At 70.2% G+C, this 54,396-nt stretch carries 62 protein-coding genes (2 of these 62 only partly in view); 18 read left to right on the top strand and 44 right to left on the bottom strand.

The window, feature by feature from the left end:
* Both ACIPJI_RS07335 and ACIPJI_RS07330 read left to right on the top strand, forming a co-directional pair.
* Nucleotides 1–832: the 3' portion of a nucleotide sugar dehydrogenase gene (locus tag ACIPJI_RS07335; RefSeq protein WP_307707829.1), read on the top strand. Its footprint begins 392 nt before the window's first position; only the last 832 of its 1,224 coding nucleotides appear in the window; its start codon lies beyond the left edge, outside the window; the stop codon is at nt 830–832.
* 133 nt (nt 833–965) lie between these two features.
* Complete coding sequence (locus tag ACIPJI_RS07330; protein ID WP_356620580.1) at nt 966–1,445, top strand: hypothetical protein; 480 nt, start codon at nt 966–968, stop codon at nt 1,443–1,445.
* 70 nt (nt 1,446–1,515) lie between these two features.
* Here ACIPJI_RS07330 and ACIPJI_RS07325 read toward each other — a convergent pair whose 3' ends face one another.
* The 4 genes from ACIPJI_RS07325 to ACIPJI_RS07310 form a co-directional block, all read right to left on the bottom strand.
* Entirely contained in the window at nt 1,516–2,640 is a 1,125-nt protein-coding gene (locus tag ACIPJI_RS07325) for a GuaB3 family IMP dehydrogenase-related protein (RefSeq protein WP_307707827.1), read from the bottom strand.
* Nucleotides 2,641–2,749: 109 nt separating this feature from the next.
* On the bottom strand, nt 2,750–4,249 hold the full coding sequence (gene guaB, locus ACIPJI_RS07320; protein WP_402244949.1) for an IMP dehydrogenase: 1,500 nt from the start codon (nt 4,247–4,249) through the stop codon (nt 2,750–2,752).
* 148 nt (nt 4,250–4,397) lie between these two features.
* Nucleotides 4,398–4,985, bottom strand: a complete 588-nt coding sequence (locus ACIPJI_RS07315) for a sigma-70 family RNA polymerase sigma factor (protein WP_159688461.1) — start codon at nt 4,983–4,985, stop codon at nt 4,398–4,400.
* A 221-nt stretch (nt 4,986–5,206) separates the two neighbouring features.
* Nucleotides 5,207–5,818 carry a response regulator transcription factor gene (locus ACIPJI_RS07310; RefSeq protein WP_003948568.1) on the bottom strand — a complete coding sequence of 204 codons (612 nt, stop codon included), beginning with the start codon at nt 5,816–5,818 and terminating at the stop codon, nt 5,207–5,209.
* 516 nt (nt 5,819–6,334) lie between these two features.
* Between ACIPJI_RS07310 and ACIPJI_RS07305 the strand changes: the two genes are divergently transcribed.
* Nucleotides 6,335–6,658: a WhiB family transcriptional regulator gene (locus ACIPJI_RS07305; protein WP_005313377.1), complete on the top strand. Its 324-nt coding sequence runs from the start codon at nt 6,335–6,337 to the stop codon at nt 6,656–6,658.
* A 205-nt stretch (nt 6,659–6,863) separates the two neighbouring features.
* Here ACIPJI_RS07305 and ACIPJI_RS07300 read toward each other — a convergent pair whose 3' ends face one another.
* Nucleotides 6,864–7,760: a LysR family transcriptional regulator gene (locus ACIPJI_RS07300; protein WP_307707826.1), complete on the bottom strand. Its 897-nt coding sequence runs from the start codon at nt 7,758–7,760 to the stop codon at nt 6,864–6,866.
* Between the two features lie 81 nt (nt 7,761–7,841).
* On the opposite strand from ACIPJI_RS07300, the gene ACIPJI_RS07295 reads away from it, so the two are divergent.
* The 3 genes from ACIPJI_RS07295 (at nt 7,842) to ACIPJI_RS07285 (ending at nt 10,270) form a co-directional block, all read left to right on the top strand.
* Nucleotides 7,842–8,549, top strand: a complete 708-nt coding sequence (locus tag ACIPJI_RS07295) for an MOSC domain-containing protein (RefSeq protein WP_402244946.1) — start codon at nt 7,842–7,844, stop codon at nt 8,547–8,549.
* Between the two features lie 142 nt (nt 8,550–8,691).
* Complete coding sequence (locus ACIPJI_RS07290) at nt 8,692–9,465, top strand: SDR family oxidoreductase (protein WP_356620578.1); 774 nt, start codon at nt 8,692–8,694, stop codon at nt 9,463–9,465.
* 112 nt (nt 9,466–9,577) lie between these two features.
* A complete protein-coding gene (locus ACIPJI_RS07285) occupies nt 9,578–10,270 on the top strand; it encodes an ester cyclase (protein ID WP_307707823.1) in 693 nt (230 codons plus the stop codon).
* A gap of 73 nt (nt 10,271–10,343) precedes the next feature.
* Here the strand turns inward: ACIPJI_RS07285 and groL are convergent, their stop codons facing one another.
* The 3 genes from groL to ACIPJI_RS07270 form a co-directional block, all read right to left on the bottom strand.
* Entirely contained in the window at nt 10,344–11,972 is a 1,629-nt protein-coding gene (groL, locus tag ACIPJI_RS07280) for a chaperonin GroEL (RefSeq protein WP_402244944.1), read from the bottom strand.
* Nucleotides 11,973–12,118: 146 nt separating this feature from the next.
* On the bottom strand, nt 12,119–12,427 hold the full coding sequence (groES, locus tag ACIPJI_RS07275) for a co-chaperone GroES (protein ID WP_005313390.1): 309 nt from the start codon (nt 12,425–12,427) through the stop codon (nt 12,119–12,121).
* Between the two features lie 267 nt (nt 12,428–12,694).
* Nucleotides 12,695–13,627 (bottom strand): polysaccharide deacetylase family protein, encoded by a 933-nt coding sequence (locus ACIPJI_RS07270; protein ID WP_402244943.1) that lies wholly within the window; start codon nt 13,625–13,627, stop codon nt 12,695–12,697.
* 21 nt (nt 13,628–13,648) lie between these two features.
* On the opposite strand from ACIPJI_RS07270, the gene ACIPJI_RS07265 reads away from it, so the two are divergent.
* The 8 genes from ACIPJI_RS07265 (at nt 13,649) to ACIPJI_RS07230 (ending at nt 19,748) form a co-directional block, all read left to right on the top strand.
* Nucleotides 13,649–14,923, top strand: coding sequence for a methyltransferase domain-containing protein (locus tag ACIPJI_RS07265; RefSeq protein ID WP_402245772.1), 1,275 nt, complete (start codon nt 13,649–13,651; stop codon nt 14,921–14,923).
* Between the two features lie 97 nt (nt 14,924–15,020).
* Nucleotides 15,021–15,410, top strand: a complete 390-nt coding sequence (locus ACIPJI_RS07260) for a WXG100 family type VII secretion target (protein WP_356620575.1) — start codon at nt 15,021–15,023, stop codon at nt 15,408–15,410.
* A gap of 26 nt (nt 15,411–15,436) precedes the next feature.
* Complete coding sequence (locus ACIPJI_RS07255; RefSeq protein WP_037773978.1) at nt 15,437–15,736, top strand: WXG100 family type VII secretion target; 300 nt, start codon at nt 15,437–15,439, stop codon at nt 15,734–15,736.
* The gene (locus ACIPJI_RS07250; RefSeq protein ID WP_402244940.1) at nt 15,736–17,457 is read left to right on the top strand and encodes an RNase A-like domain-containing protein; all 1,722 of its coding nucleotides are present in this window, start codon (nt 15,736–15,738) and stop codon (nt 17,455–17,457) included. The genes ACIPJI_RS07255 and ACIPJI_RS07250 overlap by 1 nt, the downstream gene beginning before the upstream one ends.
* Before the next feature lie 14 nt (nt 17,458–17,471).
* Nucleotides 17,472–18,125 carry a hypothetical protein gene (locus ACIPJI_RS07245; RefSeq protein WP_402244938.1) on the top strand — a complete coding sequence of 218 codons (654 nt, stop codon included), beginning with the start codon at nt 17,472–17,474 and terminating at the stop codon, nt 18,123–18,125.
* Nucleotides 18,122–18,436, top strand: a complete 315-nt coding sequence (locus ACIPJI_RS07240; RefSeq protein WP_356620572.1) for an RNase A-like domain-containing protein — start codon at nt 18,122–18,124, stop codon at nt 18,434–18,436. The genes ACIPJI_RS07245 and ACIPJI_RS07240 overlap by 4 nt, the downstream gene beginning before the upstream one ends.
* An 11-nt stretch (nt 18,437–18,447) precedes the next feature.
* Entirely contained in the window at nt 18,448–19,092 is a 645-nt protein-coding gene (locus tag ACIPJI_RS07235) for a contact-dependent growth inhibition system immunity protein (RefSeq protein WP_402244936.1), read from the top strand.
* Between the two features lie 2 nt (nt 19,093–19,094).
* Nucleotides 19,095–19,748, top strand: a complete 654-nt coding sequence (locus ACIPJI_RS07230) for a hypothetical protein (RefSeq protein WP_402244934.1) — start codon at nt 19,095–19,097, stop codon at nt 19,746–19,748.
* Nucleotides 19,749–19,781: 33 nt separating this feature from the next.
* Here ACIPJI_RS07230 and ACIPJI_RS07225 read toward each other — a convergent pair whose 3' ends face one another.
* The 7 genes from ACIPJI_RS07225 to tsaB form a co-directional block, all read right to left on the bottom strand.
* Complete coding sequence (locus ACIPJI_RS07225; protein ID WP_402244932.1) at nt 19,782–20,435, bottom strand: hypothetical protein; 654 nt, start codon at nt 20,433–20,435, stop codon at nt 19,782–19,784.
* 9 nt (nt 20,436–20,444) lie between these two features.
* Nucleotides 20,445–21,692, bottom strand: coding sequence for an RNA polymerase sigma factor (locus tag ACIPJI_RS07220; protein ID WP_402244931.1), 1,248 nt, complete (start codon nt 21,690–21,692; stop codon nt 20,445–20,447).
* A 50-nt stretch (nt 21,693–21,742) separates the two neighbouring features.
* Nucleotides 21,743–22,099, bottom strand: a complete 357-nt coding sequence (locus ACIPJI_RS07215) for a YciI family protein (protein WP_307707817.1) — start codon at nt 22,097–22,099, stop codon at nt 21,743–21,745.
* 107 nt (nt 22,100–22,206) lie between these two features.
* Nucleotides 22,207–22,464 carry a hypothetical protein gene (locus tag ACIPJI_RS07210; RefSeq protein WP_307707816.1) on the bottom strand — a complete coding sequence of 86 codons (258 nt, stop codon included), beginning with the start codon at nt 22,462–22,464 and terminating at the stop codon, nt 22,207–22,209.
* Nucleotides 22,461–23,555, bottom strand: coding sequence for a tRNA (adenosine(37)-N6)-threonylcarbamoyltransferase complex transferase subunit TsaD (gene tsaD, locus ACIPJI_RS07205; protein WP_159688502.1), 1,095 nt, complete (start codon nt 23,553–23,555; stop codon nt 22,461–22,463). The genes ACIPJI_RS07210 and tsaD overlap by 4 nt, the downstream gene beginning before the upstream one ends.
* Nucleotides 23,548–24,012: a ribosomal protein S18-alanine N-acetyltransferase gene (gene rimI / locus ACIPJI_RS07200; protein WP_159695049.1), complete on the bottom strand. Its 465-nt coding sequence runs from the start codon at nt 24,010–24,012 to the stop codon at nt 23,548–23,550. Before rimI ends, tsaD begins: the two co-directional genes overlap by 8 nt.
* A 20-nt stretch (nt 24,013–24,032) precedes the next feature.
* Nucleotides 24,033–24,686, bottom strand: coding sequence for a tRNA (adenosine(37)-N6)-threonylcarbamoyltransferase complex dimerization subunit type 1 TsaB (gene tsaB / locus ACIPJI_RS07195; RefSeq protein ID WP_307707815.1), 654 nt, complete (start codon nt 24,684–24,686; stop codon nt 24,033–24,035).
* A 144-nt stretch (nt 24,687–24,830) separates the two neighbouring features.
* Between tsaB and ACIPJI_RS07190 the strand changes: the two genes are divergently transcribed.
* Nucleotides 24,831–25,370: a L,D-transpeptidase gene (locus ACIPJI_RS07190; RefSeq protein WP_307710453.1), complete on the top strand. Its 540-nt coding sequence runs from the start codon at nt 24,831–24,833 to the stop codon at nt 25,368–25,370.
* A gap of 52 nt (nt 25,371–25,422) precedes the next feature.
* On the opposite strand, the gene ACIPJI_RS07185 is transcribed toward ACIPJI_RS07190, so the two are convergent.
* The 10 genes from ACIPJI_RS07185 to ACIPJI_RS07140 all read right to left on the bottom strand — a co-directional run bounded on the left by ACIPJI_RS07185 (nt 25,423) and on the right by ACIPJI_RS07140 (nt 35,585).
* A complete protein-coding gene (locus ACIPJI_RS07185; RefSeq protein ID WP_402244928.1) occupies nt 25,423–25,638 on the bottom strand; it encodes a hypothetical protein in 216 nt (71 codons plus the stop codon).
* Nucleotides 25,639–25,797: 159 nt separating this feature from the next.
* Nucleotides 25,798–26,322, bottom strand: a complete 525-nt coding sequence (tsaE, locus tag ACIPJI_RS07180) for a tRNA (adenosine(37)-N6)-threonylcarbamoyltransferase complex ATPase subunit type 1 TsaE (RefSeq protein WP_307707813.1) — start codon at nt 26,320–26,322, stop codon at nt 25,798–25,800.
* The gene (locus ACIPJI_RS07175; protein ID WP_402244925.1) at nt 26,294–27,544 is read right to left on the bottom strand and encodes an alpha/beta fold hydrolase; all 1,251 of its coding nucleotides are present in this window, start codon (nt 27,542–27,544) and stop codon (nt 26,294–26,296) included. The genes tsaE and ACIPJI_RS07175 overlap by 29 nt, the downstream gene beginning before the upstream one ends.
* Nucleotides 27,545–27,556: 12 nt before the next feature.
* Nucleotides 27,557–28,756 carry an alanine racemase gene (gene alr / locus ACIPJI_RS07170; protein ID WP_356620564.1) on the bottom strand — a complete coding sequence of 400 codons (1,200 nt, stop codon included), beginning with the start codon at nt 28,754–28,756 and terminating at the stop codon, nt 27,557–27,559.
* A 113-nt stretch (nt 28,757–28,869) separates the two neighbouring features.
* A complete protein-coding gene (locus tag ACIPJI_RS07165; protein WP_402244923.1) occupies nt 28,870–30,312 on the bottom strand; it encodes an NAD(P)H-hydrate dehydratase in 1,443 nt (480 codons plus the stop codon).
* Between the two features lie 258 nt (nt 30,313–30,570).
* Entirely contained in the window at nt 30,571–30,939 is a 369-nt protein-coding gene (locus tag ACIPJI_RS07160) for a holo-ACP synthase (RefSeq protein WP_005313448.1), read from the bottom strand.
* A 7-nt stretch (nt 30,940–30,946) separates the two neighbouring features.
* On the bottom strand, nt 30,947–32,794 hold the full coding sequence (glmS, locus tag ACIPJI_RS07155) for a glutamine--fructose-6-phosphate transaminase (isomerizing) (protein WP_307707809.1): 1,848 nt from the start codon (nt 32,792–32,794) through the stop codon (nt 30,947–30,949).
* 71 nt (nt 32,795–32,865) lie between these two features.
* Nucleotides 32,866–33,612 carry a hypothetical protein gene (locus tag ACIPJI_RS07150; protein ID WP_356620562.1) on the bottom strand — a complete coding sequence of 249 codons (747 nt, stop codon included), beginning with the start codon at nt 33,610–33,612 and terminating at the stop codon, nt 32,866–32,868.
* A 129-nt stretch (nt 33,613–33,741) separates the two neighbouring features.
* Nucleotides 33,742–34,554, bottom strand: a complete 813-nt coding sequence (locus ACIPJI_RS07145; protein WP_402244920.1) for an ABC transporter permease — start codon at nt 34,552–34,554, stop codon at nt 33,742–33,744.
* Nucleotides 34,551–35,585 (bottom strand): ATP-binding cassette domain-containing protein, encoded by a 1,035-nt coding sequence (locus tag ACIPJI_RS07140; RefSeq protein ID WP_307707806.1) that lies wholly within the window; start codon nt 35,583–35,585, stop codon nt 34,551–34,553. The genes ACIPJI_RS07145 and ACIPJI_RS07140 overlap by 4 nt, the downstream gene beginning before the upstream one ends.
* A gap of 172 nt (nt 35,586–35,757) precedes the next feature.
* Between ACIPJI_RS07140 and coaA the strand changes: the two genes are divergently transcribed.
* Both coaA and ACIPJI_RS07130 read left to right on the top strand, forming a co-directional pair.
* Nucleotides 35,758–36,753, top strand: a complete 996-nt coding sequence (gene coaA / locus ACIPJI_RS07135; RefSeq protein ID WP_307707805.1) for a type I pantothenate kinase — start codon at nt 35,758–35,760, stop codon at nt 36,751–36,753.
* 11 nt (nt 36,754–36,764) lie between these two features.
* Nucleotides 36,765–37,712 carry a DUF389 domain-containing protein gene (locus ACIPJI_RS07130; RefSeq protein WP_307707804.1) on the top strand — a complete coding sequence of 316 codons (948 nt, stop codon included), beginning with the start codon at nt 36,765–36,767 and terminating at the stop codon, nt 37,710–37,712.
* Nucleotides 37,713–37,787: 75 nt separating this feature from the next.
* On the opposite strand, the gene glmM is transcribed toward ACIPJI_RS07130, so the two are convergent.
* The 5 genes from glmM to ACIPJI_RS07105 form a co-directional block, all read right to left on the bottom strand.
* A complete protein-coding gene (gene glmM / locus ACIPJI_RS07125) occupies nt 37,788–39,146 on the bottom strand; it encodes a phosphoglucosamine mutase (protein ID WP_402244917.1) in 1,359 nt (452 codons plus the stop codon).
* A gap of 136 nt (nt 39,147–39,282) precedes the next feature.
* Complete coding sequence (gene rpsI, locus ACIPJI_RS07120) at nt 39,283–39,801, bottom strand: 30S ribosomal protein S9 (RefSeq protein WP_053557020.1); 519 nt, start codon at nt 39,799–39,801, stop codon at nt 39,283–39,285.
* A 42-nt stretch (nt 39,802–39,843) separates the two neighbouring features.
* Nucleotides 39,844–40,287, bottom strand: coding sequence for a 50S ribosomal protein L13 (gene rplM / locus ACIPJI_RS07115; RefSeq protein ID WP_005313471.1), 444 nt, complete (start codon nt 40,285–40,287; stop codon nt 39,844–39,846).
* Between the two features lie 290 nt (nt 40,288–40,577).
* Nucleotides 40,578–42,164, bottom strand: a complete 1,587-nt coding sequence (locus ACIPJI_RS07110; RefSeq protein WP_402244915.1) for a serine/threonine protein kinase — start codon at nt 42,162–42,164, stop codon at nt 40,578–40,580.
* Nucleotides 42,165–42,355: 191 nt separating this feature from the next.
* Nucleotides 42,356–43,978, bottom strand: coding sequence for an ATP-binding cassette domain-containing protein (locus tag ACIPJI_RS07105; RefSeq protein WP_356620557.1), 1,623 nt, complete (start codon nt 43,976–43,978; stop codon nt 42,356–42,358).
* A 56-nt stretch (nt 43,979–44,034) separates the two neighbouring features.
* Between ACIPJI_RS07105 and ACIPJI_RS07100 the strand changes: the two genes are divergently transcribed.
* Complete coding sequence (locus ACIPJI_RS07100; RefSeq protein ID WP_402244913.1) at nt 44,035–45,015, top strand: hypothetical protein; 981 nt, start codon at nt 44,035–44,037, stop codon at nt 45,013–45,015.
* 506 nt (nt 45,016–45,521) lie between these two features.
* On the opposite strand, the gene truA is transcribed toward ACIPJI_RS07100, so the two are convergent.
* From truA to rplR, 14 genes are all read right to left on the bottom strand, one after another.
* Entirely contained in the window at nt 45,522–46,379 is an 858-nt protein-coding gene (gene truA, locus ACIPJI_RS07095; protein ID WP_307707799.1) for a tRNA pseudouridine(38-40) synthase TruA, read from the bottom strand.
* Nucleotides 46,380–46,459: 80 nt separating this feature from the next.
* On the bottom strand, nt 46,460–46,960 hold the full coding sequence (gene rplQ / locus ACIPJI_RS07090) for a 50S ribosomal protein L17 (protein ID WP_307707798.1): 501 nt from the start codon (nt 46,958–46,960) through the stop codon (nt 46,460–46,462).
* Nucleotides 46,961–47,067: 107 nt separating this feature from the next.
* Complete coding sequence (locus ACIPJI_RS07085; protein ID WP_003956430.1) at nt 47,068–48,090, bottom strand: DNA-directed RNA polymerase subunit alpha; 1,023 nt, start codon at nt 48,088–48,090, stop codon at nt 47,068–47,070.
* A gap of 141 nt (nt 48,091–48,231) precedes the next feature.
* Complete coding sequence (gene rpsK / locus ACIPJI_RS07080) at nt 48,232–48,636, bottom strand: 30S ribosomal protein S11 (protein WP_003956432.1); 405 nt, start codon at nt 48,634–48,636, stop codon at nt 48,232–48,234.
* A 67-nt stretch (nt 48,637–48,703) separates the two neighbouring features.
* A complete protein-coding gene (gene rpsM / locus ACIPJI_RS07075) occupies nt 48,704–49,084 on the bottom strand; it encodes a 30S ribosomal protein S13 (protein WP_005313488.1) in 381 nt (126 codons plus the stop codon).
* Between the two features lie 183 nt (nt 49,085–49,267).
* Nucleotides 49,268–49,381 (bottom strand): 50S ribosomal protein L36, encoded by a 114-nt coding sequence (rpmJ, locus tag ACIPJI_RS07070; protein ID WP_003956441.1) that lies wholly within the window; start codon nt 49,379–49,381, stop codon nt 49,268–49,270.
* A 57-nt stretch (nt 49,382–49,438) separates the two neighbouring features.
* Nucleotides 49,439–49,660 (bottom strand): translation initiation factor IF-1, encoded by a 222-nt coding sequence (gene infA, locus ACIPJI_RS07065; RefSeq protein WP_003956442.1) that lies wholly within the window; start codon nt 49,658–49,660, stop codon nt 49,439–49,441.
* 184 nt (nt 49,661–49,844) lie between these two features.
* Nucleotides 49,845–50,681: a type I methionyl aminopeptidase gene (map, locus tag ACIPJI_RS07060; RefSeq protein WP_356620554.1), complete on the bottom strand. Its 837-nt coding sequence runs from the start codon at nt 50,679–50,681 to the stop codon at nt 49,845–49,847.
* Nucleotides 50,682–50,789: 108 nt separating this feature from the next.
* Nucleotides 50,790–51,455 carry an adenylate kinase gene (locus tag ACIPJI_RS07055; RefSeq protein ID WP_402244909.1) on the bottom strand — a complete coding sequence of 222 codons (666 nt, stop codon included), beginning with the start codon at nt 51,453–51,455 and terminating at the stop codon, nt 50,790–50,792.
* Nucleotides 51,455–52,774: a preprotein translocase subunit SecY gene (gene secY / locus ACIPJI_RS07050; RefSeq protein ID WP_307707795.1), complete on the bottom strand. Its 1,320-nt coding sequence runs from the start codon at nt 52,772–52,774 to the stop codon at nt 51,455–51,457. The genes ACIPJI_RS07055 and secY overlap by 1 nt, the downstream gene beginning before the upstream one ends.
* A 222-nt stretch (nt 52,775–52,996) precedes the next feature.
* On the bottom strand, nt 52,997–53,452 hold the full coding sequence (gene rplO / locus ACIPJI_RS07045) for a 50S ribosomal protein L15 (RefSeq protein ID WP_005313522.1): 456 nt from the start codon (nt 53,450–53,452) through the stop codon (nt 52,997–52,999).
* A gap of 1 nt (nt 53,453) precedes the next feature.
* A complete protein-coding gene (gene rpmD, locus ACIPJI_RS07040; protein ID WP_005313525.1) occupies nt 53,454–53,636 on the bottom strand; it encodes a 50S ribosomal protein L30 in 183 nt (60 codons plus the stop codon).
* A complete protein-coding gene (gene rpsE / locus ACIPJI_RS07035) occupies nt 53,636–54,241 on the bottom strand; it encodes a 30S ribosomal protein S5 (protein ID WP_005313527.1) in 606 nt (201 codons plus the stop codon). Before rpsE ends, rpmD begins: the two co-directional genes overlap by 1 nt.
* A 46-nt stretch (nt 54,242–54,287) precedes the next feature.
* Nucleotides 54,288–54,396, bottom strand: the 3' end of a protein-coding gene (gene rplR, locus ACIPJI_RS07030; RefSeq protein WP_005313533.1) for a 50S ribosomal protein L18. It continues 275 nt past the right edge of the window; only the last 109 of its 384 coding nucleotides appear in the window; the start codon falls outside the window, past its right edge; its stop codon occupies nt 54,288–54,290.

Raw genomic sequence — 54,396 nt, 5'->3', positions numbered from 1 at the left:
CTCCGGCCTGCGGGCCGGCCGGGACTTCCACCTGGCCTACTCCCCCAGCCGCACCGACCCCGGCCGCCGCACGCACGGCTACGCCAACACACCGAAGGTCATCGGCGGCCTCACCCCCGCCTGCACGGAGTCCGCGGCCGCCTTCTACGCCCGTCTGACCGACAAGGTGGTCCGCGCCCGCGGTCTGCGCGAGGCCGAGACGGTCAAGGTCCTCGAGACGAACTTCCGGCACGTCAACATCGCCCTCGTCAACGAGATGGCCGTGCTCTGCCACGACCTCGGCATCGACCTCTGGGACGTCATCCGCTGCGCGGAGACCAAGCCCTTCGGCTTCCAGGCCTTCCGCCCGGGCCCCGGCGTCGGCGGCCACGGCGTCCCCCTCGACCCCGGCCCCACCCCCTGCCGCCCGCTGCGCATGGTGGGCCTCGCGCAGGAGATCAACTCACGGATGCCGCAGTACGTGGTCCGCCGCTGCGCCACCCTCCTCAACGAACACGGCAAGTCGGCCCGTGGCGCCCGCGTCCTGCTCCTCGGCGTCACCTACAAGCCGGACCTCGCCGACCAGCAGGGCTCGCCGGCCACCGAGATCGCCCGCCGTCTGACCGACCTGGGCGCGTCCGTGAGCTACCACGACCCCTACGTCCCCGACTGGCGCATGGACCAGGTTCCCGTCCCCCGCGCCGACTCCCTCTACGAGGCGGCCGCCGCGGCGGATCTGACGGTCCTCGTCCAGCACCACCGCACGTACGACCTCCAGGGCCTGGCGGTCAAGGCCCAACTCCTTCTCGACACAAGGGGGGCGACTCCGGCCGGGGCGGCACACCGACTCTGACGCCTTTTCAGACTCCGGTACGGCCGTGCAACGGTCCCATAACCGAGTGCCGTTCCGTCGTACCGGACTGCTAGTCTCCGGGACCGCCGCTCGCACGCTCGTGCGATGCCGTTGATCCCAGGGGGAATCCACCATGAGTCAGCCCGTCCCGCCGTCCGGCAACCCGTTCGCCGGTGGCGACCAGTTCGCACCCGCGCCGCCGCCGGCCCCGGTCCGCAACAACCTGGGCCTCGGCATTGTCGCCGCCATCGTGACAGCGCTGGTCACCGCGGGAATCTACGGCGCCCTCGCCAAGGCCATCGACGCCGAGGTCGGCTACGCGGCCGTCGCCGTCGGCTTCCTCATCGGTTTCGCCGCGGCCAAGGCCGGCGGCCCGAGCCCCGTGCTGGCCGTCGTGAGCGCCGTGCTCGGCGTCGGTGCCGTGTACCTGGGCCAGCTGGTCGGCATCGCGCTGATCCTCAGCGACATGGGCAGCTCGTTCGGCGAGATCTTCTTCCAGCACTTCGGCGACCTGACGTCGGTGTGGAAGGAGGCCGCGGAGGGCATGACGTACGTCTTCCTCGCCATCGCCGCCGTCACCGCGTTCGCCGGCGCCAAGAAGGCCAACGCCTGACGCGCACGCGGCACATGGGAAGGGCCCGGCACCGAGGTGCCGGGCCCTTCCCATGTGTGCGAACAGCAGGTCAGCGGCTGTGCTGCGAGTCCGCCACCGTCACCTCGACACGCTGGAACTCCTTGAGCTCGCTGTAGCCCGTCGTGGCCATCGCCCTGCGCAGCGCGCCGAAGAAGTTCATCGAACCGTCGGGGCTGTGCGAGGGACCGGTGAGGACCTCCTCGGTCGTGCCCACGATGCCCAGGTCCACCAGCTTGCCGCGCGGCACGTCCTCGTGGACGGCCTCCATGCCCCAGTGGCGGCCCTTGCCCGGCGCGTCGGTCGCGCGGGCCAGCGGGGAGCCGATCATCACGGCGTCGGCACCGCAGGCGATCGCCTTCGGCAGGTCGCCGGACCAGCCGACGCCGCCGTCCGCGATGACGTGGACGTACCGGCCGCCCGACTCGTCCATGTAGTCCCGGCGGGCCGCGGCGACGTCCGCGACGGCGGTCGCCATCGGCACCTGGATGCCCAGCACGTTACGGGTGGTGTGCGCGGCTCCGCCGCCGAAGCCGACGAGGACGCCCGCCGCGCCGGTACGCATGAGGTGCAGCGCGGCCGTGTACGTGGCGCAGCCGCCGACGATGACCGGCACGTCGAGCTCGTAGATGAACTGCTTCAGGTTCAGCGGCTCAGCGGCGCCGGAGACGTGCTCGGCGGAGACCGTCGTACCGCGGATGACGAAGATGTCGACACCCGCGTCCACCACGGCCTTCGAGAACTGCGCGGTGCGCTGCGGGGAGAGCGCGGCGGCAGTCACGACTCCGGCGTCGCGCACCTCCTTGATGCGCTGGCCGATCAGCTCCTCCCTGATGGGGGCGGAGTAGATCTCCTGGAGCCGACGGGTGGCGTTGGCCTCGTCCATCTCGGCGATCTCGTCGAGCAGCGGCTGCGGGTCGTCGTAGCGGGTCCACAGGCCCTCGAGGTTCAGAACGCCCAGGCCGCCCATCTCGCCGATGCGGATGGCGGTCTGCGGGGAGACCACGGAGTCCATCGGAGCGGCCAGGAAGGGCAGCTCGAAGCGGTAGGCGTCGATCTGCCAGGCGATCGAGACCTCCTTCGGGTCCCGCGTGCGCCGGCTCGGTACGACGGCGATGTCATCGAACGCGTACGCCCGGCGGCCGCGCTTGCCGCGCCCGATCTCGATCTCAGTCACGTGTGTGGCCTTTCCTTCTGCATCTGCGCCTGGGCCCTACCAGTATCCCCGACGCACACATGAAGGGCGGCCCCGGCAACCCCGGGACCGCCCCCTGTCATGTGCGGGACTACTTCCTGCTGTAGTTCGGCGCCTCGACCGTCATCTGGATGTCGTGCGGGTGGCTCTCCTTGAGCCCCGCCGAGGTGATCCGCACGAACCGGCCCTTGCTCTCCATCTCGTCGACGGAGGCCGCTCCGACGTAGCCCATGGTCTGACGCAGGCCACCGACCAGCTGGTGCAGCACGGCCGCGAGCGGACCGCGGTAGGGCACCTGGCCCTCGATGCCCTCGGGGACGAGCTTGTCGTCGGAGGCCACCTCCGCCTGGAAGTAGCGGTCCTTGGAATACGAACGGCCCTGGCCGCGGGACTGCATCGCACCGAGCGAGCCCATGCCCCGGTACGACTTGAACTGCTTGCCGTTGATGAAGAGCAGTTCGCCGGGGGACTCCTCGCAGCCCGCGAGAAGGCTGCCCAGCATCACCGTGTCGGCACCGGCGGCGAGCGCCTTGCCGATGTCTCCCGAGTACTGCAGGCCGCCGTCGCCGATCACCGGGACGCCCGCGGCGCGGCAGGCCAGCGCCGCCTCGTAGATCGCGGTGACCTGCGGGACACCGATGCCGGCGACCACACGGGTGGTGCAGATGGAACCGGGTCCGACGCCGACCTTGACGCCGTCCACACCCGCGTCGATCAGGGCCTGGGCGCCGTCGCGCGTCGCCACGTTGCCGCCGATGACGTCGACGTCGACGCTCGACTTGATCTTCGCCATCCAGTTGAGGGCGTTGCTGTTGTGTCCGTGCGAGGTGTCGACGATCAGGAAGTCCACGCCCGCCCCGGCCAGCGCCTGGGCCCGCTCCAGCGCCTCCGGGCTCGCACCGACGGCCGCGCCGACGAGCAGACGGCCCTCGGCGTCCTTCGCCGCGTTCGGGTACTGCTCGGCCTTGACGAAGTCCTTGACCGTGATCAGGCCCTTGAGGATGCCGGCGTCGTCGACCAGCGGAAGCTTCTCGATCTTGTGGCGACGCAGCAGCTCCATGGCGTCGACGCCCGAGATGCCGACCTTGCCCGTGACCAGCGGCATCGGGGTCATGACCTCGCGCACTTGACGCGTGCGGACCGTCTCGAAGGCCATGTCACGGTTGGTGACGATGCCGAGCAGCTTGCCCGCGGCGTCGGTCACCGGCACACCGCTGATGCGGAACTTGGCGCACAGGGCGTCGGCCTCGGCGAGCGTGGCGTCCGGGTGGACCGTGATCGGGTCGGTCACCATGCCGGACTCGGAACGCTTCACCAGGTCGACCTGGTTCACCTGGTCCTCGATGGACAGATTGCGGTGCAGCACACCCACGCCGCCCTGGCGCGCCATCGCGATCGCCATGCGGGACTCGGTGACCTTGTCCATCGCCGCCGAGAGCAGCGGGATGTTCACCCGGACGTTCCTGGAGACACGGGACGAGGTGTCGACTGCGTTAGGAAGCACTTCCGACGCACCAGGCAGCAGAAGCACATCGTCGTAGGTCAGCCCGAGTGTCGCGAATTTCTCGGGCACTCCGTCGACGTTGGTCATGACACCTTCCCCAAATGGCCTTGATCGGTGCGGATGTCCATGCTAACGGCCCGAGCAGCCGTCTCATTCCACGATCAAGATCGTCGAGCAGCTTTGTACGTTCACACCACAGTCATACGCGCACATACGCAGACGACCGGTGGACGGTTCACTGCTCCGCCAGCGCGCGCAGCCTGCTGAGCGCGCGGTGCTGGGCGACCCGGACCGCGCCCGGGGACATCCCCAGCATCTGACCGGTCTCCTCCGCGGTCAGCCCGACGGCGACCCGCAGCACCAGCAGCTCCCGCTGGTTCTCCGGAAGATTGGCGAGCAGCCTCTTGGCCCACTCCGCGTCGTCGCTGAGCAGCGCCCGCTCCTCGGGGCCGAGCGAGTCGTCGGGCCGCTCCGGCATCTCGTCGGACGGCACGGCCGTCGAACCCGGGTGGCGCATCGCGGCCCGCTGCAGATCGGCGACCTTGTGGGAGGCGATGGCGAAGACGAAGGCCTCGAAGGGCCGTCCGGTGTCCTTGTAGCGCGGCAGCGCCATCAGCACCGCGACGCAGACTTCCTGCGCCAGGTCCTCGACGAAGTGACGAGCGTCACCGGGCAGCCTGCTGAGGCGCGAGCGGCAGAAGCGCAGCGCGAGGGGGTGGACGTGCGCCAGGAGGTCGTGCGTCGCCTGCTCGTCGCCGTCGACGGCACGGTGCACGAGCGCACCGATGGCTCCTTGGCCGGTCGCCGCCTCGTCGTCACGCATCGGTCCATGGTGCCCTGGCCCGCGACCATCCGTGGCACTGCGTCCTGTGTTGTGCACCGAAGCGTTATGAGCAGGTGCGCCGGAACTCATCCCCTGCGCCCTCCCCTCCCGCTCGACCGACTCGTCCCCGAGGAACTCCACACCTCAAGGATGCGGCATCGCGCGGGAAACGGATGCCCTCGGGCATCCGTAACCCCCGCAGCGTCCCGTTCCTACGGTCCTCAGCGGACCAGGCCCCAGCGGAATCCGAGGGCCACCGCATGCGCCCGGTCGGAGGCGCCGAGCTTCTTGAACAGCCGCCTGGCGTGCGTCTTCACCGTGTCCTCCGAGAGGAAGAGCTCACGCCCGATCTCCGCGTTGGACCGGCCGTGGCTCATGCCTTCGAGGACCTGGATCTCACGCGCGGTGAGCGTGGGAGCGGCCCCCATCTCGGCCGAACGGAGCCGGCGCGGGGCGAGCCGCCACGTGGGGTCGGCGAGCGCCTGGGTGACGGTCGCGCGCAGTTCGGCACGCGAGGCGTCCTTGTGGAGATAGCCGCGGGCACCGGCGGCGACGGCGAGCGCGACGCCGTCGAGGTCCTCGGCCACGGTCAGCATGATGATCCGGGCGCCGGGGTCCGCGGAGAGCAGCCGGCGCACCGTCTCCACCCCGCCCAGACCGGGCATGCGTACGTCCATCAGAATCAGGTCCGAACGATCGGCACCCCAGCGGCGGAGGACTTCCTCGCCGTTGGCCGCGGTCGTCACGCGCTCGACGCCGGGCACGGTCGCGACCGCGCGGCGAAGCGCCTCTCGGGCAAGCGGGGAGTCGTCGCAGACGAGGACGGATGTCATGGCCGCCCTCCGCAGCTGATGCGCGTCACCTTGAGCCTCCAGGCTGGATACGTTTCTTCACCTGTGCGGTTGAACGCAGTCGGACATGTGCCCGACAGCTTGTTCTTTCAACCGCCTCCGCCTTCTCAACGACGGTCACTCGAAAGAGTTACGGGTCGGAGACAGCACTTCGGCACGCTCCGTGAGCGGGTCGCTCGGCATCCGTGAGCACCGGTTCTCCCGCGGTGACAGCGGGCTCGGCGGCGCGGCGCGGGGCAAGGCGGAGGTTTCACGGGTCGCGGGCGGAGCACTCGTGCCCATCGGACAGGGGCCCTGCCCCATTCAGCGGCTTTTCTTCCCTTTTTCCGGTGTCTATGGCTAGATTCGCAATGAGTCATATTTACATCTACTTACACAGCAGATGTACGGTCGTTGGCACGGTGCTGGTGCCGGATCCGGCGCACGTCCGGTCGGCGTCCCGCCCGTTTCCGACCTGGTCCTGTATCCACCCAGCACGGTTTCAAGGGGACATGCGCCATGGCAGATTTCTCTCGCCTTCCCGGACCCAACGCCGATCTGTGGGACTGGCAGCTCCTCGCGGCATGCCGTGGGGTCGACAGCTCGCTCTTCTTCCATCCGGAAGGTGAGCGCGGCGCGGCGCGAAGCGCTCGCGAGAACTCGGCGAAGGAGGTCTGCATGCGATGCCCCGTACGGGCCGAGTGCGCGGCGCACGCACTGGCCGTGCGCGAGCCCTACGGCGTCTGGGGCGGACTGACCGAGGACGAGCGCGAGGAGCTCATGGGACGAGCACGCCACCGGCTGATCCCCGCCACGAGCGCGGGGGGTGCGGTGCGCGGCTGACGAGAGCGCCACGCACACGAACCGAAGAAACGTTCCTGCACTTCGCCTGCTCCCCTACCGGCAATCCGGCCCCGTGCACAGGCAAGTTGTTCCGGCGTCCCGGCCCCCGATCTCCCGACGGGGGCCGACGGCCGCCACGCAGGACGTACATCGTGAACACATTCATTGCCGCCGACGCCGTGGAACCGCGGTCGCCGCGGACGCGTCAGCGGGACGCCGCGAGGGTGAGCTGCGACAACGTCGCCGAGACGGCCGGGACATGCGCCAGGTCGGGCAGCGTCAGGGCGACGATCTCGCGGTGGACGGACGGCTCGACGGTCACCAGCCGGGCCCCCTTGGGCCGTACCGACTCAAGCGCCAGTTCGGGCAGCACGGCCACGCCGAGCCCCGCGCCCACCAGCCCGATCACCGCCGGGTAGTCGTCGGTGGCGAAGTCGATGCGCGGGGTGAAGCCCGCGCTCTCGCAGACCTCCACCAGCTGCCGCCGGCAGCGCGGACAGCCGGCGATCCACGACTCCTCCGCGAGGTCGCCGATGGCCACCTTGCCCGCCTCGGCAAGGCGGTGACCGTCGGGCACCAGTCCCACGAGCCGGTCGACGAGCAGCGGCCGGACGACGAGGTCGTCCCACTCCGACTCGGCCCCTGCCGTGTCGTAACGGAAGGCGAGCGCCACGTCGCAGTCGCCGTCGCGGAGCATCTCCACCGAGCGCGGCGGCTCGGCGTCGACGAGCGAGACCCGGGTGCCGGGATGGGCCGCGCGCAAGGCGGCGAGGGCCGTGGGCACGAGGGTGGAACTACCGCTGGGGAACGAGACGAGACGGACCCGGCCGGCCCGCAGCCCGGCGATCGCCGCCACTTCCTCCTCCGCCGCGGTGAGCCCGGCGAGGATGCCGGAGGCATGGCGTACGAGCGCCTCGCCGGCCTGGGTCAGGCGCATCTCGCGGCCGGTCCGGATCAGCAGCGGGGTCCCGGCGGAGCTTTCGAGCGCCTTCATCTGCTGGCTGACCGCGGGCTGGGTGCATCCCAGTTCACGGGCGGCCGCGGAGAACGAGCCGGTGGTGGCGACGGCACGCAGGACGCGGAGGTGGCGGGCTTCGATCACCCTTCAAGCATAAGGGGCGCTTGGGGTGACGAGCGATTAACTGCCGGCTGCTTTGAGGCGGTGTCGGTTAGCGTGCGAGGCATGAAGCTTCTGACCGTGAACGTGGGCCGTCCGAAGGCGGCCGATTACACCGATGCGCCCGGCGGCATGACCGGAATCGACAAGCGCCCGGCGGAGGGGCCCGTCCGGGTGGCGGACCCGGGCCCCAAGGGCCAGGGCGGCAGCGGACTGTCGGGGGACGCGGTCTGCGATCTGCGCCACCACGGCGGGAGCGACCAGGCCGTGTACGCCTTCGCCCGTGAGGATCTCGACGCCTGGGAACGCGAGTTGGGGCGCCCGCTCCCCAACGGCACGTTCGGCGAGAACCTCACCACCATCGGCGTCGATGTCACCGGGGCCAAGATCGGCGAACGGTGGCGCATCGGCGATTTCGTGGTGCTCGAGGTCACCTCGGGCCGTGTCCCGTGCCGTACCTTCGCGGGCCGGCTGGGCGAGAAGGGCTGGGTCAGGCGTTTCACCCAGAGCGGCGTCTCCGGCGCGTATCTGCGGGTCGTCGAGCCGGGCGAGATCCGCGCCGGCGATCCGGTGGAGGTGGTGCACCGGCCGGAGCACGAGGTGACCGTGGAGATGGCGTTCCGGGCGGAGACGACCGAGCGTGACCTGTTGCCCCTGGTCCTCGAGGCAGGAGACACCCTGCACAGTGAACTGCTGAGGAGCGCCCGCGCGTACGTCGCGAAATACGGCACGGCGGCCGGTCCCGGCCCCCTCTCCGGCTCCGGCGCCGCTTAGGCGAGGGGCCTCGGGCCGCGCGGAGAGGCGCCGGGAAGCGGAACGGACCCGGGACTTCGGTGCAGTTCGCGGCCGAGGGACGGGCAGTGGTCAGGGAAGGCGCCCGCGCCGCACCCACCCGCGGGGCATTAACGTGCCGCCTATGACGACTGCACTGATCACGGGAGCGACCGCGGGCATCGGCGCCGCCTTCGCGCGGCGGCTCGCGGCCGATGGCCACAACCTGGTGCTCGTGGCCCGGGACACCGAGCGGCTGCAGGAACAGGCCACCGAACTGCACGACCGGCACGGCATCGAGGCGGAGGCACTGACCGCCGACCTGTCTCGGGAAGACGGGATCGGCGCGGTCGAGGAGCGCCTGGCCGACCGTACGCACCCCGTCGATCTGCTGGTCAACAACGCGGGCTTCGGGAACAAGGGCCGGTTCCTCGAAGTCTCCATGGCCGACGAGCTGACCATGCTGAAGGTGCACTGCGAGGCGGTGCTGCGACTGACCGCGGCAGCGGCGGGACCGATGCGGGAACGCGGCCGGGGCGGCGTGGTCAACGTGGCGTCGGTCGCCGCCTTCGTGCCCCGTGGCACGTACGGCGCGTCCAAGGCGTGGGTCGTGCAGTTCACGCAGGGCGCCGCCAGGGACCTGGCAGGATCCGGGGTGCGGCTGATGGCGCTGTGCCCCGGATTCGTACGGACCGAGTTCCACCAGCGGGCCGGCATGGGCACGGACAACATTCCCGGCTGGATGTGGCTGGACGCCGACAAGCTGGTGGCGTCGGCGCTCTCGGACCTGGCCAAGGGGAAGTCCCTCTCCATCCCCGACCCCCGCTACAAGGCGCTGATGGGCGTGGTGAAGCTGACGCCGCGCGGGCTGCTGGGCGGGCTCACGTCGAAGACGGGCCGGAAGTACGGCCCGCAGTAGGGGGCCGGGCCGCACCGGAACGGGCCGCAGGAGCCGCATACCGAACAGTATGTGACCCGCGTCACTAAAATGGACGTATCCCATCGGGGGCCTCAGCGGCTCGGGAGACGCCATGAAGTTCGTGCAGATCATCGACTACAAGACCGCCAGGTTCGACGACGTGAACGCGGTCATGGACAAGTGGGTCGAGCAGACCCAAGGCAAGCGGACCACCGGCCACGCCGTCACGGGGAAGGACCGCAGCGACAGCAACCACTACGTGGACATCGTCGAGTTCCCCTCCTACGAGGAGGCGATGAAGAACTCGCATCTCCCGGAGACGGACAAGATGTTCCAGGAGATGGTGGCCCTCTGCGACGGCATGCCCTCGTTCACCGACCTCGACGTGGTCCGTGAGGAACAGCTGAACGCGGCGACGGCCCGCCGCTTCTTCCACGAGATCGCGGCCGGCGGCAATCTGGACGCCATCGGCGAGGTCTTCGCCGACGACTACATCGACCACGACATCGCCAACGAGGAGGACACCGAGGTCGGCGTGGAGGTCATACGCCGGGACCTCACCATGTGGCGCGGCGCCTTCGACTTCACCTTCGAGCTCGACCGGCAGATCACCCAAGGGGACGACGTCGTGACGCTGTGGACCTGGAGCGGCAGGCACAAGGCGGAGTTCCAGGGCATCCCGGCGACGGGAGAGCAGTGCACCATGACCGGCACGACGATCTTCCGGCTCGAGGACGGGAAGATCAAGGAAGGCTGGTGGCACATGGACATGATGCGGCTGATGCGCCAGCTCGGCGCCATGTAGGCCACGCCCCAACGGGGAAGGCCCCCGCCCCCGCGCGCTGCGGGGGACGGGGGCCTTCTCGGCGCTTGTCGCGTCAGTGGCTGTGGCCGTGACCGTGGCCGTGACCCGCGTCGCCCTCGTCCTCGGCCGGCTTCTCGACGACCAGGGTCTCGGTCGTGAGCAGCAGGGAGGCGATGGACGCGGCGTTCTCCAGAGCGGAGCGCGTGACCTTGACCGGGTCGATGACGCCGGCCTTGACCAGGTCGCCGTACTCGCCGGTCGCGGCGTTGAAGCCCTGACCCGCCTCGAGCTCGGCCACCTTGGCGGTGATGACGTAGCCCTCGAGGCCGGCGTTCTCGGCGATCCAGCGCAGCGGCTCGACGGCGGCGCGGCGGACGACGGCGACACCGGTGGCCTCGTCGCCCTCCTTGCCCAGGTTGCCCTCGAGCACCTTCACGGCGTGGACGAGCGCGGAGCCACCACCGGAGACGATGCCCTCCTCGACCGCGGCGCGGGTCGCGGAGATGGCGTCCTCGAGACGGTGCTTCTTCTCCTTCAGCTCCACCTCGGTGGCGGCGCCGACCTTGATCACGCACACGCCGCCGGCCAGCTTCGCGAGGCGCTCCTGGAGCTTCTCGCGGTCCCAGTCGGAGTCGGTGGACTCGATCTCGGCCTTGATCTGGTTGACGCGGCCCGCGACGTCCTCGCTCTTGCCGCCACCGTCGACGATCGTGGTGTCGTCCTTGGTGATCGTCACGCGGCGGGCGGAGCCCAGCACGTCCAGACCGGCCTGGTCGAGCTTGAGGCCGACCTCTTCGGCGATGACGGTGGCACCGGTGAGGGTGGCCATGTCGCCGAGCATCGCCTTGCGGCGGTCGCCGAAGCCGGGGGCCTTGACGGCCACCGCGTTGAAGGTGCCGCGGATCTTGTTCACGACGAGGGTGGAGAGCGCCTCGCCCTCGACATCCTCGGCGATGATCAGCAGCGGCTTGGAGCCACCGGCCTGGATGACCTTCTCCAGCAGCGGCAGCATGTCCTGGATGGAGGTGATCTTGCCCTGGTGGATCAGGATGTACGGGTCGTCGAGGACGGCCTCCATACGCTCCTGGTCGGTCACCATGTACGGGGACAGGTAGCCCTTGTCGAAGGCCATGCCCTCGGTGAAGTCGAGCTCCAGACCGAAGGTGTTGGACTCCTCGACGGTGATGACACCGTCCTTGCCGACCTTGTCCATCGCCTCGGCGATGAGCTCGCCGACCTGCTGGTCCTGCGCGGAGAGCGCGGCCACGGCGGCGATGTCGGCCTTGTCCTCGATCGGGCGGGCGGTCGCGAGGAGCTCCTCGGACACGGCCTTGACCGCGGCGTCGATGCCCTTCTTCAGGGCGGCCGGGGAGGCACCGGCGGCGACGTTGCGCAGACCCTCGCGGACCAGCGCCTGGGCCAGCACGGTGGCGGTGGTCGTACCGTCACCCGCGATGTCGTTGGTCTTGGTCGCCACCTCCTTCACCAGCTGGGCGCCCAGGTTCTCGTACGGGTCCTCGATCTCGACCTCGCGGGCGATGGTGACGCCGTCGTTGGTGATGGTGGGAGCGCCGAACTTCTTGTCGATGACGACGTTGCGGCCACGGGGGCCGATCGTCACCTTGACCGTGTCGGCAAGCTTGTTGACGCCGCGCTCGAGGGCGCGACGGGCGTCCTCGTCGAACTTCAGGATCTTCGCCATGGGAGCGGTTCAGCCCTCTCGGATTTCGTGTTCAAAGAACTGCGCCCCTCGCCGCCCGGCATCAGCGGGGTGGCCAGGGGCGCAGCTCGAGGCAGAACTGGCGCGGAGTCCCAAGGGTCGATGACCCCTGAGCGCGCCCCTGCTTTCTACTTCTCGACGATCGCGAGCACGTCGCGGGCCGAGAGGACGAGGTACTCCTCGCCGCTGTACTTCACTTCGGTGCCGCCGTACTTGCTGTACAGCACGATGTCGCCGGTCTTCACGTCGAGCGGCAGGCGCTCGCCGTTCTCGAAGCGGCCCGGGCCCACGGCCAGGACGACGCCCTCCTGGGGCTTCTCCTTGGCGGTGTCCGGAATAACCAGGCCAGAGGCCGTGGTCTGCTCGGCGTCGAGCGGCTGGACCACAATGCGGTCCTCGAGCGGCTTGATGGCAACCTTGGAGCTGGCGGTCGTCACGATCCGACCTCCCCCTTCGGAGATCACGGGGTTAACTGATCTGAGGTGGCGACCAGGTGGATCCGTCGTCGCGGGTGCCGGACCTGCCCGTCGCTGTGTTGGCACTCTCACTTGGTGAGTGCCAGGGCCGAGACTATGACTGCGATTAGCACTCGGTCAAGCGGAGTGCCAATGCGAGACCGCGTGGCGTTCTGATTCGGCCTCCGGTCCGGCCACGGCCCCGCCTCTCCCGGTCACGCCCCCGGGCTCCGTCCGCCGGCCCCCGGCTCAGACGTAGTCCTCCAGCCTGGCGACGGCGTACCCCTTCGCCGTGATCGTCCGCATCACCCGCCGGATCACGTCCGGCATGCTGCCCGCCCACTCCTCCTTGCCACGGAAGTGCGTCAGGATGATGTCGCCCGGGTGCAGGTCCCGGTCCCACTCGCGCCACTCCATGCGGTCGGGAAACGCCTCCGAGGCCCACAGCGGGACGGCCGCGATCCCGCACTTCTTGGCGGCGCGCAGGGTGTCCTTGTTGTAGTTCCCGTACGGCGGGCGCATCAGCCGGGGCCGGCTCCCGTACCGCTTCTCCAGCTTGTCCTGCTGGCCACAGATCTCACGCTTCTGCTCGACGTACGAAAGGCCGGGCAGATAAGGGTGCTTGAGCGTGTGGTTGTGCAGCGCCACGCCGCTGTCCCGCATCTTCTCGAAGTAGCCGTAGTCGTCGTTGATGACGTAGTCGCTCAGGAAGGCGCTGTACGGGATCCGCAGGTCGGACATCATGCGCAGCAGTTCGGGGTCCTTCTCCGCGCCGTCGTCGATCGTCAGGAAGACGATCTTCTCCTTCGTCGGGACGGTGGTGAACACGGGAGGCAGCCCCTCCCCGCCCTCCACCTCGAACCCCTTGCGGGTGGTGATCCGCGGCTTGACGGTGGGCGGCGGTGGCGCCGCGAGCGGCGTCTGCTCGAGCCCCCACTTCTTCGCGGCGGCGGCTCGGGCCTTCTGGCTCTGCGCGACCTTCTCCCGGTGCGCCGGACCGCCGGCGGCCTCGCGGGCCTTCCGGGCATCCTGCTTCTGCGCCTGTGCCCCCTGCCGCGCTTCCTTCTCGGCGGCGGGCCTGGCGGGGCGGGGCGCCTCGGGCGGCCCCTCTGCCGCACAGCCGGAGCCGAGCGCGGCGACAACGAGCGAGACAAGGGCCGCACGGACCCGATACGCTCCCATTTTTCCCTTTTGTCGTACTAGCTGCATGGCGACGCATCCTGTCAGCGCGCCGCCCGCTCACCGGTCCGACACCGCCGCCATGAGCGCACCATCCCCCACCTGGCCCACAATGGCCCGGTGAACGACCTCGATCCGCTCGCCGCCTTCACCGCACTGCGCACCGAGGAGGGCGAAGCGCTGCTGGCCTCGCTGGCCTCCTACGACCCCGCCCGTGAACTGGCCGTCGCGACACGCCTGCGACGCGAGCACCCGGCGGCCCTGGTCTCGGCGGCGCTGGGGCAGGCACGGCTGCGGCAGCGGGCGGCGGCGAAGTTCGGCGAGGAGGACGCCCGCCGGATGTTCTTCACCCCGAACGGCGTCGAGCAGTCCACCCGCCGCTCGGTCGCGGACCACCGGGCCGCGCGGTTCGCCGCGCTCGGAGTGCGCGGCGTCGCCGACCTGTGCAGCGGCATCGGCGGTGACGCTATCGCCCTGGCCCGGGCGGGCATCTCGGTCCTGGCCGTCGACCGCGACCCGCTCACGGCGGAAGTCGCACGTGCGAACGCCGAGGCGCTGGGCCTGTCCGCCTTGGTCGAGGTCCGCTGCGCGGACGTCACGGACATCGACACCTCTCCGTACGACGCGGTCTTCGTCGACCCGGCGCGCCGCGGCGGACGTGGCCGCATCTTCGATCCGGAGGCGTACTCCCCGCCCTTGTCCTGGGCGATCGGCGCGGCCCGCACCCGCCCCCACGCGGCCCTGAAGGTCGCCCCGGGAATCCCCCACGAGGCGGTCCCCGAGGACGCCGAGGCGGAGTGGATCTCGGACGGCGGCGACGTCAAGGAGGCGGTGCTCTGGTTCGGCACGGCCCCGTCCGCCGTCCGCGCCACCCTCCTCCCGGGCCCGCACACCCTGACCGGCCGCGGGCTGCCGAACCCGCCGGTGCGCCCGGTCGGCCGCTACCTGTACGAGCCCGACGGGGCCGCGATCCGCGCCCACCTGGTCGCGGAGGTCGCCGAGGACGTGTCGGGCGGTCTTCTCGACGAGACGATCGCGTACATCACCTCGGACGTACTGCGCCCGACCCCGTATGCGACGGCGTACGAGATCACCGACGAACTTCCCTTCAACCTCAAGAAGTTGAAGGCGCTGCTCCGGGAACGCGGGATCGGCAACCTCACCGTGAAGAAGCGCGGCTCAGCGGTCGAACCGGAAGAGGTCCGCCGTAAGGTGAAGCCGCAGGGGCCGAACGCGGCGACGGTCTTCCTGACGCGGGTGGCGGGGGCGCCGACGATGCTGATCGGCCGGCCGGTGTAGCAGACGTCACATTCGTCTCTGCCTTTGCAAAGTCCTTGCTGTCAGCGGGCGTTGTTACGGTTCAGGAGACTTTCATCGACCGCGTGGAGGGGGAACCATGGTCGACAAAGCCCATCTCGACGTCTCCGACGACGACCTGACCAGACTCGCCGGCGACCTCGACGCGATGCAGCGCCACCTGGACAACCAGGTGCGGCGGATGGACGCGGTCGTCGACCGCATCGAGGCCGGCTGGAAGGGCGAGGCGGCCAAGGGCTACCGCGCCCTGCACCAGGGAGCGGCCGAGGACGCCGTGCGCATCCGGGAGATCCTCAAGGTCCTCGAAGAGGCCATGCGGATGAGCCGGGACGGCTTCACCGACCAGGAACTGGACACCCTGCGCCGGATGCGCCAGGCCGAGAGCGGTGTCGACGCCGCCCTCGAAGCGGCCAAGCTCTCCGAGGGCACCGCCCCCCTCACACCGGCCAGCCGCATCCTCGACGTCTGACACACACGATTCCACGGGGGCACCACATGGCAGACGACTACATCGGCGTCAGCTTCAGCACGCTGCGCGAGGCCGCCGGCGAACTCGAGGACATCCTCAAACAGCTCAACCTGCGCCTGGAAGACCTGTACACCCGAACCGAGAAGGTCGTCCTCACCTGGAAGGGCGACGCCCGCGACGCGTTCGTGGAAGAACTCGACCAGTGGGACAAGCAGATGGCCGATCTCCAGGCCGCACAGGCCTGGCTCCACGAGGTCGTCACCACCGGCCACGCCAACTACGCAGAGGCCCACCGCGCGGTCCTGCGCGGCTGGGGAGCCGCCTGATGGGCACCCCGCCTCCACCACAGAACGGCACCATCGACGTCAAGCCCTCGGACCTGTTCCGCGTCTCCGGGGGCTTCGCCGGCCAGCAGCCGATGTACAACCAGGCGGCCAAGAACCTGCTGACCGAGCTTCAGAAGCACCCCGACGCGGGCGGCTACGGCACCGCCGCGCAGGCGTTCGCCTCTGCCTACGTCAAGGTCGGCAACCGCTTCCTCGAAGTCTGGGCGAAGAGTGTCGTCAGCATCGGCGGCGCTGCGGTCGGATTCACGACCACGGCCAACAACTACTCCAAGGCCGAAGCGGCGGCCGACCCGACCGGCAAGAAGAAGCCGGGGGGCCAGCCGCCCCCGCAGGTGATCGACACCGTTCCCGTCTACGGGACGGTCCCCAACCTGAAGTGGGGGGACGACGACGGCGGCGACGGTTGGCTGCGCAGCATCCTTGAGTGCATTCCCGAGGTCGTACGTGATGCCTTCCGACCGGTCCTCAAGCACGCCTTCCGCTGGGGCAAGGTCGCTGACGTCTACCCGTACCCCCATCAGCACTACCTCAACGACCTGTCCAAGGCCTGGCGGAACATGACGATGACGCTCTCGATCACCGAGAGCGCCCTGACCGGGCAGGTCAGCAGCATCACCCAGCAGACCAACAGCGAGTGGCACGACGCGATGCGGCAGTTCTGCAGCTCGCTGTGGGGCACGACGGCCTGGGGCACGTCCACGGCCGGGTACGAGTGGAAGCACGACTCGGCGTCGGCGACCACCGGCGCCACCCACCCCGTGATGACCGTGCTCTTCGACACGGCCATGAAGGTCAGCGACCTGCTGTACGAGTTCGCCGAAGCCGCCGTGGACCTCAACGGCAAGGTCTGGGACATCTACATGGAGGCCGTACGCGAGGCGGTCGGCAAGATCGACCTGAGCGACGGCGTGGACCTCGGCGACGTCAAGGAGGGCGCCAAGGCCGCCGGGCGCTTCCTCAAGGGCCTCGCGAAAGGCGCGGCCGAGCTCAGTGTGGAAATCACCCTGAACATCGACACCGCAGCGATCAACCGGGTGGTCGAGGCGTACAACACGCGGGTGAACGGCTTGGTGCCGAAGCTGAACGCCCTGATGGAGCCGCTGCACGAGGCATTCCGCAGCGCGCCCACCTTCAAGTCGGAGGACGCCCGCGCGCAGGCCTTCGGCGCCCGCGCCCTCAACGAGTTCAAGCCGCAGCATCACTTCACGGTCCCTGGGGTGGACCCCGACAACATCTACTACCCCATGGACCTGGCGAACCAGGAAGGGCTGTACGGCAGCCATCCCATCGACAAGCACGTCGGCCTGGACGACGACCAGCTCAAGATGCGTCTGCGGGACCAGGCAGGCGCTCCGGCCGCGTCCTCCTTCCCGGACCTGGCGTCGGCGCAGCGCTTCACCCAGGCGGCGATCCAGAACGATGCGAACGAGAACCGGATCGCGGACTGGATCGACAGCGTGGAGAAGAAGATCCAGAACAACCCGAACTACGATCCGAACAAATCGGAAATCCAGCCGCCCCTCTACATGGAATTCCCAGGTCAGACCACCGGCCGCAGTGTCTCGCGCGACGACTATGCTGCGGACGGCATGAATGCCCAGGTCGAGGACAAGAGCTGGGTCCAGGTACGTCTGATCTACAAGGAAGGCCTGGAGCCGCCCTTCATCGTGCTCACCGCGATGCCGCACAAAGGCCCATGAGAGAGGTGCACCCCATGCAGCCGTCGCCCGTGTCGCTGCTTTCCGACGGTCCGGCCCTGCGGCTCCTCGACATCGCCGTCGCGGCACAGGAGTCGGGCGGGCAGCTCTCGCTGGACGAGGAGCTTCAGCGCTACATCCGCCTCGTCCGCAACGACTGGATCGCCCACTGGAACTGCTCGGTCCACGCGGCGGCGGGAGTGCTCGAATTCGCCGCGGATTCCGTCGAACGGGCGGGCGGACTCGACCCGTTCCCGCCGCGGTTCCGGGAAGTGGCCGCACGGGCGGCGGGGGACATGGAGCCTGCCGATTATCTGCGCACACTGGCCGAACTGGTGCGGATCCTCGATCGCCAGGGGGTCCCGGAATACTCTGAACTTCCCATGGGCAGCCAGGAATTCCTGCAGACGTTCCCGTACCTTTTCGGTTTCGACGCCATCCTCATGGACGAGGGTGAGAGACCCTTCTCCGAAATCGTCCGGTCGATGCTGACAAACGAGCACCCGTACTGCCACGAGCGTGCGGCCGCCTACTCGACCGAGGCACAGCGGGCCCTCTCTCTTTTCCCGGGACCGGACGCACTCAGGCCACGCCTCTCCTGGGCCGACCGTGACCGGCTCCGTGAGCTCATCGACACCGTCAACGATCACATGCAACGAGAGCACTCATGACCGCCGCCGTCACTCAGAACCGCGCCGCCAGTTACCCCGACCGGGAGACCGCCCAGTGGGCGACCCAGCAGGTCGTGACCGCCAACGAGCAGGCCATCCACCGCTGGCTCGCGCAGTCGACCCGACAGAGGCTGACCATCGAGGCCGCCTGGCCGTCCCGCCCCGAGCCCGTCGGGCGCGTCCTGCTCCAGGCGATGATGCTCGCCGGCCGTGAGCCGGTCGACGTCCGGGCGGCCCGCGTGATCCTCAAGCGCGACGAGACCGCCCCGCACGGCTTCACCGTCCACGCCACCTTCCCGATCTACCTCTGAAGGCCGCACCCGTGTCCCTGAAGCCACGCGAACACGACCGCAAGTACGGCGAGCTCGACCACGTCATCCGCGCCTACCTCGGCCACAGGGCCGACGACGACGAGCCCCTCACCGCCTACCTCCGCCACACCTGGCGCACCCGGCCCTGGGCCATCCCCATCGCCGAGGAACAGCTGCGCGCCTACGCGGGCAACCCGCCCGGCCGGCTCCGCCTGCGCCTCGGCGAGTTCTACCCGGTACCCGACATCGGCCTCCCGGACTCCGAGATCCAGGCGTGGCTCGTCCGCCTGGCCGACCGGCTCAAGGAAAGCGTCGACACCGGTCAGGCCCCGCCCCCGGCCACCCCCCGGACCCGCTGGGAATGGCACGCCCGCTTCCCCGAACTCGCCCAGTTCCTCGGCGGCTGGTTCTCCCAGGACATGCCCGACGAGTTCGAGGACCACGACGCCGCGCTCCAGAACTACCTCGACACGACCGACTCCGGACTCGTCGCCCAACTCGCCGGCGAACTCCACGACCTGCTCACCCTGCCGCTCGACGACTCCGACCACGCACTGGCCCTCACCGAACTCGGCATGGAGGTCGACCCACCCGCCCCCTACACACCCGGCGCCTGGCTCACCGAACTCGCCGGCCGGCTGCGGGGACGGGCCTGACGATGCCGTTGCACCCTGAAGGGGCTTTCACCGGCGGGCCGTTGTTCCAGCTCGTGGGCCTCGCCGCCGCACGGGGTGGTGATCCTCTCGAGTGGGAGGTGCTGCGGATGGCCAGGGTCCTGCAGACCGAGCACTGGGACCCCGCCTGGCGGCATCCGCTCCAGCCGCTCGCCTCACAGCTCGACCACCTGGCCCTGACCTTCGACGAGGACTTCTTCCAAAGCTGCCCGAAGGACGCGCAGGAGACCTGGCTGGCCGCCGCCGGCGAGGACACGGTCCCCGGGTTCATGACCGGGCTCGCCGCGCTGCTGCGGCTCGCGGACCGGCAGAGGCCGGCGGGTTACGGTGACGTGCCGCTCGCCAGGTGGGAGGCGGCAGCCCGGTTCCCGCTGCTGCGCGACCTCGACTCCTGGGCGTACGACGGGGAGTACGACTCGTTCGAGAGCGCGTTCCAGGGTCGGATCGACGGCGAGCATCCCTGCTGCGACTGCGAGGTCGTGCCGTTCGTCGCGCAAGCTTCGCAGGCACTCGCCCTGTGTGCCGCCTGCGAGCACTTCAGAAGGGACTTCCTCGGGTTCGACGCCAGTGTGACGCCCGCTGCCCTGGCCGTCGTCGTGGACCTCGGCCACGCCCATATGGTCCGCCATCACCGCTGAGGCCGTCCGTCGGCCGCCCCGGACCGGGATTGCTCAGCGGTGCGCGCCGCCCCGTTCCGCGGCCGGAACCGGATGCCGGGCCACCAGCCGGAGCGCCCAGCGGTAGTGGCTCACCGCCTTCGTGATGCCGATCAGGCCGGTGATCCACAGGATCAGGCCGAGGCCCATCAGCAGGGCGACACCGGCCAGGGTGTCCTTGCCCGGGCGGGCGCCGGCCGGGACCGTGAAGGAGAGCCACAGGCCGTACGCGCACAGCAGGAACGAGGGCAGGAACCAGAGCAGGCTCAGGCCCGGTGCGCCGTAGCGGGCGTCGCCCGCCGGGTCGCGGGTCAGCGCGCTCCAGCAGCGCAGCCGCCCGCGCACCTCGGCGTCGCGGGCGATGCCGAAACCGATGACCAGTCCGGTCGGGATCATGGACGCGAGACCGATGGCGGCGGCGATCACGCCGAAGAGGTGGCTGAAGACGTCCACCCCTTCGGCGAACATCTGCAGTGCCGCTCCGAACATCGCCCACCCGATCGCGAACCCGGCCGCCGTCAGCCACAGCAACAGCAGCCGCACCGGGCCGATGCTCAGGCGCAGGAGCTCACCCATCGCCCTGGCCCGGTCCGCCAGCAGGGCCTCCCGGTCGGGCCATGCCCGTATTTCGGCAGGCGGGGGCGGAGGCGGGAGGGCACGTGGGGACATGCGAGGAGGTTACCGGCCGGTCTCCGGCGCGGAGCGTGCCGCCCGTTCCAGCAGCAGGTCCCGTTCACGGGCGTTGCGGGCCAGGGAGGCCGCCCGTTCGAACTCCGTCCGTGCCTCTTCGGCGCGTCCGAGCCTGGCCAGCAGGTCCCCCCGGACGCTCGGCAGCAAGTGGTAATCCTTCAGGGCCGGTTCGTCGGCGAGTGCGTCGACGAGTTCGAGTCCGGCGGCCGGTCCTTCCGCCATCGAGACGGCGACCGCCCGGTTCAGTTCCACGACCGGGGACGGGGCCACGGCCGCCAACTGCCCGTAGAGCGCGGCGATCATCGCCCAGTCCGTGTCCTCGTAACGCACCGCCTGCGCGTGACAGGCGGCGATCGCGGCCTGCAGGGCGTACGGGCCGTACGGGCCGCCGCCCGCCCGGTGGAGCGCCTCGACGCCCCGGCGGATGAGCAGCCGGTTCCACTTGGTTCGGGTCTGGTCGGCGAGCAGTACGGGTTCCCCACCGGGGCCGGTGCGCGCCGGGATCCGGGAGGCCTGGATCTCCAGGAGGGCGTTCAGGCCGTGCACTTCGGGTTCGCCGGGCATCAGCCCGGCCAGCACCCGGGACAGCCGCAGCGCGTCCTCGCACAGGGCCGGACGGACCAGGTCGTCGCCCGCGGTCGCCGAGTAACCCTCGTTGAAGATCAGGTAGATGACGTCGAGCACGGATCCGAGCCGGGCGGCGCGGTCCGCGCCGTACGGGACCTCGAAGGGGACGCCCGCCTTGGCCAGTGACCTCTTCGCGCGGACGATGCGCTGGGCGACGGTCGACTCGGCGGTCAGGAAGGCGCGGGCGATCTCCTCCGTCGTCAGGCCGCCCAGGAGCTTGAGCGTGAGCGCGATACGGGCCTGGGTGGACAGCACCGGATGGCAGGCGGTGAAGATCAGCCGCAGCAGGTCGTCGTCGATGTCGTCGGGGTCCGCCGGCTCGACCGGCGGCACGACGTCCTCGACGGCCCGCCCCACCTCGGCCAGCTTGCGGGCGTACGTCTCCTTGCGGCGTACGAGGTCGACCGCGCGATGCTTGGCGGTGGCCATGAGCCAGGCTCCCGGTCTGTCCGGGACGCCCGACTCCGGCCACTGCTCCAGCGCGGCGACCAGAGCGTCCTGCGCGAGCTCCTCCGCGATGCCCACGTCCCGCACGATGCGGGCGACACCGGCGATGATGCGCGCCGACTCGATCCTGTAGACCGCTTCCACTGCACTTGCTGCCGTCACGGCCACCCATCAGAGCAGCGCGGGGAACGGCGGGCAAGCACGGCCCGCGGTCAGCCCTCCTGGATCTCGCGGACCTCGCAGGTGACGTTCCACTGCGCGGGGTGGATCTCCAGGAAACGCTTCGCCCACTCGACGGCCTCCGCCTTGTCCTTGCACTGGACGATCGCGTAGCCGCCGACGACCTCCTTGGTCTCGGTGAAGGGCCCGTCGGTGTAGGAGATCCTGCCGCCGGACCAGTTCACGCGGGTGCCGTCGGAGGTGGGCATGAGCCCGGCGGTGTCCAGCATGACGCCCGCCTTGGTCATCTCCTCCAGCAGGGCGCCCATCTGCTTGTCGAAGCCCTCGGGGAACTCGTCCTCGGGGATCTGGTTCTCCTCGATGCGGATCATCGACAGAAAGCGCGGCATGGCGAACTCCTCGGTTCGTGAGTACGGGGCCGTTCCCCGCCTCTCACCCATGCGTCGAACGGGCAGGACGCCGTTCGACACACTCGCCGAAGTTTTTCCGAGAAATCTCAGCCGAGCGATTCGAAACGCCAGCGGTGCACCGGGCGGGTGATCAGGTCGGCGGCAGGCTCGGGCAGTTCCGGCAGGTCGGCGTCCGTCCCCGGCGCCTCCCACCAGGTGATGACCAGCACCCGGTCCCCGCTCGCCCGCAACGTCTCACGGCGCAGCGGCTCGCGCCCGAGCTGCTGCGCGCGGGCCCACTCCAGCAGCTCCGCGCCCCGGCCCTCGACGGCGCGGGCCTCCCACATCATCGCCACGACGGTCATGAGTACAGGTTGTCCTTGCTGACCTCGTGCACGTGGTCGTGCCCGTGCTTGCCGGGCACATGCGTCTCCGTCACGGGCAGCGACGAGTCGGCGGACAGGTCCAGGTCGGAGGCGGGCCGGTTGCGGGCCACCATCTCCGCGCCCAGGGCGGCGACCATCGCGCCGTTGTCCGTGCACAGCTTCGGCCGCGGGACGCGCAGCCGGATACCGGCCCGCTCGCAGCGCTCCTCGGCGAGGGCGCGCAGCCGCGAGTTGGCGGCGACGCCACCGCCGATCATCAGGTGGTCCACGCCCTGGTCCTTGCAGGCGCGCACGGCCTTTCGCGTCAGCACGTCGACGACCGCCTCCTGGAAGGAGGCCGCCACGTCCCGCACCGGCACCTCCTCGCCGGAGGCGCGCTTCGCCTCGATCCAGCGGGCCACGGCCGTCTTCAGGCCGGAGAAGGAGAAGTCGTACGCCGGGTCCTTGGCGCCGCTCAGGCCGCGCGGGAAGGCGATCGCCGCCGGGTCGCCCTCCTTGGCCAGCCGGTCGATCACCGGACCGCCGGGGAAGCCCAGGTCCAGCACGCGTGCGATCTTGTCGAAGGCCTCGCCGGCGGCGTCGTCGATCGTCGCGCCCATGGGCCGTACGTCGGCGGTGATGTCGGGCGCGAGGAGCAGTGAGGAGTGGCCGCCGGAGACCAGCAGCGCCATCGTCGGCTCGGGCAGCGGGCCGTGTTCGAGCTGGTCGACGCAGATGTGGGAGGCGAGGTGGTTCACCCCGTACAGCGGCTTGCCGAGGGCGTAGGCGTACGACTTCGCCGCGGAGACGCCGACGAGCAGCGCGCCGGCGAGGCCGGGCCCCGCCGTCACCGCGATGCCGTCGAGGTCGCGGGCGCTGACGCCCGCCTCCTTCAGCGCGCGTTCGATGGTCGGGACCATCGCCTCCAGGTGGGCGCGCGAGGCGATCTCGGGCACGACGCCGCCGAACCGGGCGTGCTCGTCGACGCTGGAGGCGACCGCGTCGGCGAGCAGGGTCGTGCCGCGGACGATGCCGACTCCGGTCTCGTCGCAGGAGGTCTCGATACCGAGTACGAGCGGTTCGTCAGCCATCAGAGGTCTCTGTTCCTTGTACGGTCAGTCGCATGACGAGGGCGTCGATGTTGCCGGGCTGGTAGTAGCCGCGGCGGAATCCGATGGGCTCGAAGCCGAATCGCTCGTACAGCTTCTGGGCCCTGGTGTTGTCCACCCGCACTTCGAGGAGCACCTCGTCGCACTCGAAGGCGGTGGCGTGCTGGAGCAGGTCGGTCAGCAGCCGGGAGCCGAGGCCGGTGCCCCACTGGCCGCGGTCGACCGCGATGGTCTGTACGTCGCCGAGACCGCCGGCGGCCGCCAGGCCCGCGTAGCCGACGATCCGGCCGTCGTCGTCCTCGGCCACCACGTAGCGGCGGGTGGCCTGTGGGCCCCGGGAGTGCGCGAGTTCGGACCAGAACATGCCGGGCGACCAGGCGTCCTCGGGGAACAGCTCGTGCTCGAGCTCGAGCACCGGTTCCAGGTCCCACCAGCGCATCTCACGCAAGGTGGTGGCGCTCACTTGGGCGTGACCACCTTGTAGTTCTTCGGGACCTGCGCGTCGGGACGGCGCAGGTACAGCGGCAGGGGCGGCAGGAACTCCTCGCCCGCCCGCAGTTTCTCCGCCGCCAGCGCGGCGAGCGCCGCGGCGCTCACGTGCTCGGGGCCGCGGGTGTCCGGGAACGTCTCCGGGTACAGCAGCGCACCCGCGCCGACGGCGGGCAGTCCGGCGACCTGGCCGGCGATGTCGGCGGGGCGGTCGACGGCCGCGTCGGTCGCACGGGTGCGGGCGTTCTCGTACCGCGCCCAGTAGACCTCCTTGCGCCGGGCGTCGGTCGCCACCACGAAGGGCGTGGCGAGACCGGCCGCGTAGGCGAGGCCGTCCAGGGTGCAGACCCCGTGCACCGGTACGCCGAGCGCGGAGGCGAACGTCGCGGCCGTGACCAGACCGACCCGCAGTCCCGTGTACGGCCCGGGGCCGACGCCGACCACGATGCCGGTGACGGCGTCGAGCTTCACCCCGGCGTCTGCGAGCACCCGGTCGACGGCGGGCAGCAGCAGCTCCCCGTGGCGGCGCGCGTCCACACTGCTGGACTCTGCGAGGACGGAGGAGCCGTCGTGGAGGGCGGCGGTGACGGCGGGCGTGGCGGTATCCATGGCGAGCAAGAGCACGCAAACAGCCTACGGCTCCGGCGAGGGGGCCATGGCGGCACCGTCGAACGAAGCCGCGGTGCTACCGTCACCACGAGCACAGGTATTCGGTAACACACACGCATCCAAGAGGTGGGCAGGGTGGCACGGAGCAGCTCGGGATTCGTGGCCGGGCTCACGGCGGCCGCGCTGGCCGTCGTCGGATTCCTCGCCTATCAGGCGGCGGCGGACGTCCCCGACGATCTCGCCGCGTCGAAGCCGCCGAGCGCCGCCCCCTCCGCGACGACTCCCGGCGCCGCGGCGTCCCGGAAGCCGCAGGACCCGCTGGCCGTCCCGGCCGATTCCGGCACGGGGACGCGTGTCGTGTACGCGCTCGGCGACCGCCGGGTGTGGCTCGTGGACGCGAACGGCAAGGCCGGCCGGACCTTCGAGGTCATGCCCTCCACGGTCAGCCCGAAGCCGGGCTCCTACAGGGTCACCTCGCGGTCGGGCAACGTGCCCGGCTCCGACGGGGTGCCGGTCGAGCATGTGGTGCGGTTCGCGAACGAGGGCGGCGTGTCCGTCGGTTTCAGCGCGGCGGTCGACGGCTCGATGGCCAGCCCCGACCCGACGAAGAAGACGGGCGGCGTGCGGATGAAGCGGGCCGACGGTGACGCGATGTGGGTCTTCGCGACGATCGGCTCGAAGGTGGTCGTCGTTCCTTAGCCCCCGCGCGGCCGTTACCCGTACGGGTGGTCGCGTACGACCCCCGTGCGAATCAGGCGGCGTCCCGATGGGTCTCCGGGCTGTGCGCGGGGCGGCGCGCCTCTTTGTCGGGGTGCGTCTCGTTGTCGCGGGGCGGGGTGGATACCGCGCTGGCCGCGGCGCAGGACGCCAGCAGGTCCCGCATCGACACGGCCGCCGGCAGCGGCGTCGCCGGTGTGGGCCTGGACGGCTGCTGACGTGACTGCGCTTCACGCTCCGATGCCGGCATGGACGCCTCCTGGGGCTCCGGGGGCAGGCTAGGTTAGGTAGACCTAACCAGGGCTCGGTACCATGTCATCACGCGCGGCGTCGTGGGCGCAACATTTTCCCGACGTCTTGTCGGAACACACGGTTCTCCGGAGACACACGCCCGGGAGGCGGGCCGTCCCTACGCGGCAGTCGCCGCCAGGTCGGTGTCCGCCCAGCGGGCCCCGTACCCGACGAGGGTCACGACACGGCGGTCGTCGTCCGTGTCGCCCACCACCCGGTCGATGATCACGTGCAGCCGGTCCTCCGACAGGTCCTCGACCTTGCCGTCGCCCCACTCCACGACCACCACCGACTCGGGCAGCGAGACGTCGAGGTCGAGGTCCTCCATCTCGTCGAGGCCGCCGCCCAGGCGGTACGCGTCGACGTGCACCAGCGCCGGACCGCCCGTCAGCGGCGGGTGGACACGGGCGATGACGAACGTCGGGGACGTGACCGCGCCACGGACGCCGAGTCCCTCCCCGAGGCCACGGGCCAGCGTCGTCTTTCCGGCGCCGAGCTCTCCTGTGAGCATCACGAGGTCACCGGGGCGCAGCAGTTTCGCGAGGCTGCGGCCCAGGTTCTGCATCTCCTCGGGAGAGTCGACCGTCAGTCGGGCCCGAGCGGCGGCGGCGGTCTCAGCCGCCGGGCTGTGCGGTGCTTCCATACCGACCAACGGTAGCCGCTGCCGGCACCGCTCCGGCCCGCACCAGAAGGTCCGCGAGGCGGTCCGTGACGGCCTCCGGATGCTCCAGCATCACCAGATGGCCCGCGTCCGGCACGATGACCAGCTCGGCCGCCGGCTCGCTCTCCCGCAGCAGGTCCGCGATCGCCTCGCTGTGCGTGCTCGGGGTGACCAGATCCTTGTCACCCGCGAGGACGAGCACCGGGAGCCCTTGGAAGACCGCGAGCGCCTCGGCCTTGTCGTGCTCGGCGAAGGCCGGGTAGAACTCGGCGACCACGTCGATGGGCGTCGACTCGATCATCCGCTCCGCGAACCGGGCGACGGCGGGGTCGACGTCCTTCGAGGAGAACGAGTACCGCTTGACGAGCCCGGCGAACAGGTCCGCGGTGGCCCTGCGCCCCCGTTCGACCAGCTCGGCCTGCGAGCCGAGCGCGCGCAGCACGCCCGGCAGGACCCGCCGTATTGCGTTCACCCCGGCCACCGGGAGCCCATAGCTCACCTCGCCCAGCTTCCCGGACGAGGTGCCGACGAACGCCGCCGCCACCACGCGTTCGCGCACCAGGTCGGGAGCGTGGGCCGCGAGCGCCATCATCGTCATGCCGCCCATGGAGTGGCCGACCAGCACCAGCGGCCCCTCAGGGGCCGCCGCGTCGATGACCGCCTTCAGGTCCCGGCCCAGCTGGTCGATCGTCACCGGCAGGCCGCCGGAACCGGCCTGCGCCGCGCCCCGGCCCGACCGGCCGTGGCTGCGCTGGTCCCAGTGGACGGTACGGACCAGACCGCGCAGCGCGGCGCGCTGGAAGTGCCACGAGTCCTGGCTGAGGCAGTAGCCGTGACTGAAGACGACGGTGACGGGAGCCGGGGCCTTGCGCCCGAAGAGCCTGCGGCGGCGCGGCGCGGCGGCCTCCGGGTCGACCTCGTCCACCTCGTAGTAGAGGGCGGTGCCGTCGTCGGCGAGGGCCTGCCCCGGCGTGCCGCGCAGGGCGCCGTACGGACCCGACGCGTCGAGCGCGAGACGTGCCTTCCTGCGCATTCCGCGGCCGACGGTCAGCCGCTCCAGCGCGACGCCGGCCGCGGCGCCGGCTGCGACCACACCTATCGCCGCTCCCGCGAAGCCCGCGCGACGCCAGCTGTCCGAAGCCACGGCTGCCGCCGCTGCTTCGACCGCGGCCTCGGCCGCGTCCCCCGTACCGGTCTCGCTCACCGTGCCGCTCTCCTAGTCGTGGGAGTCGTGGGAGTCGTGGGCGCGCTCCTCCGGGCCTTCGTTCAGATAGACGCGCGGGACCCTGGTTCCGATCCGCGTGACGATCTCGTACGCGATCGTGTCCGCCGCCTGTGCCCAGTCCTCGGCCGTCGGCTCCCCCCGGTCGCCGGGACCGAACAGGACGGCCTCCGTGCCCTCCGGAACCGTCGCCCCGCCGAGATCGACGACGAACTGGTCCATCGCGACCCGTCCGGCCACCCGCCGCCACTCCCCCGCGACCAGGACCGGACCGCGGCCGGAGGCGTGCCGGGGGACGCCGTCCGCGTAACCCACGGGGATCAGGCCGAGGGTCGTCTCGCCGTCCGTGACGTAGTGGTGGCCGTAGCTGACACCGTGGCCGCCGGGAACCTGCTTGACCAGGGCGACGGACGCGGTGAGCGTCATCACCGGCCGCAGCCCGAAGTCGGCCGGGGTGCCCAGTTCCGGGGCGGGCGAGATGCCGTACATCGCGATGCCGGTGCGTACGAGGTCGAAGTGCGACTCGGGGATCGTGAGCGTCGCCGGGGAGTTGGCCATGTGCCGGACCTCGGGCTCGATGCCGGCCTTCTCCGCGTGGTCCACCATGTCGCGGAAGAGGGCCAGTTGGGCGGCGATCGAGGGGTGGCCCGGTTCGTCGGCGCAGGCGAAGTGGGACCACAGACCGGTGACCTGGACGAGCCCGTCGTCCTCCGCCGTACGGGCGGCGGCGACCAGCTCGGGCCAGTCGGCGGGCTGGCACCCGTTACGGCCCAGACCGGTGTCGGCCTTGAGCTGGACACGGGCGGGGCGGCCGGCCGCCTTCGCCGCTGCCGTGACCTCCTCCAGCGCCCACATGCCGCTCAGGGACATGTCCAGGTCCGCCTCGATGCCCTCACGCCAGGGGCCACCGGGCGTCCACAGCCAGCACATGATCCGGCTCTCCACACCGGCCGCGCGCAGCGCGAGCGCCTCGTGGGGCGTGGCCGTACCGAGCCAGGTCGCGCCGGCCTCGAGCGCCGCGCGGGCGCACGGCACCATGCCGTGGCCGTACGCGTCGGACTTCACGACGGCCATCAGCGCGGCGCGCGGCGCGCGGGCGCGCAGGGCGCGCACATTGGCGCGCAGGGCCGCGAGGTCGATCTCGGCCCGTGCGCGCAGTGGTGCGGAACGGCTGCTCGGTGCTGTGTGACTCATCGCGCCCAGTGTCTCAGAGCCGTACGGCCGGATCCGTACGGCAGGCGGTCGCGTGCGTCACTCGGGGTGCGCCGGCCCGGCCGCAGCGGCCCTTGGGCGGGCGCCGCACCCCGTCAGGCGGCGCTCACGTCCCGCCACGCGGCCGGGAGCGCCTCTGCCACTTCGAGCGCCGTGATCGGCGTGCCGTGCGCCGCCGCGTGACGGGCCGCCAGACCGTGCAGATAGGCGGCGGCGGAACCCGCGTCGCGCGCGCCGAGACCGGCGGCCAGAAGGGAACCGGCCAGGCCCGAGAGCACGTCGCCGCTGCCGGCCGTCGCCAGCCACGAGGAGCCCATTGGGTTGACCCGGACCGGTGATTCCTCCCCGTCGGGCGCGGCGACCAGCGTCGTGGAGCCCTTGAGGAGGACCGTGGCCCCGAACCGCGCGGCCAGTTCCCGCACGCAGTCGAGCCGCGAGGCCTCCACCTCCTCCCGCCCCACGCCCAGGAGCGCCGCCGCCTCCCCGGCGTGCGGGGTCAGCAGGGTCGGCGCAGAGCGCTCCCGGACGGCCGCGGCGTCCAGCAGGCGCAGACCGTCCGCGTCGATGAGCACCGGGACGTCGGACGCCAGCACCTCCTCCACCACACCGGCGTCGTCGCCGAGCCCCGGGCCGACGGCCCATGCCTGGACCCGGCCCGCCTTCCCGGGGGGCCCGGCGTGGACCAGGCACTCCGGGAAACGGGCGATCACCGCGTCGGCCGCCGGGCCGACGTACCGCACGGCCCCCGCGCCGCCGCGCAGCGCGCCGGCGACACAGAGCACGGCCGCACCCGGATAGCGCGCGGACCCGGCGACCACCCCGACGACTCCGCGCCGGTACTTGTCGCTCTCGGCGGCCGGCACCGGCAACATCCGGGCCAGGTCCGCGTGTTGGAGCGCCTCCAGCGCGGGCACGGAGGGCAGGTGCTCCTCGAGCCCGATGTCGACGAGCCGCACGGTGCCCGCGTACTCCTTGGCCGGGTCGATGAGCAGCCCCGGCTTGTACGTCCCGAACGTGACGGTCGCGTCCGCGTGGAGCGCCTCGCCCTGGACCTGGCCCGTGTCGGCCTCGACACCGCTGGGCAGATCGACGGCCACGATCACGGCGTCGGAACCACGGGCCGCGCGCGCCACGGGCACGGCGTCCTGACGCAGCCCGCCCCGTCCTCCGATGCCGGTGATCCCGTCCAGCACCAGGTCGGCGGAGGCGAGCACCTCGAACGGGTCGTCGGCGACCCGCCCGCCGGCGGCGAGCAGCGCCGCGAGACCGCCCTCGTGGACACGGTCGCGGGCGAGCGGCACGGCGACGACCCCGGCGCCGCGGCGGGCCAGCCGGGCCCCGGCGTACAGGGCGTCACCGCCGTTGTCGCCGCCGCCCACGAGCAGGACGACCCGGGCCCCGTACACCCGCCCGAGCAGCCCGGCGCAGGCCGCGGCCAGTCCGGCGGCGGCCCGCTGCATGAGTGCCCCCTCCGGTAGCCGGGCCATGAGCTGTGCCTCGGCGTGCCTCACGCTCTCCACGCTGTACGCAGTACGCATGCCCCCGAGTCTGCCGCAGCGCACGGCACGACGCGCGGGCACCACGCACAAGTGCTCCGCCTGCGGCGGGAGTTACGGCCCGGCGCACGGAGAGCCCGGCCGGAGATACGGCCCGCCGCCCCGCGAGCCCGGCCGAAGCGCGGGGCGCCTTACCGGGGACCCGGCCGGAGTTGCGGCCCGGCGCTCACGAGCCCGGCCCGAGTGCGGCCCGCCGGGCCCGGGTTGCGGCCGGGTCCCGGACGCCCGGCGGGTTCCGGCTCAGCCCTCCGCGATCACGACCGCCGAGGCGATTCCCGCGTCGTGGCTGAGCGACACGTGCCAGGAGCGCACGCCCAGTTCGGCCGCGCGGGCGGCGACCGTGCCATGGACGCGCAGCAGCGGCCTGCCCGAGTCCTCCACGTACACCTCGGCGTCCGTCCACAGCAGGCCCGCCGGTGCGCCGAGCGCCTTGGCGAGCGCCTCCTTCGCGGCGAACCGCGCCGCGAGGGAGGCGTAGCCTCTGCGCTCACCGCTCGGCAGCAGCAACTCCCGCTCCAGGAAGAGCCGCTCGGCCATGCCCGGTGTCCGCTTCATGGACGCGGCGAAGCGTTCCACCTCCGCCACGTCGATCCCCACCCCGATGATCATTCGACGCTCATTCCACCGTCACGGACTTGGCCAGGTTCCGCGGCTGGTCCACCTCGTTGCCACGGGCCGTGGCGAGCTCGCAGGCGAAGACCTGCAGCGGCACCGCGGCGACCATCGGCTGGAGCAGCGTCGGCGTCGCCGGGATCCGCACCAGGTGGTCGGCGTAGGGCGCTACCGCCTCGTCGCCCTCCTCCGCGATCACGATGGTACGGGCGCCGCGTGCGCGGATCTCCTGGATGTTGGACACGATCTTGTCGTGCAGCACCGAGCGCCCGCGGGGCGACGGCACGACGACCACCACGGGCAGGTCCTTCTCGATCAGCGCGATCGGCCCGTGCTTGAGCTCACCCGCGGCGAACCCCTCCGCGTGCATGTAGGCCAGTTCCTTGAGTTTCAACGCGCCTTCCAGCGCCACGGGATACCCCACATGACGACCCAGGAAGAGCACCGTGTTCTTGCCGGCCAGGGAACGCGCCAGCTCCCGTACCGGCTCCATCGTCTCCAGCACCCGCTCGACCTGTCCGGAGATCTGCGCCAGGTCACGGACGACGGCCCTGATCTCGTCGCCCCACTTGGTACCGCGCACCTGCCCCAGATAGAGGGCGACCAGGTAGCAGGCCACCAGCTGCGTCAGGAACGCCTTGGTGGAGGCGACCGCGACCTCCGGCCCGGCGTGGGTGTACAGCACGGCATCCGACTCGCGCGGGATCGTCGACCCGTTGGTGTTGCAGATGGCCAGCACCCTGGCGCCCTGCTCACGGGCGTGCCGCAGGGCCATCAGGGTGTCCATGGTCTCGCCGGACTGCGAGATGGCGATGACCAGCGTCCGCTGGTCCAGGATCGGGTCCCGGTAGCGGAACTCGCTCGCCAGCTCGACCTCGCAGGGGATACGGGCCCAGTGCTCGATGGCGTACTTGGCGATCATCCCGGCGTGGAAGGCGGTCCCGCACGCGACGATGACGACCTTGTCCGCCTCACGCAGCACGGACTGCGGGATGCGCACCTCGTCGAGGGTCAGCGACCCCGACCCGTCGACGCGGCCAAGAAGTGTGTCGGCGACCGCCTTGGGCTGCTCGGCGATCTCCTTGAGCATGAAGTAGTCGTAGCCGCCCTTCTCTGCGGCGGAGGCGTCCCAGTCCACGTGGTAGGCCCGCACCTCGGCGGGCTCCCCGTCGAAGCCGGTGACCGTCACGGCGTCCCGGCGGAGCTCGACCACCTGGTCCTGGCCGAGCTCGATCGCCGACCGGGTGTGGGCGATGAACGCGGCCACGTCCGACGCCAGAAAGGACTCGCCGTCACCGACTCCCACCACCAGCGGGGAGTTGCGCCGTGCGCCGACCACCACGTCCGGCTCGTCGGCGTGCACCGCCACCAGCGTGAACGCGCCCTGGAGCTGCCTGCACACCATGCGCATCGCCTCGGCGAGGTCACCGCAGGACGAGAACGACTCCGCGAGCAGATGCGAGACGACCTCGGTGTCGGTCTCCGACTCCAGGTCGTGTCCGCGCTCGGCCAGCTCGGCGCGCAGGGCGGCGAAGTTCTCGATGATGCCGTTGTGCACGACGGCCACGCGCCCCGCGTTGTCCAGGTGAGGATGCGCGTTGGCGTCGGTGGGACCGCCGTGCGTGGCCCAGCGCGTATGGCCGATGCCGGTGGAACCACTCGGCAGCGGCCGGTCCCCCAGTTCCTTCTCCAGATTGACGAGCTTGCCCGCCTTCTTCGCCGCCGCGAGCCCCCCGTCGGCGAGTACCGCGACTCCGGCCGAGTCGTAGCCGCGGTACTCGAGCCTCTTCAGCCCGGCGATGACCACATCGAGCGCCGACTGTCCGCCGACGTAACCCACGATTCCGCACATGTCGGCAGCCTACGGTTCCGGACCCGTGCGGGCAGTTCAGGTGGGCGGGCGAGTGGCCGGCCGAGGGCGGGTCAGCCGAGCTTGGCCACCTGGGCTTCGATGACGGCGCTGGGCAGCGGCAGCTCGCCCTCGGGTGCCATGAGGTTGAACGAGGAGAACGACACGAACGTGCCGCCCTTGCGCACGACGGCCACGTTGAACGGCAGCTTCTCGCCGTCCTGCTCGGCGGTCATCGTCCATGCCACGGCCTCGTCGCCGCCCGAGACCTTGGCCTCGGTCATCTTGACGATCTTCTGCTCCGTGCCGGCCATCGTCATGGTGAAGCCACCGGCGCAGGCCGTCCCCGCGCCCTTGAGCGCCGCGAAGGCGTCAGCGGCCCCTTCGCCCTCGTACGACGAGAGCGCGACCAGCGACGTCGTGATGTCGAAGGCGCCTTCGATCGCGCCGTCCTTGCCGGCGTCCTTGACGTCGGGCTCCGCGGTGGCCCTCCGCTTCACCGTCGCTGCGGGCGCTCCCATGGGCGTACCGGCCACTGCCCGGGCCACCGGCTCGCACTCGGCCTTCTCCGTCTTGACGTCCTTGGCCGCGATGTCGTCCTGCGGACCGGCCTTCACGATCTTGTGCGCCTTGACGTCGCCCTCGGCGAGCGCGAGCTTCTCCAGTTCGGCGGCGGTCAGAGCCTTGGCAGCGGAGTCCTTGCCGTTGCCCTTCTCGTTCGTCCCCCCGTCGGAACCCTCGCCACCGCAGGCGGTGACCAGGAGAACCAGTGAGGCCGCGGCGGCGGCCAGAGCAGTACGGCGTACAGCGGTGCTTCGCATGTGCGGTTTTCCTCGCGTGATCGCAGCGACCCCTCCCGAGGCGACGGCCCACGCCTGTCCCGCCCCGAATCGCTGCTGGTGAGCCGTACGATAACCCGCCCCGCCGACACCGCCGTCCGGCCGCCCTGCTCACACCTTCGCCCGGTAGGCCCGCATGGCCAGCGGATAGAAGACCACGGTGATGCCGGCCGCCCACACCAGCGACCACATCACCGGCTCGGCGACCGGACCGCCGAGCAGCAGCCCGCGGAACGCGTCGGACAGATGCGTCACCGGATTGACGTCGCTGAAGGCCTGGAGCCAGCCGGGCATCGTGTCGACCAGCACGAAGGCGCTGCTGGTGAACGTGATCGGGAAGATCAGCGTGAAGCCGAACGCCTGCACCTTCTCCGCGTCCCCCGCGAGCATCCCGATGAGCACGGCGCTCCACGACACGGCCGCCGCGAACACCACCAGCAACAGCGAGCCGAGCAGGAACCCGCCGAGTCCCCCGGTCACGCGGAAGCCGAGGAGCAGCCCGAGACCGATCATCAGCAGCATGGCCCACACGTGCTTCGCGAGGTCCGCGGTGATACGTCCGACGAGCGGGGCGGAGCGCGCTATGGGCAGGCTGCGCAGCCGGTCGAAGACGCCTTTGGTGAGGTCGGTGTTCAGCGCCATGGCCGTGTACATGGTCATGAAGAGGGTGTTCTGCACGATGATCCCGGGCAATGCGTACTTCAGATACGCCTCCGGGGAGCCGGCCATCTGCCCGCCCAGCACATAGGTGAACAGGAAGACGAACATGATCGGCGTGATGCTGTAGTCGACCAGCTCCAGCGGATTGTGCTTGACCGCCACGAGACTGCGCCAGGCCATCGTGAACGTCTGCCTGATCCCGTCGAGCGGTTTCACCCGTCCCGACGACCGGCCCGGCGCGAGCGGCATCGTGGTCGCGGTCATGTCGAACTCACCGCCTTCTCCCTCTCGTCCTCGTCGACCGGCCGGCCTGCCTCCTCCGCCTCGCGGGCGGACTCGTCCGGCTGGTCGGAGTCCTGCGCCGGCTCGGCCCGGTGCCCGGTCAGCGCCAGGAAGACCTCGTCCAGGGACGAACGGCGCAGCGTCAGCTCGCCCACCGCTATCCCCTCGCGGTCCAGCCTGCGCACGACCGCCGGCATCAGCTCCGCGTCGTTGACCGGCACGGTGACCGCCTCGCCCTCGGTCTGGGTCTGCGAACCGGCGGTCTCCGCCACCAGCGCGCGGGTACGCGCCAGGTCTTCCCTGGCCACCGGCCTCACCTGGAGAACCTGGCCCCCCACTTCGGACTTCAGCGTGTCCGGCGTGCCCTCGGCGATGACCCGGCCCTTGTCGACGACCACGATGTCGTCGGCGAGCATGTCCGCCTCGTTCAGATACTGGGTGGTCAGCAGTGCGGTCGCGCCGTCGGCTATCAGGGCCCGCAGCATGTCCCACAGCTCCCCGCGGCTGTGCGGATCGAGGCCCGTCGTCGGCTCGTCCAGGAACAGGATGCTCGGCCGGCCGACCAGGCTCGCCGCGAGGTCCAGCCTGCGCCGCATGCCGCCGGAGAACGTCTTGACGGCCCGTCCCGCCGCGTCGCTGAGTTGGAACCGGTCCAGCAGTTCACCGGCCCGCGCCTTGGAGTCCCGTCTCGGCAGGCCGAGCAGACGGCCGATGAGCAGCAGATTCTCCGTGCCGGTGAGATTCTCGTCCACCGCCGCGTACTGCCCGGTGAGGCCTATGAGGGAGCGCACCTTGCCGGCCTCGCGGACGACGTCGTGGCCGGCCACCGTCGCCCGGCCGCCGTCGGGGGTCAGCAGTGTGGCGAAGATCCGTACGGCAGTCGTCTTCCCCGCCCCGTTCGGCCCCAGCAGGCCCAGCACCGAGCCGGTGCGGGCCGCCAGGTCGACGCCTGCCAGCGCTTCGGTGTCCTTGAAACGCTTGACCAGTCCTTCCGCCTGGATCGCATAGGTCATGAGACAACCTCCGGTTCCGCGGACGTCGCGGGTCGGCGCCCACCTCACGCATAACTGTGACGCACGCCACTGACATTCCGTCGCGGAGGCACCGCGGGGCCGCCGCGGCGGGTCCGCTCCGCGTGACCGAGCACACCACCCATAACCGAGTCGCACGCACGACAATGACCCTGTGATCACTTCGCCGCCACGAAGCGCCCACCGCCGGGCCGAGCACGCGTCGACGCCGTACGTCGACCTCACCCGCGCGGAGTGGAGCGCCCTGCGCGAGAGAACCCCGCTGCCCCTCAGTGCCGAGGAGGTCGAGCAGCTCCGCGGGCTCGGCGACGTCATCGACCTCGACGAGGTGCGGGACGTCTACCTCCCGCTGTCCAGACTCCTGAACCTCTACGTCCAGGCCAGCGCCGGCCTCCGCGGCGCTCTCAACACGTTCCTCGGCGACGCGGGAGGCGGCCACGGCGAACAGCGCGGCACCCCCTTCGTCATAGGGGTCGCCGGCTCCGTGGCCGTCGGCAAGTCGACGGTCGCCCGCCTCCTCCAGGCCCTGCTCGCACGCTGGCCCGAGCATCCGCGGGTCGAGCTGGTGACCACCGACGGTTTCCTGCTTCCCATGAAGGAGCTCCAGGCCCGCGGGCTGATGTCCCGCAAGGGCTTCCCCGAGTCGTACGACCGCCGGGCGCTGACCCGTTTCGTCGCCGACATCAAGGCCGGCAAGGACGAGGTCACGGCGCCGGTCTACTCCCACCTCATCTACGACATCGTCCCGGACGAGCGTCTGACCGTGCGCCGCCCGGACATCCTGATCGTCGAAGGTCTGAACGTCCTCCAGCCGGCGCTGCCCGGCAAGGACGGCCGGACCCGGGTCGGTCTCGCCGACTACTTCGACTTCAGCGTGTACGTCGACGCGCGACCCGAGGACATCGAGACCTGGTACCTCAACCGTTTCCGCAAGCTGCGGGAGACGGCGTTCCAGAATCCTTTCTCCTACTTCAGGAAGTACACGCAGGTCTCCGAGGAGGAGGCACTCGACTACGCCCGCACCATGTGGCGGACCATCAACAAGCCCAATTTGCTGGAAAATGTGGCTCCCACCCGAGGCCGCGCCACACTGGTGCTGCGCAAGGGCCCGGACCACAAGGTGCAGCGGCTGTCTCTGCGCAAGCTATAGGAGACACCTGCGTGCTGCATCTGCGTCTGATCACCCCGGCCGACCGCACCGCGGAGGTGCTCGGCCTGCTCGAGAAGACCGTGGGCACGGCGCATCTCGCGGTCGTCCCCGGGGCCGCCCGTGACCCGCAGGGCGACCTGGTGATGTGCGACGTGGCCCGCGAGGCGGGCGACGAGCTGCTCGCCGGACTGCGCGACCTCGGCATCGACGAATGCGGCTCCGTCGCCGTGGAGAACATCGATCTCTCGATGTCGCACCGCGCGGACCGGGCCGAGAAGGCGGCGCCCGGCGAGGCCGCGGACGCGGTCCTGTGGGAACAGCTGACGGACGCCACGCACGAGGAGTCCACGCTCAGCGTCACCTACATCGCGTTCCTCACACTGGCGACGATGATCGCCGCCTGCGGTGTGGTGCTGGACAACGCGATCCTGATCGTGGGAGCGATGGCGGTCGGTCCTGAGTTCGGCCCGCTGGCCGGTTTCTGCACGGCCGTGGTCCGCCGCACCCCGCGGCTGGCGATGCGCTCGTTCGTGGCACTGATCGCCGGGTTCGCTGCGGCGATGCTGGTGACGGTGGGCTTCAGCCTCTTCATGGACGCGGTGAACCTCTTCGAGCTGTCGAAGCTGAAGGCGGAACGCCCCAACACCAGCTTCATCTACAACCCGGACTGGTTCTCCTTCGTCGTCGCCCTGCTGGCCGGGGCGGCCGGGATGCTGTCGCTCACCTCGTCGAAGTCGGGCGCCCTCGTCGGCGTCGCCATCTCCGTGACCACGGTGCCCGCCGCGGCGAACGCGGCAGTCGCCTTCAGCTACAGCTACTACGGGCAGGCCTGGGGCTCGACCGAGCAACTGCTGCTGAACCTGCTGGGCATCGTGCTGGCCGGGACGCTGACACTGCTGGCGCAGAAGTTCTTCTGGGCCAGGAAGAGCTTGCGCACCGCGACCGCGGAAACCGGGTGACACCGGCGCGGACACACGGACGCCCGGTCAGGGACACAGGTCCCTGACCGGGCGTACGCACTCCTACGGCGTGACTCAGCCGAGCGCGGACTTCACCACGTCGGCCAGCCGTCCCGCGACGCACCGGGCCTGCTCGATGTCCGCGGCCTCGACCATGACCCGCACGAGCGGCTCCGTGCCGGAGGAACGCAGCAGCACCCGGCCGGTGGAGCCGAGCTCGCGCTCGGCCTCCGTGACCGCGTGCGAGAGCTCGGCGGAGGTCTGCACCCGGGACTTGTCCACGTCGGGCACGTTCACGAGGACCTGCGGCAGGCGCTCCATCACGCCGGCCAGGTCGGCCAGCGTCCGGCCCGTCGCCGCGACCCGTGCCGCGAGCATCAGACCGGTCAGCGTGCCGTCGCCGGTCGTGGCGTGGTCGAGCACGATCACATGGCCGGACTGCTCGCCGCCGAGGCCGAAGCCGTGCGCCTTCATCGCCTCGAGGACGTAACGGTCGCCGACCCCCGTCTGCACCAGCTCCACGCCCTCGCGCTCCATCGCCAGCTTGAAGCCCAGGTTGGACATCACGGTGGCGACCACGGTGTTGCCGCGCAGCGTTCCCGCCTCGCGCATGGCGAGCGCCAGCACGGCGAGGATCTGGTCCCCGTCGATCTCGTTGCCCTGCGCGTCCACCGCGAGGCAGCGGTCGGCGTCGCCGTCGTGCGCGATGCCGAGGTCGGCGCCGTGCTCGACGACGGCGGCCTTCAGCATCTCCAGGTGCGTGGACCCGCAGCCGTCGTTGATGTTGAGGCCGTCGGGCTCCGCGCCGATCGTGACGACCTCCGCACCGGCCCGCGCGAACGCCTCGGGCGAGACACGGGAGGCGGCTCCGTGCGCCTCGTCGAGGACGACCTTGAGTCCGTCGAGGCGGTTGGGCAGCACGGCGATGAGGTGGGCGACGTACTTGTCGAAGCCCTCGTCGTAGTCCGTCACCCGGCCGACGCCCGAGCCCGTCGGCCGCTCCCACGGCTCACCGGTCCGGTGCTGGTCGTAGACCTGCTCGATACGGTCCTCGAGCTCGTCCGCGAGCTTGTGGCCGCCGCGCGCGAAGAACTTGATGCCGTTGTCCGGCATGGCGTTGTGGCTCGCGGAGAGCATCACGCCGAGGTCGGCGCCGAGCGCGCCGGTGAGGTACGCGACGGCCGGGGTCGGCAGCACGCCGACGCGCAGCACGTCGACGCCCGCGCTCGCCAGGCCGGCCACCACGGCGGCCTCCAGGAACTCTCCGGATGCGCGGGGGTCACGGCCGACCACCGCGGTCGGGCGATGGCCCGCGAACGTGCCCGCTTCCGCGAGCACATGTGCCGCCGCGACCGACAGACCGAGCGCGAGCTCTGCCGTCAGATCCGCGTTGGCGACGCCGCGTACACCGTCCGTACCGAAGAGTCGTCCCACTGTTGTTCCTCCGAGAATACTGAATGCTCGAACCGTTGTTCGCCCGAGGCAGTCGATAGACGAACGCCCCGGCAGCACGGAGTGCCGCCGGGGCGAACGAAAAGCCGTACAGGATGTCTGCAGGCCAGCGTGCGATTTAGCGCTTGCTGTACTGCGGGGCCTTACGGGCCTTCTTGAGACCGGCCTTCTTGCGCTCGACCGCACGGTCGTCGCGGGAGAGGAAGCCGGCCTTCTTGAGGGCGCCGCGGTTGTTGTCCACGTCGGCCTCGTTCAGCGCGCGGGCCACACCGAGGCGCAGGGCGCCGGCCTGGCCGGACACGCCGCCACCCGAGATACGGGCGATGACGTCGTAGCGGTTGTCGAGCTCGAGCACCTTGAAGGGCTCGTTGACTTCCTGCTGGTGCACCTTGTTCGGGAAGTAGTCCTCGAGGGTGCGACCGTTGATCTTCCACTTGCCGGTGCCCGGAACGATCCGGACGCGGGCAATGGCGTTCTTGCGACGGCCCAGGCCGGCGGCCGGCTGCGGGTCGCCGAAGCGGGACGCCATGGACTCGGTGGTGTACTCACCCTCGACCGGAGCGTCCGACTCGAAGGTGGTGACCTCCGCGTAGGTCTCTTCGCCCTCGACGGGGGTCTCAACAGTGGTCTCGGCCACGATTCTCCTCAGATTTCTTTTCGTCTTAGGGGGTGGCCGGAACTACTGCGCGACCTGGGTGATCTCGAACGGGACCGGCTGCTGAGCAGCGTGCGGGTGCTGGTCACCCGCGTAGATCTTCAGCTTCGAGAGCATCTGACGGCCCAGGGTGTTCTTGGGGATCATGCCCTTGATGGCCTTCTCCACAGCCTTTTCCGGGCTCTTGGCAAGAAGCTCGTCGTAGCGGACGGAACGCAGACCACCCGGGTAACCGGAGTGGCGGTACGCCATCTTCTGAGTCTTCTTGTTGCCGGAGAGGTGGACCTTCTCGGCGTTGATGATGATGACGAAGTCACCCATGTCCATGTGCGGGGCATAGGTCGGCTTGTGCTTGCCCCGGAGGAGGTTCGCTGCCGTAGTCGCCAGACGGCCCAGGACGATGTCCTGCGCGTCGATGATGTGCCACTGGCGCGTGACATCGCCGGGCTTGGGGCTGTACGTACGCACGGTCGTAGCCTTCGCTTCTTCAGTGAGTGTGGTCCTGACAAGGCCACCCGGACGATCACGACAGCCCTGGCGGCACGCGGGGACGCAACCCGAATGCCTGCCGCTGGTCATCGGCCCGGTGGACCGGCGTAAGGGCCCCTCACGTGAGATAGAGCAAGCCAATACGCATAACGAACCAGCAGAATACCCGTCTGCCCCCCGGCGGGTCAAAACCGCCGGTGCCGGGCGGACCGGGGGACGGGAGGGCCACAGGCACAGAAGGGGCGAAGACGACAGTACGGGCGGAGAGGTCAGGGCGCTCCCAGCGCCTCGGCCAGGAACCGCGCCTCGTTCTCACCGAGTCCCGTGGCGATGATCGCAGTCCCCCCAGGCAGCTTGGTCATGATCGCGAAACTCGCCAGCAGCCTCTTGTCACCCTGGACGAACGCCAGCCAGGCCTTCGGATCGTCCGGTTGCAGTTTCCGTCCCGCGATCTTCTCCGTCAGCTCGGCGAACGTCGCCCGGTCGGAGTCCTTCAGAGCGACGCGGACGGACCAGCCCTCCAACCCCGGCGCCTTCTCCTCGTAGGCGGCGACCTCCTTGAACCGGTTGACCGTCATCCCGGGAGCTGTCGAGACGACGACACAGTTCTGACGGTCGTCCGAGGTGAAGGCCCGTCCCGGGGGAGCGGAACTCTGCGGCGGCCACGCGGCAGGATCGGGCGAGCCGGTCGGACACACACCCTCGAACTCGTCCTCCACTTCCAGGATGCGCACGGGGTCGTCCGGCGCCCCCGCAGCGGCATTCTCCGCACCTGCCTCCCAGGGGCGTACCACCAGGACGACCGCGAGCGCGACGACGGCGGCCGCCGCGCCGGTCGCCCACCACAGGCGGGTCCGCAGGGCGGCGGGCGGCGGGAGCCTCAGGCGGGACGTCCGGCCAGGCGCAGGCACCGCCGCCGTCGCCGCGTCCGGGTCGATGCGCCGCCGGGCGGCCTCCACCGCCCGTACACGCCGCTCGCGGTACCTCTCGATCGCCTCGATCCACGCCGCGCTCAGCCAGTCCTCGCCGCCGCGGGCGTCCGGGCGCTCGCCCAGCCTGTCCGCGCAGTACGCGAGGATCTCCGCGGGGGCCGGCCGGTCCTCAGGGTCCAGCGCCAGACACGGCAGCACCAGCCCTTCCAGCTCGGCCGGCAGCCCCGACACGTCCAGGTCGCCCGTCGCCGCGCGGACGAGCTGCTCCAGGGCCGGACCCGCGCCGCCGTCCCGGTACGGAGCCCGGCCGACGGCGAGACAGAACAGCGTCGCGCCCAGCGAGTACACGTCCGACGCGGGGGTGGTCTCCTCACCGCGGGCCTGCTCGGGAGCGGCGTAGGCGACCGTGCCGAGGGCGGTCTGGGTCCGGGTGACGTCATGGGCCTGCGAAATCCCGAAGTCGATGACCCGCGGGCCCTCCACCGGCAGGAGGACGTTCGACGGCTTCACGTCCCGGTGCACGAGGCCTGCCGCGTGGATGGAGACCAGCGCCTCCGCCATCCCGGCCGCCACCCAGTGCAGAGCGCTCGCGTCCAGCGTCCCGCAGCTCTCCACGAGGTCGCGCAGGGAGGGGGCGGGGACGTACTCGGTCGCCATCCACGGCACGGCGGCCGCCGCGTCCGCCGCCACGACACTCGCGGTGAAGACACCCTGCACGCGCTGGGCGAGCACGACCTCGCGGGCGAAACGGCGGCGGTCGTCCTTGCTGTCGGTGATCAGTGTCTTCACCGCGACAGTGCGACCGCCGGGCGAGCGGGCGAGATAGATGCGGCCCATGCCTCCGCTGGCGAGCTCGTCCAGCACCGTGAACGCCCCGAACCTGACGCCCGGACGGACCGCATCGGCCACACCGTCGCTCTGCATGTCCGCCCCCCGGAGACCACGTTGCCGCTCAACCTACCCACTGCGACGGCACCCTGCACCGGGTCTGGGCACGCCGCACGACTCCGGCGGCGCGTCGGGAGCGGCCGCGGTCCCGGGCCGAGGCACAGCCCCGCCCGAGGGGCAGCCGCCCCGCCCAAGGGGCGCTCAGGCCCCGCACAGAGCTGCGCGGCCTACCGTGCCCGCTCCACCCTGCGCTCGTCCCACACCGGCTCCGGAGTCTCGCGGACGACCCCGTCCGATCCGAAGACCAGGTACCGGTCGAAGGAGCGCGCGAACCAGCGGTCGTGCGTCACGGCCAGCACCGTGCCGTCGTAGGCCTCCAGCCCCTCCTGAAGGGCCTCCGCCGACTCCAGGTCCAGGTTGTCCGTCGGCTCGTCGAGCAGCAGGGCCGTGGTCCCCGCGAGCTCCAGCAGCAGGATCTGGAAGCGCGCCTGCTGCCCTCCGGAGAGCTTCTCGAAGGGCTGGTCGCCCTGGCGCTCCAGTTCGTAGCGCCGCAGGACCGACATCGCCCCGCCCCGGTCCTTGGCGTGCTCCGTCCACAGGATGTCGACGAGCGTGCGACCCAGCAGCTCGGGGTGGGCGTGGGTCTGGGCGAAGTGCCCGGGCACGACCCGTGCCCCCAGTTTCCACTCCCCCGCATGGGCCACCGAGGCGTCGCCCGCCAGCAGCCGCAGGAAGTGGGACTTGCCCGACCCGTTGGAACCGAGGACCGCCACCCGCTCCCCGTAGAAGACCTCCAGCGAGAAGGGCTTCATCAGACCGGACAGCTCCAGCCCCTTGCAGGTCAGCGCGCGCACACCGGTGCGTCCGCCCCGCAGCCGCATCCTGATGTCCTGCTCCCTCGGCGGCTCCGGCGGCGGGCCGGCCTCCTCGAACTTCTTGAAGCGGGTCTGCATCGCCCGGTACCGCGAGGCCATGTCCGGGCTGTTCGCCGCCTGCTGCCGCAGCCGCAGCACCAGTGCCTTGAGCCGGGCGTGCTCCTCGTCCCAGCGTCGCTTCAGCTCCTCGAAGCGCGCGAAGCGCTCCCGCCGCGCCTCGTGGAACGTGGCGAAGCCACCGCCGTGGATCCACACGTCCGACCCGGCCGGACCCGGCTCCACCGCCACGATCCGCTCCGCCGCCCTGGCCAGCAGCTCCCGGTCGTGGGAGACGAACAGAACGGTCTTACGGGTCTCCTTCAGCCGGTCCTCGAGCCAGCGCTTGCCGGGCACGTCCAGATAGTTGTCCGGCTCGTCGAGCAGCAGCACCTCGTCGGGGCCGCGCAGCAGTGCCTCCAGCACGAGCCGCTTCTGCTCGCCCCCGGACAGCGTCCGCACCAGGCGCCACTGCGCCTTCTCGTACGGCATCCCGAGCGCCGCCGTGGTGCACATGTCCCAGACGGTCTCCGCCTCGTACCCGCGCGCCTCCGCCCAGTCGCTCAGCGCCTGCGCGTACCGCATCTGCGCGGCCTCGTCGTCGACCGTCATGATGGCGTGCTCCGCGGCGTCCACCGCGGCCGCCGCCTCCCTGATCCGCGGCTGGGCCACGGACACCAGGAGATCGCGGACGGTGCGCTCGTCGCGCACCGAGCCGACGAACTGCCGCATCACGCCGAGTCCGCCGCTGACGCTCACCGAACCGCCGTGCGGCTGGATCTCCCCCGCGATCAGCCGCAGCAAGGTGGTCTTGCCGGCGCCGTTGGCCCCCACCAGCGCCGCCACCGCGCCCTCGCCGACCCGGAACGAGGCGTCGGCGAGGAGCGGACGCCCGTCCGGCAGGTAGTACTCGAGATGCGCGGCCTCTACATGTCCCATGGGGCCGATTCTGACTGCCGGGACCGGCCCCGCCCAACAGGTTTAGGATGCGCGGCATGAGCTTCGGGCAGGGGGGACCACAGTGGGGGTCCGGCGGACAGGACCAGAACCCGTACAACCAGGGCCAGTTCGGACAGAACCAGTACGGCCAGGGACCGGGCCGGTACGGTCAGAACCAGTACGGGCAGGACTCCTTCGACCCGTTCGGCGACCGGTCGGGCGGTGACGGCACGCCCGACTGGGCCGCGCTCGCCGACGCCTCGGCCGCCCGTGCCCGCCGCAGGCGCTGGCTCATGGTCGGCGGCGGCGCACTCGCGACCGCGCTCATAGCCGGCGCCGTCGCCACCGCGATCGTCTCGTCCAACAAGGACGGCGACGACACCGCCTCGGACAAGAACAGCAGCCAGCTCCCCGCGCCGCCGGAACTGCCGCAGAACACCACCGCGCCGGAGCCGTCCTTCTCCTCCGTGGCGCCCCTGCCGCCGCCGAACCCGAAGGACTTCGTCTCCGAGCGCAAGAAGGACACTCTGCCGCTGAGCGCCGAGACGCTGTTCCCCGGCAAGAAGCTGACGATGGGCGACCGCGTCTACGACAAGGGCGCGCTGGCCCGCACCGGCAACTGCGCCTCCGCCGTCAAGGGCGCCCTGGCGACCGCCCTCGAGAGCAACGGCTGCGAGCAGGTCTTCCGCGCCACCTACAGCAAGGACGGCATCGCGGTCACGATCGCCGTCGCCACCTTCGAGAACGAGGCGAAGGCGAAGAAGGCCCTCCAGCAGGCTTCGGGCAGCGTCGTGCCGCTGCCGGGCGCCGGCGTGCCCGCGTTCTGCAAGGGCGGTCCGGTGTGCCGCTCCACCTTCAACGCCTACGGCCGTTACGCCTACTTCACGACCACCGGCTACACCAAGGCCAAGTCCGTCACCAAGCAGGACACCAAGGCCTTCCAGACCGGCGACGACCTGGGCGAGTTCACGTTCCGCCAGATCGTCCGCCGTGGCGAGGCGCAGGCCTCCGCGGCGGCCTCCGCCCCGGCCGGGTAGCCCGGCCGAGGGCGGCACCACCGGTCCCGCGCCGGCGCGGCGGCGGGACCGGCCGACGGTGCCCCGGCCCGACAGACAACTCGCGTCACCCGCCCGTGCAGCCTTCCGGCCCGCCCGGCGATCCCGTCGTCGGAGGCTGTCCGGCCTCCAAGGGCTTCACGCAGGACGGGTGGACGATGTGATTCGCCTTCCGCGGCGCTCTGCGCCGGACAGCCGGCACGGTGGCGGCCGGAACACTGCGGCCCCTGAGGACGGCCGCCCAGTCCGCGCCTCCGCGCCCGTCGCCGGAGGTCCCTCCACGGGCTCGTCCGCGCTGACGGCCGACGGGATCGCGGCGCTCACCGGGCACTCTGCGGCGCCCGGTGGTTCTGGGCCCGCGGCCGCCGCACCGCCTGACCGGTACGCCGAAGGGGGCGGGCACCACCGGCGCCCGCCCCCCTTCACGCACGGCCTCTTCGCGGCAAGTACAGCCGGAGTTCCAGGAGTTGACTCGGCCCTGCCCCGACTCAGCAGCAGCCGGTCGCGGCGGGCAGCGAACGCCTGTTGCGCGCCTCCTTGTTCCGCGCGGCAAGCAACTCGTCGGCCGGGTAGCCGACTTCCTCCAGCGTGAGACCGTGCGGCCGTACGACGTGGACCGCCGAGTCGCGCACACCGGCGGCCAGGACCTTCGCGGGCCACTCGGCGGGCCGGTGACCGTCGCCGACGAACAGCAGCGCGCCCACCAGCGAGCGCACCATGTTGTGGCAGAAGGCGTCGGCCTTCACGGTCGCGGTGATGACGCCGGACGGGTCGCGTTCCCACGACAGTTGCTGGAGCGTGCGGATGGTCGTCGCACCGTCGCGCTTCTTGCAGTACGCCGCGAAGTCGTGCTCCCCGACCAGTCCGGCCGAGGCCTCGTTCATCGCGGCCACGTCCAACGGCCAGTCGTGCCACAGCACATGACCGCGCAGCAGCGGGTCGACGCCGCCGGGGTTGTCCGTCACCCGGTACGCGTAGCGCCGCCATATCGCCGAGAAGCGCGCGTTGAACCCCTCGGGCGCCTCCGCCACGCTCCAGATCCGCACATCGCGCGAGAGCCGGCCGGCCAGACGCTTGAGCAGCTTCTCCCGGTGCTCCGCCCACAGCTCCACGGGCAGATCCACGTGCGCCACCTGGCCGCGCGCGTGCACCCCGGCGTCGGTGCGTCCGGCGACGGTCAGCTCGTACGTCGTCCGCGAGCGCGTGACCGTGCGCAGGGCGTCCTCGATCTCGCCCTGCACGGTCCGCCGGCCGCCGGCCTGCTTCGCCCAGCCGGAGAAGTCCTTGCCGTCGTACGAAAGATCCAGCCGCACCCGTACGAAGCCGGGCTCCACCTCGTCGCTCACGCGATCCATCCTCTCAACTCACGCGGAACGGGCCCGCCCCCAGTGGGGAACGGGCCCGCTCGACGAACCTGAAATCAGGTTCAGGCGTCCTTCGACTCCTCGGCCGGAGCCTCAGCGGCCTCGTCGGCCTTCGCCTCGGCGGCGTCGTCCTTCTTCAGGGCGTCTTCCTTGACCGCGCGCTTCGTGGCGGCCTCGGCCTCGGCCACGGTCGCCTTCTTCGCGATCTCGCCCTCGACGAGCTCGATCACGGCCATCGGGGCGTTGTCGCCACGACGGTTGCCGATCTTGGTGATACGGGTGTAGCCACCCGGACGCTCGGCGTAACGCGGAGCGATCTCGGTGAAGAGCGTGTGCACGATGCCCTTGTCCGTGATCGTCTGCAGCACCAGACGACGGTTGTGGATGTCGCCCTTCTTCGCCTTGGTGATCAGGCGCTCGGCGACCGGACGCAGGCGGCGGGCCTTGGCCTCGGTCGTGGTGATGCGGCCGTGCTCGAACAGCGACTTCGCCAGGTTCGCGAGAAGAAGCTTCTCGTGAGCGGCGCTGCCACCGAAACGGGCTCCCTTGGTGGGACGCGGCATGGGGTTTCTCCTTGTGATCTGCACCGGCCGTATCAGGTACCGGTGTCAGTTCCCTCCCGGCGGTCGCCGGAGGGTGTGCGGGGAGCCGGGGCTCCCCGCAAGCCTTCTCAGTACTGCTCGGTCTCGACGAAGCCCGCGTCCGCGTCGTCGTCGGCGCCGAAGGCGTCGGCGGCGGCGGTCGGGTCGAATCCGGGCGGGCTGTCCTTGAGGGCCAGGCCCATGCCGGCCAGCTTCGCCTTGACCTCGTCGATCGACTTCGCACCGAAGTTGCGGATGTCGAGCAGGTCGGCCTCGGAACGCGCCACGAGCTCACCCACGGAGTGGATGCCCTCACGCTTGAGGCAGTTGTACGAACGAACGGTGAGCTCGAGCTCCTCGATCGGCAGCGCCAGGTCGGCGGCAAGGGCGGCGTCCGTGGGGGACGGGCCCATGTCGATGCCCTCGGCGTCGATGTTGAGCTCGCGGGCCAGACCGAACAGCTCGACCAGGGTCTTACCGGCGGACGCCATGGCGTCACGCGGGCGCATGGCCTGCTTGGTCTCGACGTCGACGATCAGCTTGTCGAAGTCGGTGCGCTGCTCGACTCGGGTCGCCTCGACCTTGTAGGTGACCTTGAGGACCGGCGAGTAGATGGAGTCGACCGGGATCCGGCCGATCTCCTGGCCCACCTGCTTGTTCTGCACGGCGGAGACGTAGCCGCGACCGCGCTCGACGGTCAGCTCCATCTCCAGCTTGCCCTTGCCGTTGAGCGTGGCGAGCACCAGGTCGGGGTTGTGCACCTCGACACCGGCCGGCGGGGCGATGTCAGCAGCGGTGACCAGGCCGGGACCCTGCTTGCGCAGGTACATCACGACCGGCTCGTCGTGCTCCGAGGAGACGACCAGCTGCTTGATGTTCAGGATGAGGTCGGTGACGTCCTCCTTGACGCCCGGCACGGTGGTGAACTCGTGCAGGACACCGTCGATGCGGATGGACGTGACGGCCGCACCCGGGATCGAGGAGAGGAGCGTACGGCGGAGCGAGTTGCCGAGGGTGTAACCGAAGCCCGGCTCGAGGGGCTCGATCACGAACCGCGAGCGGTACTCGTCGACGACCTCTTCGGTCAGCGAGGGACGCTGAGCGATAAGCATGGTGTGTTTCCTTCAGTCATGGATGCCCGCTATTTGACACCCGACAGGTACTGCGTACTGCAAGGGTACGGGCGGTACGCCCCACGTGGGACCTACCGCCCGAAAGCCCTACGTCGACCCAGATGCGTCACGCACCTGAGGTCAGACGCGCCTCCGCTTGGGGGGACGGCAGCCGTTGTGCGGCGTGGGGGTGACGTCCTGGATCGAGCCGACCTCGAGGCCGGTGGCCTGGAGGGAGCGGATCGCGGTCTCACGGCCGGAGCCGGGACCCTTGACGAAGACGTCGACCTTGCGCATGCCGTGCTCCTGCGCGCGACGGGCGGCCGACTCGGCGGCCATCTGCGCGGCGAAGGGGGTGGACTTGCGCGAGCCCTTGAAGCCGACGTGGCCGGCGGAGGCCCAGGAGATCACGTTGCCGCTCGGGTCCGTGATGGACACGATCGTGTTGTTGAACGTGCTCTTGATGTGCGCGTGGCCGTGAGCGACGTTCTTCTTTTCCTTGCGGCGCACCTTCTTGGCAGCGCCCTGACGACCCTTGGGGGGCATCTATAACTCCTACGGGGAGGTGGTCGGTCCTACAGCGAAGACCGCTTGGTAAAGCGTCCGCTGAGGACTACTTCTTGCCCGGCTTCTTCTTACCGGCGATGGCGCGACGCGGGCCCTTGCGGGTACGGGCGTTCGTGCTGGTCCGCTGTCCGTGCACGGGCAGGCCACGACGGTGACGGATGCCCTGGTAGCACTGGATCTCGATCTTGCGGCGAATGTCGCCCTGGATCTCGCGGCGGAGGTCGCCCTCGGTCTGGAGGTTGGCGTCCACGTACTCGCGGATCTTGACCAGGTCCTCTTCGGCCAGGTCACGAACGCGGGTGTTCGGGTTCACGCCGGTCGAGGCGAGGATCTCCTTGGACCGGGTACGCCCGATACCGAAGACGTAGGTGAGTGCGATCTCCACACGCTTCTCGCGCGGGATGTCAACACCGGAAACGCGTGCCATTCAATGGCTCCTGTGTGTTCGGGGGTCTGCCACAGAACCGCTCCCCGTTCGCCGTATGAGGTACGAGCGAGGTCCCCGGCCCCCGCCGGAGGTGCCGCCGACCCTTGCGGGCTGGGCGGGCTCTGCGTATGTACGTTGCTTGCGTCGCGCGAAGAACTGCGGGTGCAGGTCGGTCGGCGTGCGTCAGCCCTGGCGCTGCTTGTGGCGCAGGTTGTCGCAGATGACCATGACCCGGCCGTGACGGCGGATCACCTTGCACTTGTCGCAGATCTTCTTGACGCTCGGCTTGACCTTCATGGGATGTGAGGTTCTCCGGGTCAGTGCCGACACCCCGCGAGGGGGGTGCGACAAGATCTACTTGTACCGGTAGACGATCCGGCCACGCGTCAGGTCGTACGGGGAGAGCTCCACGACGACCCGGTCGTCCGGGAGGATACGGATGTAGTGCATCCGCATCTTGCCGGAGATGTGCGCGAGGACCTTGTGACCGTTCTGGAGCTCCACCTTGAACATGGCGTTCGGGAGGGACTCGATCACGGTGCCCTCGATTTCGATGGCACCTTGCTTCTTGGCCACGCTTCGCCTTTCGAATCGGCTACCTTGATCGACTCCCGCCACCGTGTGAGGACACACGGGTACACGAGAGCCGACGCATCAGTCTACGTCAGGCCTTTCGAAAAGACGAATCCGGCAAGTGTGCCCAACGTGAGAGATCGTTAAGCGGCGCGCGCGCCCGAAGACGCGCCGCGGCCGCCGCGCGTCATGCCAGCGGGTCCGGCGCCGCCGTGATGCCCAGCTCCGCCAGTTTCGCCTTGCCGCCGTCGTGGGCGGTCAGGACCAGCGGGCCCTCCTCCGTCAGCGCGACCGAGTGCTCCCAGTGGGAGGACCAGGTGCCGTCGGTGGTGATGACCGTCCAGTCGTCGGACAGGACCTCCGTGTGCGGCGTGCCGAGCGACACCATCGGCTCGATGGCCAGGCAGAAGCCGGGGACCAGCTTGGGGCCCTTGCCGCGCTTGCGCGAGACGTAGTTCAGCAGGTGCGGGTCCATGTGCATCTCGGTGCCGATGCCGTGGCCGCCGTAGTCCTCGATGATCCCGTACTTACCGGTCGCGGGACGCGGCTGGCGGCGGATGTACGTCTCGATGGCGCGGGAGACGTCGACGAGCCGGTTGCCGTTCTTCATCGCGGCGATGCCGGCCCACATCGACTCCTCGGTCACCCGGGACAGCTCGAGGAGCTCCGGAGCGTGGCCGCTGCCCACGAAGGCTGTGTAGGCGGCGTCCCCGTGCCAGCCGTCGACGATGGCCCCGCAGTCGATGGAGATGATGTCGCCGTCCTTGAGGACGGTCTTGTCGTCCGGGATGCCGTGGACGACGACCTCGTTGACCGAGGTGCAGATCGTCGCGGGGAAGCCCCCGTAACCGAGGAAGTTCGACTTCGCGCCGTGGTCGGCGATCACCTTGCGGGCGACCTCGTCGAGATCCTTGGTCGTGGCGCCGGGCACCGCGGCCTTGCGGGTCGCGTCGTGGATGGCGGCGACGACCAGTCCCGCCTCGCGCATCTTCGCGATCTGCTCGGGGGTCTTGATCTGCACCATTGCGGCGGGCGCCTTTCTGGACAAGTGGTACCGGGCTTATCAACGATACGGCCGCGGCGTCCGAAGGACACCGCGGCCGTGACTCTCAAGAAACTGCCTCGCAGGTGCTCAGGCCTGGGCGGCCTTGTCCACCTGGAGGGCCTCCATCGCCCGGGCGGTCACATCGGTGACCTTGCCGAGCGCGGAGATGGTGACCACCAGGCCCTGCGACCTGTAGTAGTCGATGATCGGCTCGGTCTGCGTGTGGTAGACCTCGAGCCGCTTGCGGACCGTCTCCTCCGAGTCGTCGTCGCGCTGGTACAGCTCGCCGCCGCACTCGTCGCAGACGCCCTCGGCCTTGGCCGGGGAGTACGTCACGTGGAAGACGTGCGCGCTGTTGTTGCGGCACACACGACGTCCGGCGATCCGCTTGACGACCTCGTCCTCGGGGACCTCCAGGTCGAGCACGGCGTCCAGCTGGACGCCCTCGCCCTTGAGCATCTCGTCCAGCGCCCCGGCCTGGCCCACGTTGCGCGGGAAGCCGTCGAGCAGGAAGCCGCCCACGGCGTCCGGCTGGGACATGCGGTCCTTGGCCATCCCGATGGTCACCTCGTCGGGGACCAGGTTGCCGGCGTCCATGTACGCCTTGGCCTGCTTCCCCAGCTCGGTGCCCTGGGAGATGTTGGCGCGGAACAGGTCGCCCGTGGAGATGTGCGGGATCGACAGGTTCTTGGCGAGGAACGCAGCCTGCGTCCCTTTCCCGGCACCGGGCGGTCCGACGAGGACGATTCGCATCAGCGGAGGAACCCTTCGTAATTGCGCTGCTGGAGCTGGCTCTCGATCTGCTTCACGGTCTCCAGACCCACACCCACGATGATGAGGATGCTCGTCCCGCCGAACGGGAAGTTCTGGTTCGCGCCGCCGAAGCCTGCCAACGCCATCGTCGGGACAAGAGCAATCAGACCCAGGTACAGCGAGCCCGGCCAAGTGATCCTGTTGAGCACGTAGCTCAGATACTCGGCAGTAGGTCGACCAGCCCGGATACCCGGGATGAAGCCACCATACTTCTTCATGTTGTCCGCGACTTCCTCGGGGTTGAACGAGATCGCCACATAGAAGAAGGCGAAGAACACGATCAGGAGGAAGTACGTGATGATGTAGTAGGGGTGATCGCCCTTGACGAAGTGGGCTTCGATCCAGGTTTTCCAGCCCGACTGCGAGTTCGAGAACTGCGCGACGAGCGCCGGAATGTAGAGCAGCGACGAGGCGAAGATGACGGGAATCACACCCGCCTGGTTCACCTTGAGCGGGATGTATGTGGACGTACCGCCGTACGACCTGCGACCGATCATCCGCTTCGCGTACTGCACCGGGATGCGCCGCTGGGCCTGCTCGACGAAGACGACCAGCGCAACCATCACGAAGCCGATCAGGATGACCGTGCCGAACTCGATCCAGCCCTGGGCGAGCTTGCCGCTCTCCTTGATCGCCCAGAGGGCGCCCGGGAAGCCGGCGGCGATCGAGATGAACATCAGGATCGACATGCCGTTGCCGATGCCGCGGTCGGTGATGAGCTCACCGAGCCACATGACGGCCGCGGTACCGGCGGTCATGGTGACGACCATCACGATGGTGGTGAAGATCGAGCGGTCCGGCACGATCTCGTTCCCGACCGGGCAGCTGGCGAAGAGCGCCCCGCTCCGGGCGGTGGCGACGAGGCCGGTGCCCTGCAGCACCGCGAGCGCCACCGTCAGGTAACGCGTGTACTGCGTGATCTTCGCCGTGCCGGACTGACCCTCCTTCTTGAGGGCCTCCAGCCGCGGGATGACCACGGTCAGCAGCTGCAGGATGATGCTCGCCGTGATGTACGGCATGATGCCGAGCGCGAAGATGGTGATCTGCAGCAGCGCTCCGCCGCTGAACATGTTCACCAGCCCGAACAGGCTGTTGTTGCCCTTCGTGGCCGCGTCGACACAGATCTGGACATTCTGATAACTGACACCGGGTACCGGGATGTGTGACCCGAGTCGGTACAGAACGATGATGGCCAGTGTGAAGAGCAGCTTCTTGCGCAGGTCGGGCGTCTTGAACGCCCGGGCGAACGCGGTGAGCACGGTGCCTCCTGCGACCCCCGCGCTACTGCGTCAGAGGTGACGGTCTTGAGGATCGACGAATACGTATCAGGCAAAATCCGCACGGGGCGCCAGTAGGCACACCGGGCTGAAGTTAACAACGCACGACACCTTACCGGCGACCGTGCCCCCCAAGGAACGACCAACCGGGGATGCCCCTTATGAGAGGCATCCCCGGTCGGATGTTCAAGCCATCGAGTCGTCTCAGACGAGCTCGGTGACGGTGCCGCCGGCGGCGGCAATCTTCTCCTTGGCGGAACCGGAGACGGCGTCGACCGTCACCTGCAGCGCCACGGAGATCTCGCCCTGGCCCAGGACCTTGACGAGGCTGTTCTTGCGCACGGCACCCTTGTCGACCAGGTCGGCAACGGTGACCTCGCCACCCTCGGGGTAGAGGGCAGCGAGCTTGTCCAGGTTCACGACCTGGTACTCGGTGCGGAACGGGTTCTTGAAGCCCTTGAGCTTCGGGAGACGCATGTGGAGGGGCATCTGCCCACCCTCGAAGCGCTCCGGAACCTGGTAACGGGCCTTGGTGCCCTTGGTACCACGACCGGCCGTCTTACCCTTCGACGCCTCACCACGACCCACACGGGTCTTGGCGGTCTTGGCGCCCGGGGCGGGACGGAGGTTGTGGACCTTCAGCGGGTTCTGCTCCGCCATGTCAGTCGACCTCCTCGACCGTCACGAGGTGGCGGACGGTGTGAACCATTCCGCGGAACTCGGGGCGGTCCTCCTTGACGACCACGTCGTTCAGGCGCTTGAGCCCGAGCGAACGCAGGGTGTCACGGTGGTTCTGCTTGCTGCCGATGTACGACTTCGTCTGCGTGATCTTGAGGCGGGCCATTACGCACCCGCTCCCGCACGCGCACGGAGCAGAGCCGCGGGGGCGACGTCCTCGAGGGGCAGACCACGGCGAGCCGCGATCTCCTCGGGACGCTGCAGGCCCTTGAGGGCCGCCACGGTCGCGTGCACGATGTTGATCGCGTTGTCCGAGCCGAGCGACTTCGACAGGATGTCGTGCACGCCCGCGCACTCGAGCACGGCGCGCACCGGGCCACCGGCGATAACACCGGTACCGGGGGAAGCCGGCTTGAGCAGGACGACGCCGGCAGCCTTCTCACCCTGGATCGGGTGAGGGATGGTGCCCTGGATACGGGGGACCTTGAAGAAGTGCTTCTTGGCCTCCTCAACACCCTTGGCGATGGCGGCCGGCACCTCCTTGGCCTTGCCGTAACCGACGCCTACGGTGCCGTCACCGTCACCCACCACGACGAGCGCGGTGAAGCTGAAGCGACGACCACCCTTGACAACCTTGGCGACGCGGTTGATCGCGACAACGCGCTCAACGTACGCGGTCTTCTCGGCGGCAGCTGCGCCACCGTCGCGACCCTTCCGGTCCCGCCGCTCGCCGCCACCGGCACCGCTTCCGCGGCGCTGGGGTCCAGCCATTGGATTTACCTCTCTCTGTTACGTCCGTTAGTCCCGGAACCGGGGCTCAGAACTTCAGCCCGGCTTCGCGGGCGGCGTCAGCCAGAGCGGCAATGCGCCCGGCGTACCTGTTGCCACCACGGTCGAACACGACGGCCTCGACGCCGGCGGCCTTG

The sequence above is a fragment of the Streptomyces sp. NPDC086835 genome, assembly GCF_044745705.1.
In the GTDB taxonomy this organism is placed as follows: Bacteria; Actinomycetota; Actinomycetes; order Streptomycetales; family Streptomycetaceae; genus Streptomyces.
Note: the sequence above shows the minus strand (reverse complement) of the source record. Positions and strands in the feature narration are given on the sequence as shown.

What these genes read in the sequence shown, in the direction of transcription:
- ACIPJI_RS07330 (WP_356620580.1), top strand. Translation starts at nt 966, where the DNA reads ATGAGTCAGCCCGTCCCGCCGTCCGGCAACCCGTTCGCCGGTGGCGAC.
- guaB (WP_402244949.1), bottom strand. Translation starts at nt 4,249, where the DNA reads ATGACCAACGTCGACGGAGTGCCCGAGAAATTCGCGACACTCGGGCTG.
- ACIPJI_RS07315 (WP_159688461.1), bottom strand. Translation starts at nt 4,985, where the DNA reads ATGCGTGACGACGAGGCGGCGACCGGCCAAGGAGCCATCGGTGCGCTC.
- ACIPJI_RS07310 (WP_003948568.1), bottom strand. Translation starts at nt 5,818, where the DNA reads ATGACATCCGTCCTCGTCTGCGACGACTCCCCGCTTGCCCGAGAGGCG.
- ACIPJI_RS07305 (WP_005313377.1), top strand. Translation starts at nt 6,335, where the DNA reads ATGGCAGATTTCTCTCGCCTTCCCGGACCCAACGCCGATCTGTGGGAC.
- ACIPJI_RS07295 (WP_402244946.1), top strand. Translation starts at nt 7,842, where the DNA reads ATGAAGCTTCTGACCGTGAACGTGGGCCGTCCGAAGGCGGCCGATTAC.
- ACIPJI_RS07290 (WP_356620578.1), top strand. Translation starts at nt 8,692, where the DNA reads ATGACGACTGCACTGATCACGGGAGCGACCGCGGGCATCGGCGCCGCC.
- ACIPJI_RS07285 (WP_307707823.1), top strand. Translation starts at nt 9,578, where the DNA reads ATGAAGTTCGTGCAGATCATCGACTACAAGACCGCCAGGTTCGACGAC.
- groL (WP_402244944.1), bottom strand. Translation starts at nt 11,972, where the DNA reads ATGGCGAAGATCCTGAAGTTCGACGAGGACGCCCGTCGCGCCCTCGAG.
- ACIPJI_RS07270 (WP_402244943.1), bottom strand. Translation starts at nt 13,627, where the DNA reads ATGGGAGCGTATCGGGTCCGTGCGGCCCTTGTCTCGCTCGTTGTCGCC.
- ACIPJI_RS07260 (WP_356620575.1), top strand. Translation starts at nt 15,021, where the DNA reads ATGGTCGACAAAGCCCATCTCGACGTCTCCGACGACGACCTGACCAGA.
- ACIPJI_RS07255 (WP_037773978.1), top strand. Translation starts at nt 15,437, where the DNA reads ATGGCAGACGACTACATCGGCGTCAGCTTCAGCACGCTGCGCGAGGCC.
- ACIPJI_RS07250 (WP_402244940.1), top strand. Translation starts at nt 15,736, where the DNA reads ATGGGCACCCCGCCTCCACCACAGAACGGCACCATCGACGTCAAGCCC.
- ACIPJI_RS07245 (WP_402244938.1), top strand. Translation starts at nt 17,472, where the DNA reads ATGCAGCCGTCGCCCGTGTCGCTGCTTTCCGACGGTCCGGCCCTGCGG.
- ACIPJI_RS07240 (WP_356620572.1), top strand. Translation starts at nt 18,122, where the DNA reads ATGACCGCCGCCGTCACTCAGAACCGCGCCGCCAGTTACCCCGACCGG.
- ACIPJI_RS07230 (WP_402244934.1), top strand. Translation starts at nt 19,095, where the DNA reads ATGCCGTTGCACCCTGAAGGGGCTTTCACCGGCGGGCCGTTGTTCCAG.
- ACIPJI_RS07225 (WP_402244932.1), bottom strand. Translation starts at nt 20,435, where the DNA reads ATGTCCCCACGTGCCCTCCCGCCTCCGCCCCCGCCTGCCGAAATACGG.
- ACIPJI_RS07215 (WP_307707817.1), bottom strand. Translation starts at nt 22,099, where the DNA reads ATGCCGCGCTTTCTGTCGATGATCCGCATCGAGGAGAACCAGATCCCC.
- ACIPJI_RS07210 (WP_307707816.1), bottom strand. Translation starts at nt 22,464, where the DNA reads ATGACCGTCGTGGCGATGATGTGGGAGGCCCGCGCCGTCGAGGGCCGG.
- tsaD (WP_159688502.1), bottom strand. Translation starts at nt 23,555, where the DNA reads ATGGCTGACGAACCGCTCGTACTCGGTATCGAGACCTCCTGCGACGAG.
- rimI (WP_159695049.1), bottom strand. Translation starts at nt 24,012, where the DNA reads ATGCGCTGGTGGGACCTGGAACCGGTGCTCGAGCTCGAGCACGAGCTG.
- ACIPJI_RS07185 (WP_402244928.1), bottom strand. Translation starts at nt 25,638, where the DNA reads ATGCCGGCATCGGAGCGTGAAGCGCAGTCACGTCAGCAGCCGTCCAGG.
- tsaE (WP_307707813.1), bottom strand. Translation starts at nt 26,322, where the DNA reads ATGGAAGCACCGCACAGCCCGGCGGCTGAGACCGCCGCCGCCGCTCGG.
- alr (WP_356620564.1), bottom strand. Translation starts at nt 28,756, where the DNA reads ATGAGTCACACAGCACCGAGCAGCCGTTCCGCACCACTGCGCGCACGG.
- ACIPJI_RS07165 (WP_402244923.1), bottom strand. Translation starts at nt 30,312, where the DNA reads ATGCGTACTGCGTACAGCGTGGAGAGCGTGAGGCACGCCGAGGCACAG.
- ACIPJI_RS07160 (WP_005313448.1), bottom strand. Translation starts at nt 30,939, where the DNA reads ATGATCATCGGGGTGGGGATCGACGTGGCGGAGGTGGAACGCTTCGCC.
- glmS (WP_307707809.1), bottom strand. Translation starts at nt 32,794, where the DNA reads ATGTGCGGAATCGTGGGTTACGTCGGCGGACAGTCGGCGCTCGATGTG.
- ACIPJI_RS07150 (WP_356620562.1), bottom strand. Translation starts at nt 33,612, where the DNA reads ATGCGAAGCACCGCTGTACGCCGTACTGCTCTGGCCGCCGCCGCGGCC.
- ACIPJI_RS07145 (WP_402244920.1), bottom strand. Translation starts at nt 34,554, where the DNA reads ATGACCGCGACCACGATGCCGCTCGCGCCGGGCCGGTCGTCGGGACGG.
- ACIPJI_RS07140 (WP_307707806.1), bottom strand. Translation starts at nt 35,585, where the DNA reads ATGACCTATGCGATCCAGGCGGAAGGACTGGTCAAGCGTTTCAAGGAC.
- ACIPJI_RS07110 (WP_402244915.1), bottom strand. Translation starts at nt 42,164, where the DNA reads ATGCAGAGCGACGGTGTGGCCGATGCGGTCCGTCCGGGCGTCAGGTTC.
- ACIPJI_RS07105 (WP_356620557.1), bottom strand. Translation starts at nt 43,978, where the DNA reads ATGGGACATGTAGAGGCCGCGCATCTCGAGTACTACCTGCCGGACGGG.
- ACIPJI_RS07100 (WP_402244913.1), top strand. Translation starts at nt 44,035, where the DNA reads ATGAGCTTCGGGCAGGGGGGACCACAGTGGGGGTCCGGCGGACAGGAC.
- rplQ (WP_307707798.1), bottom strand. Translation starts at nt 46,960, where the DNA reads ATGCCGCGTCCCACCAAGGGAGCCCGTTTCGGTGGCAGCGCCGCTCAC.
- ACIPJI_RS07085 (WP_003956430.1), bottom strand. Translation starts at nt 48,090, where the DNA reads ATGCTTATCGCTCAGCGTCCCTCGCTGACCGAAGAGGTCGTCGACGAG.
- rpsK (WP_003956432.1), bottom strand. Translation starts at nt 48,636, where the DNA reads ATGCCCCCCAAGGGTCGTCAGGGCGCTGCCAAGAAGGTGCGCCGCAAG.
- rpsM (WP_005313488.1), bottom strand. Translation starts at nt 49,084, where the DNA reads ATGGCACGCGTTTCCGGTGTTGACATCCCGCGCGAGAAGCGTGTGGAG.
- rpmJ (WP_003956441.1), bottom strand. Translation starts at nt 49,381, where the DNA reads ATGAAGGTCAAGCCGAGCGTCAAGAAGATCTGCGACAAGTGCAAGGTG.
- map (WP_356620554.1), bottom strand. Translation starts at nt 50,681, where the DNA reads ATGGTGCAGATCAAGACCCCCGAGCAGATCGCGAAGATGCGCGAGGCG.
- ACIPJI_RS07055 (WP_402244909.1), bottom strand. Translation starts at nt 51,455, where the DNA reads ATGCGAATCGTCCTCGTCGGACCGCCCGGTGCCGGGAAAGGGACGCAG.
- rplO (WP_005313522.1), bottom strand. Translation starts at nt 53,452, where the DNA reads ATGGCGGAGCAGAACCCGCTGAAGGTCCACAACCTCCGTCCCGCCCCG.
- rpmD (WP_005313525.1), bottom strand. Translation starts at nt 53,636, where the DNA reads ATGGCCCGCCTCAAGATCACGCAGACGAAGTCGTACATCGGCAGCAAG.
- rpsE (WP_005313527.1), bottom strand. Translation starts at nt 54,241, where the DNA reads ATGGCTGGACCCCAGCGCCGCGGAAGCGGTGCCGGTGGCGGCGAGCGG.